A 57,671-nucleotide genomic window follows, 5' to 3' on the forward strand; every position below is an offset into this window, starting at 1 on the left:
AGTAGTCCTTCGGCTTGCGGCCGCGCAGGGTGGCGACGATGTTCTTGGCCAGCAGCTTCGACTGCCGGATCGCGTGCTGCGCGTTGGGCACGCAGGTCGCGGTCGGGTCCTCCTCGGTGCGCGACAGGTCCGGCACCGCCGAGCAGTCGCCCGCCGCCCACACGCCGGGCAGGCCGACGACCTGCATGGCGGCCGTGCACTGCACGCGACCGCGCGCGTCCAGCGGCAGGTCGGTGTTGCGCAGCATCGGGTTGGCCTTCATGCCGGCCGTCCAGATGATGGTGTCCGAGTCGAACTCGGTGCCGTCGTCGAGGACGACGTGGCCGTCCTCCATCGACTTGACCCGCGTGTCGAGGTAGCACTTGATGCCGCGCTTCTCCAGCTGCTGCACCGTGTAGACGCCGAGCTTGGCGCTCACCTCGGGCATGATCCGGTTGGTCGCCTCGACCAGGACCCAGTGCATGTCCTCCTGGCGCAGGCCCTCGTAGTAGCGCAGCGCGTAGCGGGCCATGTCCTCCAGCTCCGCCAGCGTCTCGATGCCCGCGAAGCCGCCGCCGATGACGACGAAGCTCAGCAACCGCTTGCGCAGCTCCGGGTCGTTGGTGCTGGCGGCCTGGTCCAGCCGCGACAGCACGTGGTTGCGCAGGTAGATCGCCTCGCCGATGGTCTTCATGCCGATGCCGACCTCGGGCAGGCCCGGGATGGGCAGGGTGCGCGAGATCGCGCCCAGCGCCGAGACGAGCACGTCGTACTCGTACTCCTCGACGTGGCCGTCGGCCAGCTCGACGGTCACGGCCTTGCGGGCGTGCTCGATCCGGGTGGCGCGGCCGGTGACCACGTGGCAGCGCTTGAGGACCTTGCGCAGCGGCACGACGACGTGGCGCGGCTCGATCGAGCCGGCCGCCGCCTCCGGGAGGAACGGCTGGTAGGTCATGTGGGGCTGTGGGTCGATGACCGTGACCGACGCCTCACCGGAACGCAGCTTCTTCTGCAATCCCAGCGCGGTGTACATGCCGACGTACCCACCGCCGACAATCACGATCCGTGTGGGTTGCGACTTCACAGCAGCCATACGCCTATGGTCGCACCGGAGGGTCGTTTCCGACGGGTCGTCAGGCCCCGTTGTGACCACGGTCGCCGGGTGATGAGCGACACTCAGCGCGCTGACCAGCGGCGGTGTCCCCACCAGGGGTGAACGTGCTGAGAGGAACGATCCAGAAGCTCAGCTTTCGCTGAGTGGTCGAGACGCTTCTCTCAGCTTCGCCGGCGCATCAGGAGGACCGCGCCGAGCACCAGACCGGCCGCGCACGCCAGTCCGATCACCTCAACGGCTGCGTCTGTCCGGCCGCCCGGCAAAAGGAGCACGACCCCCGCCAAACCGAGTACTCCCGCCTGCACCGCGACGAACCGCAGGGCCGCCGGACGCAGGGCGGACGGGTGAATGCGGCTCCGAACGGGTACGAGCGCTGCGTAAGCGCACAGCAGGTGCAGCAAATGCACCAGCGCGACCAGCACCAGCACCGCCGGCCGCACCGGCTCGCCCCCGAGCACCACCAACGCCACCGGCGGATAGGCGACCAGGAGCGCGGCGGCGGCCGACGCGGGAATGGCGGCGGTCACGCCCGTCAGACCGGCGTACAACACCAATGGAGTAAGCGTCACTCCTTCGGCGTAAAGAACGCCGGCGGCGACCAAGCCGACCACTCCGACGGCGGCGCGGAACACCCAGCCGGGCCAGCCGCCGCGCAATTCGACCGTTCCGGGATTCACCGCCGCACCCCCGGTCGGGCGGCCTCGCGCAGGACCGCCGAGATCGCCGCCGCGCGGGCGTCCCAGGTCACGACGGCCACGCCGTGCCGGCGCATGGCCTCCAGCCGCACCTCGTGCTCCAACTCCAACACCCGCAGCGCGGCGGCGCCCCACGGCGTCTCCCGGTCCGGCCGCAGCCCCGACGGCAGCACGTCCACCGCCAGCACCACGTGACCGCGCCGCGCCGCGTGCACGGACAGCTCCACCACGTCGGCGTCCAGGAACGGCGACAACACCACGACCAGCGCGCCGTGCGGCGACTGCTCCGGCCGCAGCACCGGCCGCTGCGCCCACCCCGCCGACCGCGCGCACACCACGAGCTGGTTGCGCAGCCGCAGCAACTGCCGCCGCCCGGCCCCCGGCCGCACGGACAGCTGCGGCCGGCCCAGGTCCACCAGGCCCACCCGGTCGCCCTGCCGCAGGTACCCGGCCGCCAGCGACGCCGCCGCCCGCACCGCCAGGTCCAGGCTGCCGCCGACCCGGGTGGTCGCGTCCTGCGTCGCCACCGACCACGACCCCACGTCGGCGTCCACGTCGAACCGGGTGTCCAACGCCAGCACGACGTCCGCGTCCGCCTCGGCGTGGTGCTCGCGGACGTGCAGCGCGCCCGCCCGCAGCGACACCCGCCAGTCGACCCGCCGCAGCCGGTCACCCGGCTGGAACGCCCGGATGTCGCGCAGCTCCACCGAGTCGCCCGGTCGCCGCGCCCGGTGCGCGCCGACCAGGCCGCGCGCCCGCGCCGGCAGCAGCCCGGCGGGCAGCTGGTGCACCGGCGGCAGGATCACGCGGCCCCGTTCGGCGGCGGTCACCGGCCCGAACACCAGCAGCCCGTCCGGCCCGGCCACCAGGTGGTCCGGTCGCAGGTCCACGCCCTCGCCCCAGGCGTCGCGGCGCAGCACCACCTCGACCGACCGGGTGCCGGCGGGCAGCAGGTGCACCGGGCCGAGCCCCGGTCCGCCCGCCGGGAGCCGGATGGCGACCACTTCGGCCCCGCTGCCCGCGTCCACCTCGACCAGCGACTTCGCCGCGCCGACCTCGCCGGTGCGCGGCAGCCCGCGCACCGCCACGACAGGTTTCCCGCCGACCTTCGCGACCAGCGCGATCAGCGTCGAGACCAGCAGCGGCGCGCCGAAGAGCACCAGCTCGACCCGGTGGATCAGCCCGCCGACGACGACCAGCCCGACGCCGAGGGCCGCGCCGCGCACCAGGGCGTCCGTGGGGTGCCAGTGCGAGCCGCGCCCACCGGCCAGGGCGTCCTTGATGCGCTGCCCGCGGCTCATGACCGGCTGCTGGCCGGTCCGGCGACGCGGCCGAGCAGCTCGGTGACGACCTCCACGCCGGTCACCCCCGAGGTCCAGGTCTCGGGCCGCAGGGTGAGCCGGTGCGCCAACGCCGGGACCGCGCACTCCTTGACGTCCTCGGGCAGCACGAAGTCGCGCCCGTCCAGCACCGCCAGCGCCCGCCCGACCAGCACCAGCGCCTGCGCGCCGCGCGGGGACGCCCCGACCTCGACGGCCGGGTGCGCGCGGGTGGCGGCGGCGAGGTCCACGCAGTAGCGCAGGACGTCCTCGTCCACGGCGATCCGCTCCACGCCGCGCTGGAGTTCGAGCAGGCGGTCGGCGTCCAGCACGGGTTCGACCTCGGCCTCCTCGCGCTGCCGGGCCAGGCGGCGGCGCAGCACCTCCACCTCCTCCTCCGGCGGCGGGTAGCCGATGTCCAGGCGCAGCAGGAACCGGTCGAGCTGGGCCTCGGGCAGCGGGTAGGTGCCCTCGTACTCGACCGGGTTCGCGGTGGCCAGCACGTGGAAGGGGCGGGGCAGCGGGAACGTGCGGCCCTCGACGGTGACCTGGCGTTCCTGCATGGCCTCCAGCAGGGCGGACTGGGTCTTGGGCGGGGTGCGGTTGATCTCGTCGGCCAGCAGCAGGCCGGTGAACACCGGTCCGGCGCGGAAGTGGAAGTCCCGCTCGCCCGGGTCGTAGAGGAAGGAGCCGGTGACGTCGGCGGGCAGCAGGTCGGGCGTGCACTGCAAGCGCTTGAAGTCCAGCCGCAGCGCCTGCGCGAGCGACCGGGCCATCAGGGTCTTGCCCAGTCCGGGGACGTCCTCCAGCAGCACGTGGCCGCCGGCCAGGACCGCCGCCAGCGCCAGCCGCAGCGAGCGCTGCCGGCCGACGACGACGGTGCCGACGGCGTCGAGGACCGCCTTGGCCTCGATGCCGATGCGGGTCGCTGAGGTCACAGGTTCTCCAACAGCTCGGCGAGCCTCGTGGGCTCGGGCAGGGTCGCCGCCGGGTCGGTGACCAGGCGGTGCAACTCGGGGCCGAGGACCGCGGCGGCGCGCGGGTCGGCGAGGTCGTGGACGCCGTGCTCCTGGCGCAGGCGGGCCTCGACGAGGCGGCGCAGCCGGGGCTGGACGCGCAGGGTGAACCGGTCGTGGTCGACGGCGGCCTCCGCGAGCCGGCTCGCCAACGTGCTCGCGTGCCCGGAGGTCGCGGTGGAGAACAGGGCGGGCGGCGCGGCCCACGCGACGTCCGTGGCGCGGGGCAGCCGGGCGGCGAGCACGCCGAGGGCGAGCACGGGCACGGCCACCACGACCGCCCAGTGCAGCGGAGCGCCCACCCGGACGAGCGTGAACGCCGTCACCACACCGACCACGACCCCGATGCCGACGGCCGCGCCCATGCCCACCAGCGGGCGCATCGGCTCGGGGTCGGCGTCCGGACCGGTCCGGTCGGGGGCCGTCACGCCCGGCTCCCGTCGAGGTCGCGCACGATGTGCTCCAGCGCCTCCCGCGCGACCCGGGCGTCGTCCTCGGTCACCTCGGCCGTCCCGAACCGCGCCCGCTGGTAGGCCCGCCGCAACCGGTCGGTGGCCTCTTCGTCCACGGCGAACCGCGCGAGGAGACCACCGGTGAACTCGGTGGCCGTCTGGTGCGGCAACCGCTCGACCCCGCTGTCCGCCGCCGCTTCTTCGAGCCGCAGCCAGGCGAACACGACGGCGTCCCGAGGCGGTCCCCCGGTCCGCCGGGAGAGGTCCTCCAACGCCTCCCGCGCCCCGCGCACCAGCAGCTCGGGCACCCGCACGTACACGTCGTCCGCCGTCTCCCCCACAGCCCCGGTCCCCCGCCGCTTGCGCCTCTTCGGAAGCCGCAACACGCTCAGCAGCCCGATGATCACGACAACGGTCATCAGGATCAACACGAGCACGACGAGCACCAGGGACCCACCGACCACCGACCCGCGCTCGACGTCACCCGCGTCCCCCGCCGGCGGCTGGGTGATCGTGGGCGCGGCCTGCTCACCACCCCCGCGGTCCTCGTACGGCACCGGCGACGCGCCCCGCGCGGACAGGGCGACGACGACCAACGCCAACCCCACGAGGAGCGCGAGGACGAGCCGGGGTCTCATGGCAAGAGAATGCCCGCCGAACCACCCCGACGCCCGCCGTTTACCCCAAGATCCCCGCCGCCCTGCCGTCCGGCGACTCGTCGAACCCCATGCTCTCCAGCAATTCCTCCACCAGCGCGACGGTCGAGGCCTTGATCACGTCCGGATCCTCGAACCCCGCTTCGGCGTCCGCGGCCAGCGACGGGATGGGGCCGTCGGGGCGCGTGCCGTGCTCGCGGAGGGCGTGGACGGCGAGCCGTGTCGCGTCCGCGGAGAGTCCGTTCAGCAGCAGCCCGTCCAGGGTCGCCGCGAGAGCGACCGGGTCGGCGACCCGGAGCAGGCGCAGGACGTCCAAGCCGTCCTTCGGCTTGAGCCGCTTGGGGTTCGCCAGCCGCTCGCTGATCTTGACCACCTTCGAGACGAGCAACGCCGCCGGACCCGCGACCCGCACGTCGAACGACCTCGTGTCCTCCTCGGCCAGTGCGGCGATCCGGCGGCTGTCGTTGTCCACGACCGCCGCCTCAAGTCCTTGCGTCCGGCGGAAGAACCGGCCGTGGCCCGGCACTTCGGTCGATCGACGGCCGTGTCCCGTGCTGAGGGCTTCGGGCACCATCAGGTCGACCGCCACCTGTCCGCGCCCGAGCCAGGTCCCCGGCTGCCCGCCTTGCACGAACCCGGCGCGCTGCATGGCGGAGGCGATGAGCGGTTCGTCGGCCACCAGGCCCGGCGCGACGACCAGGTCGGCGTCCGTGGTCGTCGGCGCGGTCGCGAGGTCGGCACTCCCGCTGTGGATGTAGACGGCTTGTGCGCCCACCAGCACCACGGCTCGGAGGTGCGGTCCGAGCGCCTGCAAAGCGTCCAGCAGGACCGCTCGTGCCGCCACGTACTCGGGTGGCGTCATGACGTCCATCCCTCCTCCACGGCGGCGAGTGCGCCCATCAACTGCTCCGCCTCCTCCGCCGACCGCCCCGAGCCCGTGAGCAGGTCCGCCACCACCTGCGCGGGAGCGGCGCACCGCCGGCCGTTCACCGTCCGGGCGCGTTCTTCCACGACGTCGTCATAGGGCCGGATCACGAACACGTTGGCCCCGCGCTCGACCCGTTTGAGCCGGAGCCGATCCATCAGGCCGATCGGGTCAGCGGTGTAGACGCTCAGCGAGCCCAACGGGGACACCGGCACCACGTCCGCGGGCAGGTACGCGCGTGCGGCGGCCGACCCGGTGAGCACGGCCGGCACATCGACGTCCAGCAGGGCTCCCAAGGCGTGGTCGATCCCGCGCGGGTCGATCGCCGCGATGACCTCGTTGGACTTCATCACCCGGTAGTCGGCGGCCCACCGGGTCACCAGCGCCCGCCTGCGCACCGCGACGACCGCTCCGTCCGCGCCCCGCCGGATCGTGGCTTCCCGGTCGAGCAGGTCGAGCACCCGCGAACTGCTCGACGCGCTCACTCCCGCCAGGGTCGCCACTTCGCGCACCCCCACCGGTGTCCCCGACTCGCAGAGGGCCAGCACGACCCGCGCTGCCGCCGCACCTCGAAGCGTCTTGAGGTTCCGTTCTTCCGGGTCCCTCAGGCCACTTCGGTTCGCACCGACGCGGTCGATGAACACCGCTGGGCGGTCCAAGACGAGCCGGACGTTGCCGGTCGCGTCGAACCAGCCGATGCCATGGGTCTCCAGTTCGGCTCTGACCGTGGGTGACACGAACGGCGCCACCAGCACCGCACCTCGTGTTTGGCCGCCTCGGAATGCGGCGATCCGGGCTGCCACCCGCGCGACGTCCTTCGGCGCGATCTGCCGCTTGAACTCGATCAACACGGTCGCTGTGGAACCATCGGGATCACGGACAGCCAGTTCCGCGTCGGCCTCGCGCGCCCGCCCGCCCACGTCCCGGCTGACCCCGAGCCTGACCTCGACCGCCCAGGTCGCCGGGAGAACGGCCCGCACGACCTCTGCGGCGGCGGTGATCAACTCCGCCTCGGTTGTTCCATGTTCCGTGGTGTTCCGCGACACGTGGAACAGTATCTTTTTCGGAACAGCACGTGTCTACCTGCAAAAACCACTCAAAGAGGTGATCTTGCGATCCCCGCCGCCCGCGCCGCTCGCCGCAGCACGTCCTCCAGCATCGACGGGGTCAGGCGGCCGGTGAAGGTGTTGTGCGGGCTCACGTGGTAGCTGCCGAACAGTTCCAGGTCCGGCCCGTCGTCCTGCGCGGGCAGGGTCACCGAGACACCGTGGCCGAAGGCCGGCCGGGGCCGGGGGACCTGCCAGCACGACGCCAGGACCGGGAGCAGCGCCTGCCAGCCGAAGCCGCCCAGCACGACCACCGCCCGCAGGGTCGGCCGGAGGAGTTCCAGTTCGGAGATCAGCCACGGCCGGCAGTTGTCGCGCTCCTGCGCGGTCGGCTTGTTCTCCGGGGGCGCGCACTTCACCGGGGCCGTGATGCGGGTGCCGTACAGCTCCAGGCCGTCGCCGCGCCGCACGGACGTCGGCTGCGACGCCAACCCCACCGCGTGCAGGGCCGCGTACAGGAAGTCGCCGGACGGGTCGCCGGTGAACATCCGGCCGGTCCGGTTGCCGCCGTGCGCCGCCGGGGCCAGGCCGACCAGCGCCAACCCCGCGTCCGGCGGACCGAACCCGGGCACCGGCCGCGCCCAGTACTCCTCACCGGCGAACGCGGCCCGCTTGACCCGCGCCACCTCCTCCCGCCACGCCACCAGCCGGGGGCACGCGCGGCACGTGCTCACCCGGCGGTCCAGCTCGGAAAGGCTGCGCATCGACCCGTGCCCCAACCGTAGAGTTCGACCATGACCGACAAGGACACCGAGGACGGCAAGACCCCGGTGACGGGGACCGTCGACGCGGGGAAGGACACCCCGACCGACGACCTCGTCACCACCCAGCACAGCACCACCGTCAAGCGGCGCAAGTTGAACTACACCGCGACCACCGGCCGGGTGGTGCTGCGCCAGGAGGTGCTGACCGACGGCAAGTTCGACGGGCACGTCGCGAAGGCCGAGGTCTTCCTCACCGCGTACACGCTCGACGGCGCGGACCCGGCCAAGCGCCCCGTGACGTTCGCGTTCAACGGCGGACCGGGCTCCTCCAGCGTGTGGCTGCACCTGGGCCTGCTGGGCCCGCGCCGGGTGGTGTCCGGGGACGTGGGCGAACTCGTGCCCCCGCCGTACGAGCTGGTCGACAACCCCGAGACCCTGCTCGCGCACAGCGACCTGGTGTTCATCGACCCGGTGTCCACCGGCTACTCGCGCGCGGTCAAGGGCGAGAAGCCGGGCGAGTTCCACGGCTTCCAGGGCGACGTGGAGTCGGTCGGCGAGGTGATCCGCCTGTGGACCTCCCGCCACGGCCGCTGGCTGTCCCCGAAGTTCCTGGCCGGCGAGTCCTACGGCACCACCCGCGCGGCGGCGCTGGCCGAACACCTCCAGACCCGCTACGGCATGTACCTCAACGGCCTCATGCTGATCTCGTCGGTCCTGGACTTCGCCACCCTGGACTTCAGCGAGGGCAACGACCTGCCCCACACGCTGTTCCTGCCGACGTACGCGGCCATCGCCCACTACCACGGCCTGCACGGCGACCGCCCGCTGGACGAGGTGCTGGCGGAAGCGGAGGACTTCGCGTCCCGCGACTACCCGTGGGCCCTGGCGAGGGGCCACCGCCTGACCGACGGGGAACGCGCGGCGGCGGTCACGAAGCTGGCGTCCCTCACGGGCCTGTCCGAGGACTACGTGGACCGCGTGGACCTCCGCCTGGAACACGTCCGCTTCTTCACCGAACTCCTGCGCCACGAGCGCCGCGTCGTGGGCCGCCTGGACTCCCGCTTCTCCGGCCCGGACAACGACTACGGCCGCGAGCAGTTCAGCGAGGACCCGTCCTACTCGGCCATCCTGGGCCCGTACACGGCGGCGCTGAACCACTACCTGCGCGCGGACCTGGGCTACGAGAACGACCTGCCGTACGAGATCATCTCCCGCACGGTGCACCCGTGGTCGTTCAAGGAGTTCGAGGCCCGGCACGTGACGGTGGCGGACAAGCTGGCCTCGGCCATGCGCGCCAACCCGGACCTGAAGGTCCACATCGCGTACGGCCACTACGACGGCGCGACCCCGTACTACGCGGCGGAGCACGTGGTGGCACACCTGAAGGTGCCGAAGGAACTCCTGGACAACATCGAGCACGCCTACTACCCGGCGGGCCACATGATGTACGTCCACGAGCCCAGCCGAATCCAGCAGTCGAAGGACCTGGCCGCCTTCGTGCAGTCAGCCTCCAACCGCTAGCCGAAGCCCACTTCCCGCGCCGCAGGCGCCAACGGGCTATCAGCCACAGGAAGGGCCTCGGTTCGTCCCCCGTACGGCCTGGGCAAAGCCCAACCACGCTTGGGTCTTCTGTGCAACCACGCTTCACCGGTTGCACAGAAGACCCAAGCGTGGTTGCCTCCGGCAGGCCGTACGGGGGACGAACCGACGCCCTTCCACCCCCCGGGGGCCTGCCGCGCGGCGAGCGCCGCTTTTCGCTTTCATTCTTAAACGCGCAAAGCGCATCAAGGCACCACAGAGCGCTCCTCAGCGAAGTGGCAAGCACTCAAGTGCCCACCCCGATCAACCAAAGCAGGCTCCTCCACCGCACACACGTCCTGAGCCTTCCAACACCGAGTCCGGAACCGACACCCGGACGGCGGATCGATCGGCGAAGGGACATCCCCCGTCAACCGGATCACGTCCCGCCGCCCCCGCAACGCCGGATCAGCCACCGGCACCGCCGACAACAACGCCTGCGTGTACGGGTGCGTCGGGTGGTTGTAGATCTCCTCCTCGGTGCCGATCTCCACGATCTTCCCGAGGTACATCACCGCCACCCGGTCCGACAGGTGCCGCACCACCGACAGGTCGTGCGCGATGAACACGTAGGCCAGCCCGAACTCCGACTGCAACTCCCCCAACAGGTTCATCACCTGCGCCTGGATCGAGACGTCCAACGCCGACACCGGCTCGTCGCACACGATCACCCGCGGCCGCAGCGCCAGCGCCCGCGCGATGCCGATCCGCTGCCGCTGCCCACCGGAGAACTGGTGCGGGTACCGGTTGATGTGCTCGGGGTTCAGCCCGACCACGTCCAACAGCTCCCGCACCCGCCCCGCCCACGACCCCTTCGGCGCGACCTCCGGGTGGATCTCGAACGGCTCGCCGACGATGTCCCCCACGGTCATCCGCGGGTTCAACGACGTGTACGGGTCCTGCAGGACGATCTGCACGTCCCGGCGCAGCCGCTTCAGCTCCGCCCCGCGCAGGGAGAACATCGGGCGTCCCTCGAAGAACGCCTCCCCCGACGTCGGCGGCTCCAACAGCATCAGCACCTGGGCCAGCGTCGACTTCCCGCACCCGGACTCGCCGACCACCCCGAGCGTCTCGCCCGCGCTCAGCGTGAACGACACGCCGTCCACCGCCCGAACCCACCCGACGGTCTGCTTGAACAGCACACCGCGCTTCACCGGGAAGTGCTTGACCAGGTCCCGGACCTCCAGCAGCTCAGCCACGGACGACCTCCTCCGCGAACCCGACCTCCAGCGGCTCAGCCACGGACGACCTCCTCCGCGAAGTGGCACGCGCTCGTCCGCCCCAACCCCAGCCCCACCGCACCCGGCACAACCCTCGAACACACGTCCTCCGCCCGCGGACACCGCGGGTGGAACGGACACCCCGACGGGATCCGCAACAGGCTCGGCGGCAAGCCCTTGATGGTCTCCAACGCCGTGCCCTTCAAATCGACCCGCGGCAACGACCGCATCAACGCCGCCGTGTACGGGTGCCCGGGCGACCGGAACAGCGACAGCGCGTCGGCGTGCTCCACGATCCGCCCCGCGTACATGACGACGATCCGGTCCGCGACCTCCGCGACCACGCCCAGGTCGTGCGTGATCAGGATCAACCCCATGCGCCGCTCGCGCTGGATCTCCGCCAGCAGGTCCATGATCTGGGCCTGCACGGTGACGTCCAGCGCGGTCGTGGGCTCGTCCGCGATCAGCACCTCCGGGTCCAGCGCCAACGACATCGCGATCATCGCGCGTTGCCGCATCCCACCCGAGAACTGGTGCGGGTACTCGCGAACCCGTTGCTTCGCGTGGGGGATCCGCACCAGGTCCAGCAACTCGATCGCCCGCGCCCGCGCCTCCGCACGGCTCAGGCCGCGCCGCAGCCGCAACTGCTCCTCGATCTGGAACCCGACCGTGAACACCGGGTTCAGCGCGGACAGCGCGTCCTGGAAGATCATCGCGATCCCCTCGGCCCGCACCTCCCGCCGCCGCTCTTCCGACGCCTTCAGCAGTTCCTCGCCGTGGAACCGCACCGACCCGCGCGTCACGAACGCCGGCGGCGTGTCGAGGATGCCCATCACCGCCTGCGCGGTCACCGACTTGCCCGACCCCGATTCCCCGAGCACCGCAAGCGTTTCCCCGGCGTCCACGTGGTAGCCGACACCGTTGAGGACCCGGGCCACGCCGTCCCGCGTGCGGAACTCGACGTGCAGGTCCTCGACCTCCAGCAAAGCCGTCACGAGCGCCTCCTAGCGCAGCTTCGGGTCGAGGGCTTCGCGCACGGCGTCGCCCAGCATCACGAACGCGAGCACGGTCGCGGTCAGGAACCCCGCCGGGAACAGCAGGGCGTGCGGCGCGACGCGCAGGTAGTCCTTGGCGCTGTTGATCATCACGCCCCACGACACCACCGGCTGCCGCAGCCCGATGCCCAGGTAGGACAGCGTCGCCTCGGCCCCGATGAACGCGCCGAGCGCGATCGTCGAGTACACCAGGACCGGCGCGACGCAGTTGGGCAGCATGTGCTTGCCGATGATCCGCCGGGGCCGCGCGCCCAGCGCCCGCGCCGCCTTCACGTAGTCCTGCTGCTTGGCCGCGATCGCCGTGGACCGCATGATCCGCATCGCCACCGGCCACGACAGCACCGCGATGGACAGCACCACCTGCGCGACGATCCGCGCCGGACCGGCGTCACCGCCCGCGTTGAGCGTGGTCAGGATGACGATCGCGCCGAGCACGAACGGCACGCCCACGAAGATGTCCGCGACCCGCGACACCACCGCGTCCAGCCACCCGCCGTAGAACCCGGCCAGGATGCCGATCGTCGCGCCGGTCAGCACCACGCCGACCGTGGACAGCACGCCCACCACGATCGAGGCCCGCGCGCCGTGGATGACCCGCGTGTAGATGTCGTAGCCCTGGTTGTCGTACCCGAACCAGGCCTCGGCCGAAGGCGCCTGGCGGCTGCGCGAGAGCTGCGCCAGCCCGGGGTCGCCGGAGGTGAACAGCGACGGCGCCGCCGCCATCAGCACCACCAGCAGGATCATCGACACCGACACCCAGAACAGCGGCCTGCGCCGCAACTCGTGCCAGGCGTCGCCGAACAGCCCGCGCGGCCGGTCCGCCGCGAGCACCGCCATCTGGTCAGTCATAACGGATCCTCGGGTCCAGCACCGCGTACAGGAGGTCGACCAGCAGGGTCATCAGCAGGTACACCAGCACCAGGACGGTCACGACGCCGGTGACCATCGCGCCGTCCTTGGTCAGGATCGAGCGGAACACCAGCCCGCCCACGCCGGGCACGTTGAAGATGCCCTCGGTGACGATCGCGCCACCGAGGAACGCGCCCAGGTCGGTGCCCAGGAACGTGATCACGGGGATCAGCGAGTTGCGCAGCATGTGCACGCCCACCACCCGCTTGCGCGGCAACCCCTTGGCCAGCGCGGTCCGCACGTAGTCGGCGCGCTTGTTCTCGGCGATGCCGGCGCGGGCGAGCCGGGCCACGTAGGCCATCGACAGGGAGGCGAGCACGAACCCGGGCACGATCAGGTTGCCGATCGTGGGCGAGGTGACCGTGGGCGAGATCAGCCCGAGCTGGAGCCCGAACACCAGCTGCACCACGTACCCGGTGACGAACACCGGGATGGAGATCAGGAACAGCGTGGACACCAGGACCAGGCTGTCCAGGAACCCCCGGTCGCGCAGGCCGCTGACCACGCCGGCGGTGATGCCGATGACGGCCTCGATGACCAGCGCGACCAGCGCGAGCTTCAACGTGACCGGGAACGTGGCGGCGATCCGGTCGCCGACGCTCAGGCCCGCCGAGGTGAGCCCGAAGTCGCCCTGGAGCAGGTTGCCCAGGTACTTGGCGTACTGCACGACAAGCGGGTCGTCGAGGTTGAACTTGTCGCGCATGGCGGAGACGTAGGACTCCGGGCAGTCCCGCTCACCGCACTTGCCCTCGAACGGGTCGCCGGGGACGGCCCACACCAGCGCGTAGATCAGGAAGGTGGTCCCGATGAACACCGGGATCATCTGGAGGAGTCGACGCAACACATAGCGGCCCATGTCACGAGCCCTTCGAGTTCCGACCCGCCCGGTGGGGGCGGGTCTTCGCGGCGGAAGGGCCGGCCCGCGTCACCACGAGCCGGCCCCGCTCGGGGAGGCGTCAGCCGACGACTTCCACGCTGTCCAGGTCGAGCTTGCGGAACGGGTGCAGGTTGGCCACCTTGAGCCGGTTCGACTTGCCGGCGATGGTGTTCTGCGTCCACAGCGGGACGACCGGCATGTCCGGCGCCATGATCCGCTCGGCCTCCAGGTACAGCTTGATCGCCTGGTCCTCGCTGGGCGCCTTGTCCGCCTCGGCCAGCTTCGCGTCGAACGCCGGGTTGGAGTACAGGCCGTCGTTGGACGAGGAACCCGTGCGGTACAACGGGGTCAGCCAGTTCTCGATCGACGGGTAGTCCGCGATCCAGCCCGCCCGGTACATGCCGGTCATCTCGTGCGCGTTCACCTTCTGCCGGAACTCGCCGAAGCTGGTGGACGGCACGAACCGCGCCTGCACGCCGAGCGTGTTCTTGATGCTGTTGGCGACCGCCTCGGCCCACTCCTGGTGGCCGCCGTCGGTGTTGGACAGCAGCACGATCTCCCCGGTGTAGCCGGACTTCGCGAAGGACTCCTTGGCCTTCTGCGGGTTGAACGCGCAGTACTCGCCGCACTGGCCCTTCTGGTAGCCCTTCATCAGCGGGTGCACCCAGCCGTCGGCGGGCTTGCGCGTGCCCTCGAAGATCCGCTGGGTGATCTCCTCGCGGTTGATCGCCATGGAGATCGCGCGCCGCAGGTCCACGTTGTCGTAGGGCTTGAGGTAGAAGGGGAACGCGATGGTCTGCATGTTCAGCGTCTCGCGCTGCACCACCCGGTCGCCCAGGTCGGTCTCGTACTTCTGGCCCGCCAGCGCGTTGGGCGGCAGCTCCTCCATGAAGTCCAGGTTGTTCGCGACGAGGTCCGCGTAGGCCGCCTCGCGGCTCTGGTAGACCTTCAGCGTCAGGTCCTTGAACTTCGGCTTGTCGTCGCCCTTGTAGTCGTCGTAGCGGGTGAGCTTGATGTCCGTGCCGACGTTGCGGGAGGCGAACTTGAACGGCCCGTTGCCGATCGGCGCGGCCTCGAAGGCCTTCTGGTCCTTGAAGAACGCTTCCGGCAGCGGTGCGAAGACCTCGTACCCGATGGTCACCGGGAAGACGGAGAACGCCTCGGACAGCGTGATGGTGAACGTGTGCTCGTCGACGACCTTGAGGCCGGAGAGCTTGTCGGTGGCGGGCTTGGGCGCTTCCTGCGGTCCGTCCGCGCCGTCGGGGTCCTTCGGGTGGACCTCGGCGTAGCCCTCGATCTGGGAGAAGAAGCTGGCGCCCTGCGTGGCGTTCGGGCCGTACGCGGTCCAGTTCCAGGCGTCCACGAAGCTCTTGGCGGTGACCGGGCTGCCGTCGTGGAACGTCCAGCCCTTCTTGATGGTGACGGTGAACAGCTTGGAGTCTTTGGTCTCGATCTTCTCGGCCATGGCGTTGACCGGCTGCGCGTCCTCGGCGCGGTACTCCACCAGCCCCGTGAACAGGGCGTCGATCACCCGGCTGCCGCCCGCCTCGGTGGTGTTGCCGGGCACCAGCGGGTTCTCGGGGTCGGTGTTGAAGATCGTGATGGCGGCGTCGGTGTTGGTGCCGGCCTGGTTCTGCGCGGCCCCGCACCCCGCCGCGACCATGACCGCCGCAAGGGCTACGGGAACTAAACGTGCACGTGACATGCGTCCTCCCACCTGTTCGGGGGTAACCGAGCAGAGTCGACCGCTTCCGCAGCGTGTGGGAGGACGCTATTAGCCCTGTGTGCCAGGCCACATGGGTGAAGTGATCACAACCTCGTCACGAACAATCCCAATTGACGCAGTGATGAGGTATGAAGATCGGCTCGCCCGTACAGTCCACACCGTCCGGACTGGACCATTCGAGTCGCTGAGCCGATCAGGTGAGCGAGAACGCGATCCCGTCGAGGATGTCGTGCTCGCTGGCCACCAGCTCCGTGATCCCCTGCGACGCGAGGTGTTCCGCGAGGGTCCGCACCACCAGCGCACCACCGTTGATCACGTCCACCCGCCCCGGGTGCATGGGACCCAGCGCCGCGCGCTCGTCGTGCGTCATCGTCAGCAGCCGCGCGGTGACCTCGCGGATCTGGTCGATCGACAGCCGCGCCAGGTGGATCTCCCGCGAGTCGTAGACCGGCAGCTCCTTCGCCAGCGCCACCAACGTGGTCACCGTCCCCGCCACGCCGATCCACGTGTTCGCCTTCGCCGTCGGCACGGCCGCGAACGCCTCGGCGAGCACCTCCGACGCCACCGCCACCGCCTGCTCCACCTGGGCCCCGGTGGGCGGGTCGTCGGGCAGGCAGCGCTCGGTCAGCCGGACGCACCCGATGTCCACCGACCGCGCCGCCTCCACGTCGCCGCGCACGCCGTCCCACGAGCCCAGCACCAGCTCCGTGGACCCGCCGCCCACGTCCGCCACCAGGAACGGCCCGTCCGCCGGCTCCAGGTCCGCCACGGCCCCGGTGAAGGACAGCCGCGCCTCCTCGTCGCCGGAGATCACCTCGGCCTCCACGCCGAGCACCTCGCGGGTCATGCCGAAGAAGTCGTCGCGGTTCGCGGCGTCGCGGGTGGCGGACGTCGCGACCATGCGGACCCGCTCGGTCCCCTTGCGGCGCAGGATGTTCGTGTAGTCGACCAGGGCGGCGCGCGTGCGCGCCAGGGCCTCCGGGTTCAGGACGCCCGTCGCGTCCACGCCCGCGCCCAGCCGCACCACGCGCATCTCGCGGTGCACGTCGCGCAGCCACCGGGACCCGTCGTCCGCCACGGTCACGTCCGCCACCAACAGGCGGATCGAGTTCGTCCCGCAGTCGATCGCGGCCACCCGCGCCATGCCGTCGCCTCCCGAAGTCACCAACACGACTCGGGGGAGGAACCTACGCGCCCGCTCCCGTCCCGGCTCACGTGGGCTGCATGGTCGACGTCACCGAGGGCGGCGTCGAGTCCTCCGAGCGCACCGAGCTGGACGTCTCCGCGGGCGTGGTCTGCTCCACCGACGAGCTGGACTGCGACGACGTCGGCTCCGACGTGGCCTGCTGCGAACTGGTCTGCTGCGAACTGGTCTGGGGCGCCGAGGACGCCGAGGTGGTCGTCGGTGTCGTGGTCGTGGTCGACGGCGTGGTGGTCGTCGTGCAGCCCGGCGCGGACGGGGTGGTCGTGGTCGGCGTCGTGGTGGGCGTGGTCGTCGTCGTGGTCGTGGTCGTGCACGACGGAGTGGTCGGCACGAGCGTGATCGTCGTCGGCGACGTCCCCGGCGTGGTGGTCGTCGTCGGGCTGGTCGACGACGACGGCGGGTTCGTGGTCCCCGGGTCACCGGGCTGCCCCGGCTGCCCACCCGGCTGGCCGGGCTGACCCGGGCTGCCCGGCTGCGGGTTCCCCGGGCTGGTCAGGTAGTCGTCGTCCGACCCGGTCAACCCGGGCAGCGGCGTCACGCCGTCGGCGTAGGCGTCGGCCCAGTACAGGACCGTCCGCACGTACTCCTCGGAGTGGTTGTAGCGGAACACCGCCCGCGCCCGCTGCTGCGGGTCGGCCAGGTTCGCGCCGCCCGCGCACAGGTAGTTGCCCGCGCCGACGGTGGCGTCGAAGACGTTGTTCGGGTTGGTCTCGCCGTCGCCGTTGCCGTCGGCGGCGTACCCGGCCCACGTGGACGGGATGAACTGCATCGGGCCCACCGCGCGGTCCCACGTCGTGTCCTGGTCGTACCGGCCGCCGTCGGTGTCGCGGATGGCCGCCATGCCGGGACCGCCGTTGAGCACGGGCCCCAGGATCGGGTGCACGGTGTTGCCGGCGGCGTCCACGCGCCCGCCGCGGGCGTGGCCGGACTCGATGCGCCCGATGCCCGCGAGCAGCGACCAGTGCAGGTTGCAGCCGGGCGTCGTGGCGGACAGCCTGGTCGCGGCCTTCATGTACGCGTCGAGCATGACGCCGGGGATGCCGAGCTGGCCCGCGACGGTCTCGCCGTCGAGCCCCTCGAACGGGCTCAGGTCGTCGCCGAAGTCCGACGGGTCGGCGGCCTCGGCCAGCAGCGCGGCGCTGAGCTCGTCCGCCTCGGGCAGCCGGCCGTTGACGCCGAGCGCGCCCGACCCGCTCAGGCTGCCCAGCACGTCGCCCGCGCCCGGTGGCACGGCCTCGATGTCCGAGCCGCCGGAGATGTTGACCCAGTCGACGCCCGCGGTGCTGTGCACCAGCACGGGCACGAGCATCGCGCACGTCGCCGTCGCCGCCAGACCCCATTGGCGGGGCGTCAGCGTGGCCTGACGTAGTGCTTTGCGCTTGCGTCCCCGTCGTCGCTTCGGCACAGCCACGAACTCCAACTCCTCGGCGGTTCCCGCTTCGGCCCCGGAACCAGCGTGCCTGATCCAAACGGCCGTGTCACGGTCCCGGGTCCGTTCTCTGTCCGGAGAACTGCCCCTACGGTCAGTTTTTCACCTTTGACGCGCAATTCCCGCCCGGCCACTCGTCGGCGAGCAGCGCGAGGGCCTCGTCGCCGAAGGGGTTCACCCCGGGCCCGGCGGCCAGCGCGTGCGCCACGTGCACGTGGAGGCACTTCACCCGGCCCGGCATGCCGCCCGCGGTGACCGTCGTGCCCAGCGGTTCGATCGCGTCCCGCTCAGCCAAGTACAACTCGTGGGCGCGCTGGTAGCGCTGCGCCAACTGTTCATCCGTCGCCAGCCGGTCGGTCATCTCCTTCATCACGCCGGCGCTCTCCAGCCGGCTGACGAGGGAGTTCAGCCGCGGGCAGGTCAGGTAGTACAGGGTCGGGAACGGGGTGCCGTCGGGCAGCCGCGGGCTGGTCTGCACGACCGCCGGGTGCCCGCTGGGGCACCGCGCCGCCACGGCGCGCATGCCGCGCGGGGTGCGCCCCAGCTGTTCGGCGACGATCGCCTTGTCCTCGTCGCTCACCGTCATCGTGCCGCCACCGAATCCCACAACTGCTCGTACCAGGCCTTGTCCGCCGCCGGCGCCGTCTTCGGGCGCTCCTCTTCCAGTTTCCGCTCCGCGTCGCCGGGCAGCTGCACCACGTAGGGCGTCTCCCCCGGCCGCACGTAGTGCAACCGCCGCCGCGCCTCGGCCTCCAGGTGGGCCGGGTCGGCCAGCTCGTGCTTGCGCTGCTCCAGCCGGTCGACCTCGGCGCGCAGGGTCTCCTGCGACGCGGTGACCTCGCGCAGCTCCTCGCGCTGGGCGAGGTAGGTCCGCAGGGGCACCGCGATGCTCAGCGCGAGCGCGCACACGACCATCGCCAGCAGCGCCGCCCGCCGCGTGCCGGTCATGCCGAACGCGCCGCCGGTGCCCTCGCGGGTGCGCGCCTTCGACTGCGGGCGCGCGGCCCGTGCGGCGGCCCGCGCGGCCTGTGCCGCCGCCCGCGCCTGGGCCGCCTTGCTCGGCCGCCGGCCACCCTCGCCGGCGTCACCGCGCGCACCGCCCGACCGCGCCGCACCGCCACGCGCGCCGGCCCAGCGCGAGCCCGCGTTCCGGCCGCCGGACCCCGCAGCGCCGGACCCCGCAGCGCCGGATCCCACAGCGCCGCCCCGGCCACTGCCCGCCGTGCCGCCCTTGCCGGAGTCGCCCGAGCCCGCGCCGGGAGCGCCCGACGCGCGGCCCGACGCCCTGCTCGTGCGGCCCCGGGTCGTCCGGTCAGGCCGGGACCCCGGCGCGGCGCCTCGGCCGCGTCGGGAGCCCCGGTCCCCGTCCGCCATCAGCTTTCCGGCGTGTACCGCGGGAAGGCCAGGTCGCCGGCGTAGCGCGCGGCGTCGCCCAGGGCCTCCTCGATCCGCAGGAGCTGGTTGTACTTGGCCGTCCGCTCGCCGCGGGCGGGCGCGCCGGTCTTGATCTGGCCGACGCCGGTCGCCACCGCGAGGTCCGCGATGGTGGTGTCCTCGGTCTCGCCGGACCGGTGGGACATCATCGACTTGTAGCCGTAGGAGGTGGCCAGCGACACCGCGTCGAGGGTCTCCGACAGCGTGCCGATCTGGTTGACCTTCACCAGCAGCGCGTTCGCGGCGCGGCGGGAGATGCCCTCCTCCAGGCGCTCCGGGTTGGTGACGAACAGGTCGTCGCCCACCAGCTGCACCTTCTCGCCCAGCTCGGCGGTCATCTGGATCCAGCCGTCCCAGTCGTCCTCGGACAGCGGGTCCTCGATGGACACCAGCGGGTAGGAGTTGACCAGCTCGGTGTAGTAGCCGGTCATCTGCTCGGCGCTGCGCTTGCTCTTCTCGAACGTGTAGGCGCCGTCGGCGAAGAACTCGGTGGCGGCCACGTCCAGGGCCAGCGCGATGTCGCGGCCCGGGGTGTAGCCGGCCTTCTCGATCGCCTGGAGGATCAGGTCCAGCGCGTCGCGGTTGCTGGACAGGTTCGGCGCGAAGCCGCCCTCGTCGCCCAGGCCGGTGCCCAGGCCCTTGCTCTTCAGCACGGACTTGAGCGCGTGGTAGACCTCGGTGCCCCAGCGCAGCGCCTCGCGGAAGGAGTCCGCGCCGATCGGGGCGATCATGAACTCCTGGATGTCCACGTCGGTGTCGGCGTGCGCGCCACCGTTGAGGATGTTCAGCATCGGCACCGGCAGGACGTGCGCGTTCGGGCCGCCCACGTAGCGGAACAGCTCCAGGCCGCTGGACGCCGCCGCCGCCTTCGCCACCGCGAGCGACACGCCGAGGATGGCGTTCGCGCCCAGGCGGGACTTGTCCGGCGTGCCGTCCAGGTCGACCAGCTTCTGGTCCACGACGCGCTGTTCGACGGCCTCGATGCCGACCAGCTCGGGACCGATCTCGTCGAGGACCGCGGTGACCGCCTTCTCGACGCCCTTGCCCAGGTACCGCTTGCTGTCGCCGTCCCGCAGCTCGACCGCCTCGTGCTCGCCGGTCGACGCGCCCGACGGCACCGCGGCGCGCTCCAGCGTGCCGTCGTCCAGCGCCACCTCTACCTCGACGGTGGGGTTGCCTCGCGAGTCCAGGATCTCGCGGGCGCCGACCTGCTCGATGACCGCCACGTGCGCTCCCTAGTCAGACCATGTCTTTACCGATGAGGAGCCTAGTTGGTGACCCACGGGTAGGCGTTTGACCCCGTTCTGGAAGTTCGAGCGCAGCCGCTGGGGCTCACCGGCGGGCGCCAGCACCCCCGGCAGGCGCAGCACGGCACCGAAAAACGCACGTAGCTGCACCCGCGCCAGGTGCGCGCCGAGGCAGAAGTGGGGGCCGTGGCCGAACGACAAGTGGTCGACGTCACGACGCCGCACAGCGAACCGGTGGGGGTCTGTGAAGACCCGCTCGTCCCGGTTGGCGGAGGAGAACCAGACGACGACCCGGTCCCCCGCGCGCACCGGGACGCCGGACAGCTCGGTGTCCCGGGTCGCGGTGCGCCGGAAGTGCATGACCGGGGTCCACCAGCGCAACACCTCCTCGACGGCGTTCGGCAGCAGCGCCGGGTCGCGCCGGAGCAGCTCGTACTGGTCGGGGTGGGACATCAGGGCGATCATGCCGCCGGGGATGCCGTTGCGGAGCGTCTCGTTGCCCGCGACGGAGAACAGCCAGAACAGCGTCTCGAACTCCTCCACGGCCACGTCGTGCCGCATGAGGTTGCTCATCACGTCGTCGCCGGGCTCGCGGCGCTTCAGCTCGCCCAGGGCGTGCGCGTAGGCCAGGAGGTCCGGCATGCCGCCGCGCGAACGCGGGTCGGGCTGCGGGTCGGGGCGCAGTTCGAGGGCCTTGAGCGCCATGTCGGTCATGCCGGTGGTGTCGCTGTTGCTGTGGGCGTAGTCGTCGTCCTGGTAGCCGATGACCCGGTTGCTCCAGTCGAACATCAGCGCGCGGTCCTGGTGCGGGACCCCGAACACCTCGGCCAGGGTGAGCAGCGGCAGGTCCGCCATGGCCTTGGTGAAGTCGTGGACGCCGGCGCCGGCGAGCGGCGCGACCAGGTCCTGGGCCCACCGCTCGATCCTGGCTTCCAGGTTGGCCACCGCGCGGGGCGTGAAGGCCTTGGTGAGCAGGCCGCGCAGGCGCGTGTGGTCGGGCGGGTCGGTGTTCAGCATCATCCGGCGCACGTAGGCGAGGTCCTCGGGCGTCGCGGGGTCGCGGATCTGGGTGCCGCCGCGCCAGGACGAGAACAGGCCGGGGTTCTTGAGCACCGCGCGCACGTCGGCGTGCCGGAAGACGTGCACGGCGTCCTCGGTGCGGACGACGTCCCGCGCCCGCAGCCTGGCGAGGCTCTCGTGCGGCACGCCGCGCGTGTAGGTGTCCGGGTCGACGATCACCTCGACGTCACTGGCCATGCGAGGATTCTGGCGTGATCCACGTGGAGCGCGGCGGTTCCGGACCACTGCTGGTCCTCCTGCACGGGTTGGGCGCCACCGGCGAGGTGTGGCGCGGGGTGGTCGACCGGTGGCCCGGGTCGTGGCTGGCGCCCGACCTGCCCGGCCACGGCCGGTCCGCGCCGCTGGACCGGTACTCGTTCGGCTCGTTCGCGGCGGCCGTCGCGTCCGTGGTGCCCGCGGGGCCGGTCGCGGTGCTCGGGCACTCGCTGGGCGGCGTGGTGGCGCTGACCCTGGCCAGCGGGTGGTTCGGCGTCGAGGTGTCGGCGGTGGCCGGCGTGGGCGTCAAGCTGCGCTGGACCGACGAGGAACTCGACCGCGTCGCCGGTCTCGCCGCACGTCCGCCGAAGGTCTTCGAGACCCGGGCCGAGGCGGTCGAGCGGGCGGCCAAGCTCGCCGGCGTGCCGCTCGAACACGGGGTGGTCCCCGACGGTCCGGGCTGGCGGCCGGTGCTCGACCCGGCGGCCTTCGGCGTGGGCGCGCCGGACGTCGAGGGCCTGCTCGGGGCGGCGAAGGCCCCGGTCACCCTGGCCGCAGGCGAGCACGACCACATGTGCCCGGCCGTGGACCTCCACGCGGCCCTGCCGGGTGGAATGGTGCTGGCGGGGGTGGGTCACAACGCCCACGTGGAGCAGCCGGCGTCGCTCGACCCGGTCCTGGCGCGACTGGGCGGGGCGTAGCAGAGGTCCTGTCATCCGGTCGGCTGTCGAGAACCGGCCGATGCGCGGGTAGCGTTGATCCGACCATGACCGACAGCACCTTCGAGGCGTTCCGCCGAGCCGAGGCGCTGCTCGCGGACCGCCGCCCGCTGGAGGCGCTGCGCGAGCTGGCCGTCGTGCTCGAAGCCGCCCCGGACCAGCCGAGCGTGCAGCTCCTGGCCGGGCGGGCGTACCTGGGGTCGGCCCAGTTGAAGCGGGCCGAGGCAGCCTTCCGCAAGGTCCTGGAACTGGACCCGAGCGACTACTACGCGCGCTTCGCCCTGGGCCGGACCCTGCAACGGCAGAGCCGCCTGCCCGAGGCGCTGGCCCAGCTGCGGATGGCGGCGGCCATGAACCCGACCCCGGAGTACCAGGAAGCGCTCGGCGAGGTCAGCGCGCGCCTGGCCGTCGAACGCGACCGCTGAGGCCCGCGAGGCCGGAGGCGGCGCAATCCAACACGATCAGCCCAGGCTGGCGCGGGCGTAGGCGTCCGCACCGCTGAAGACCTTCTGCCCGTACTCCACGGACTGGTTGTAGGCGAGCACCGCCGACCACCAGCCCTGCCCGGTGGCCAGGTCCCGGCCGCCCGAGCACAGGTACCGCGCCGCCGCCAGGGCCGCGTCGTCGATGTTCTGCGGGTCCGGCGGGTTGCCGTCGCCGTTCGCCCGGACCGCGTACTTCGCCCACGTGGTCGGGATGAACTGCATGGGGCCCACGGCCCGGTCCCACGTGGTGTCGCCGTCCAGGGTGCCGCCGTCGCTGTCGTTGATCGCCTTCACGCCGGGCCGGCCGTCCAGCGGGATGCCGATGATCGGCTTCGACGGCCGCCCGTCCTCGCCCAGGCGGGCGCCGTGGATGGTGCCGTGGATGGACTCCACCCGGCCGATGCCCGCCAGCGTCGCCCACGACACCCGGCACGCCGGCTGCGAGGACTGCATGATCAGGTCCGCCACCGCGTACGCGCGCAGCGCCCGCGCCGGGATGTCGGTCTTCTCCGACACGGCCACGGCCCACGCGGTCAGCGGCTCCGCCGACGCGGTCTGCTGCTGGGACGGCGCGGCCTGGGGCGGCACCCCGCCGGCCACGCCGGGCGCGGCCGACCCCGGCTCCACCTCCTGGAACGGGACCGGGAACGGCGGGTCGGCCAGGTCGTGGACCTCCGGCCGGTTGAAGACGCTCAGGGCCCAGGCCCCGCCCGCCACGAACACCAGGAGCAGGACGACCAGCGCCAGCCGGCCGACCAGGTTGCCTGCGCGACCGCGCGCCGAGGCGCGCGGTGTCGTTTTCTCGGGCGGCGGGACGACCACGCACCCCAGGCTACGTGCTTCCGCCGCCAACCTGACACGGAAGGGTGAAACCGCAGGTCAGGCCGTCGTCGTCGGGGTCGCGGTGGTGATCTGGGGCGTGGTCGCGGTGGTCGAGGACGTCGTCGGTTGCAGCGTGGGCGGAGTGCTGGTCGCCGGGGGCCGGCCCGTCGGCGGGACCGACGTGGGCGGCGGGGTCGTGGCCGACGACGTCGCCTGGGCGCTCGTCGTCGGGACCACCACCACCGACGACGACGACGCGGACGGCGCCGTCGGGAACGGCACGTCCGGCAGCCCCGGCGCGTCCGGGACGCCCGGCGGCTCCGGCACGCCCGGCCCCGGCGGCACCTCCCCGGCCGGCGGCGGCGCCCCCGGTGTGGCCGCCTGGCTGCGCGCCGCCGTCCGGCGCTCCGGCGGCTCCCCGAGCAACGCCGCCGGGTCGGCCGCGCCGGGCGCGGTGGTGCGGAGGCTGACCAGCGTCGGCCGGGCCGGCGCGTCCGTGCGCCGACCCCGCTCCACCGGGTCCTCCGATTCCACCCCGAACGTCAACACCAGCGCCAGGACGCCGCCCAGCGCCGCCAGCGGCACCAGGACGACCGCCGAGACGCACCCGCGACCGCTGCGCGGCAACTCACGATGACTCACGAAACCCCGAACCCCCGACCCCGATCTTGCGTGCTACTCATTGATCGGTTCGGGGGCACCGGTCGCAACCACCGCCGCACCACACGGTCGGGTGGACTCGATCAGGTGAGGGGCGGGAGCTGCGGCGGAACGGCCGCCGGCCGCGTCCGCAGGGCCTCCAGCGCCAACCGGACCGCCGTGTCCAGCTGCGGGTCGCGCCCGGCCACCCGGTCCTGCGGCGTGATCACCACCTCGACGTCCGGGTCCACGCCGTGGTTCTCCACGCCCCACCCCGCGCCCTGGAACCAGCTCGCGTACCGGGGCTGGGTCACCACGGTCCCGTCCACCAGGTCGTAACGCATGTCGATGCCGATCACCCCGCCCCACGTGCGGGTGCCGACCACCGGCCCGATGCCCAGCTGCTTGATCGCCACGTTGACGATGTCGCCGTCGGACCCCGCGAACTCGTCCGCGATGGCCACCACCGGCCCGCGCGGCGCGTCCGCCGGGTAGCTGTCCGCCGAGGTGTAGCCGCGCGCCACCGACCAGCCGATGACCTTGCGGGCGAGCTTCTCCACGACCAGCTGCGAGGTGTGGCCGCCGCCGTTCTCCCGCACGTCGAGCACGACCGCCTCCCGCATCAGCTCCACCCGCAGGTCGCGGTGCAGCTGCGCCCAGCCCGCGCCCATCATGTCCGGCACGTGCAGGTACCCGACCCGCCCGTCGGACAGCTCGTGCGTGCGCGCCCGCCGGTCGGCGACCCACGCGTGGTAGCGCAGCGGCTCGTCGTCCTCCAGCGGCACCACGACCACCCGGCGCGGCTCGCCGCCGCCACCGGGCCGCACGGTCAGCTCCACCGGCTTGCCCGCCGTGCCGACCAGCAGCGGCGCGGGACCGGTCAGCGGATCGACCTGCCGGCCGTCCACGGCCACGATCGCGTCGCCCGGCCGCACCGCCACGCCGGGCGCGGCCAGCGGCGACCGGGCCGCCGGGTCGGAGGTCTCGCCCGGGATCACCCGGACCACCCGCCACGCGCCGGACTCGTCGCGCTCCAGGTCCGCGCCGAGCAGCCCCACCGGCCGCCCGCTCGACCCGCCCGACGAGATGACGTAGGCGTGCGAGGTGCCCAGCTCGCCCTGCACCTCCCACAGCAGGTCCACCAGGTCGGAGTAGCTGCCCAGCCGGTCCACCAGCGGGCGGTAGCGGTCCAGCACGCCCTGCCAGTCCACGCCGCCCATGTCGGTGCGCCAGAAGTGGTCGCGCATGAGCCGGCCCGCCTCGGCGTAGGCCTGGCGCCACTCGGCGGCCCGGTCCAGCACGACCCGGACGCGGGACAGGTCCACGTCCACCGAGTCCTGGTCGTCGGAGTCCACCTTCCGGTCCGACGGCACGACCCGCAGGTCACCGCCGTCGGAGACGACCAGCCGCTGGCCGTCGCCGCTGACCGCGTAGGAGTCCAGGCCGTCCACCAGCACGTCGGCCCGCGCCTTGGTCAGGTCGAACCGCTCCAGCACCAAGCGCTGCGGCCGGCTGGACGGCGTGGGCAGGTTGTCGCCGAGCACGCCGCGCAGCGGCCGGCGCAACCACAGCAGTCCGCCCTTGGCGGCGGTCAGCGACGAGTAGCCGGCCGCCGCGACCGGCAGCGGCACCACCCGGTCGGCCAGGCCGTCCAGGTCCACGACGGTGATCGGGTTCTCGTCCTTGTGGTCCTTGTCCTTGTCGTCCTTGTCGTCGTCGCCGACCGGCCGGCCCAGCCGCAGCGGGTCGAACGGCGAGGGCGTCGTCGCGGCCAGCGGCAGCAGGTAGGGGCGGCAGCCGGTGGGGAAGGACAGGTCGAACACGTGCGCGTCGTACACCGGGTCGAAGCTGCGGATGGACAGGAACGCCAGGTAGCGGCCGTCCTCGGTGAACGCGGGCGAGAAGTCGGCGAACCGCAGCGGCGTCACGTCCACCACGGACAGGTCGGTCGTGTTGGTCATCCGGATGTGGTGCAGCGGGCGCGGGCCGGGGTGCGACCAGGCCAGCCAGTTGGAGTCGGGCGAGAACGCGAGGTCGCTGACGTTCGGGTTGGCGTCCTTGAGGACCTCGCGCACCTCGCCGGACTCCACGTCGACCAGCAGCAGCCGCCCGTCGTGCGTGGCCACGGCGACCTTGCGCCCGTCCGGCGCGACGGCGAGCTCCAACACCCGCCCGAGCCGCCCGACCGCGACCCGGCGCGGCGAGTTGCCCGGCTCGACCCCGCCGACCGGCGCGAACTCCAGCCCTTCCTCACCGTCGGCGTCGGTCACCCACACGACGGTGTCCCCCACGACCCGGGGCAACCGGTTGCGCGTGCCGGGCTGCTCGGCCAGCGCCCGCGCCGGCCCGTCCCGGTGGGTCACCCAGTGCACGGTCCCGCGCACCTCGACCACGCTGGCCCGGCCCGTCTTGTCGGGGTGCACGTCGTCCGGCCGGGGCGTGATGTGCCGGGGCCGGGTGGCGGTGCGCGGCCCGCCCAGCAGGATTTCCACCTTGCGCGGCTCGGCGTCGAGGGAGTCGAGCACCCACAGGTCGCCCGCGTTCTGGTAGACGACCCGCTGCCCGTCGGTCGTCGCCGCCCGCGCGTAGAACTCCTGCTCGGTGTGCCGCCGCAGGTCCGAACCGTCGGGCAGGCAGGAGTACACGCTGCCGACCCCGTCGTGGTCGGACAGGAACGCCAGCCGCCCGCCGACCCACATCGGCGCGCTCAGGGTCGAGGTCAACTCGCCGAGGATGCGCGTGAACTCGCCGTCCCCCTTGAGGTCCACCCACAGCTTCCCGGCCGACCCGCCCCGGTACCGCTTCCACCAGGCGGGGTCGTGGCCGTAGTTGGACGTGATCGCCACCGCGCCGTCGGGCCCGTGCGCGACGTCCCCGACCCAGCCGTACGGCAACCGCTCGGGCGGCCCGCCGTCCACCGGCACCGCGTAGGCCCACTTGCGGACCGAGGTGGCCTCCCCGGTGGAGCTGACCGCCACCACGTCCCCCCGCGGCGTCCACCCGCGCACCCCGGTGGTCCAGGACCCCCAGTGCGTGAGCCGCTTGGCCTTGCCACCGGTGACCAGGGCGAGGTGCACCTCGGGCGCGCCGTCGCGCCGACTGGCCCACGCGAGGTGCGTGCCGGTCGGGTCGAAGCGGGGGTTGCTCACGGGCACCTGGTCGGCGGTGACCCGGAACGCCCGACCACCGTCGAGCGGAGCCAGCCAGACGTCGTCCTCGGCCACGAACGTGACGAGGTCGCCGTGCAGGTGGGGATGGCGGAGGTAGGCCTGTTCGCTCACCCGATCGACGTTAGCGCGCCCCCATGACAACCGCGATCATGTTCGCCTGAACCGGTCCGGTCCCGGCGCGCAGCGCCGCGAAGGGCCCCGCCGGGTCACCACCAAGCCCCCGCCCTTGCCCTTGTGTCCATCCTTGGCGGCCTGCCCGCCGGCGAGGCGCTCTTGATCTTGGCGACTCCCAGCCGCGAGCTGGAAAACCACGCAGCCGTCAAGCCGGCCAGTGGGCGCGCCAGTCCTCGGCGGTCAGCTTCTCGACCCCGGCCGCGCGGGCCGATGACTCCGCCGCCCGCACCTTCGCCTCGAACCGCCGCGCCACCGCCCGCAGCTCGGTCTCCGGGTCCTCGCCCGCGAGCTTCGCCAGCGCCGCCACCGCGAACAGCGTGCTCCCGGTGTCGTCGCCCTCCGGCAACAGGTCCACCGGCAGCCCGGCCCGCGCCGTCCGCTGGGCGAGCTTGCCCGCCAGCGCCACCGCCGGCTGCCCGGACGCCACGCCGTCCACACTGGACTCGCGCTGCTTCTCGACCTGCTTCAGCTCTTCCCACCGGTGTTGCTGGGTGTGCGCGTCGCGCACCGCCGGGTCGTGGCCCTCGAACACGTGCGGGTGCCGGCCGACCAGCTTGGCCACCAGGTCGCCCGCCACCTCGTCGATGCCGAACGGGTCCACGTCCTCCGCCGCGATCCGCGCGTGGAACAGGACCTGGAGCAGCACGTCGCCCAGTTCCTCGCGCAGCGCCGCGCGGTCGCCGTCCTCGATGGCCTCCAGCAGCTCGTAGGTCTCCTCGACCAGGTACTGCCGCAGCGACTTGTGGTCCTGCTCCGCGTCCCACGGGCAGCCGCCCGGCGAGCGCAGCCGGTCCATGACCAGGGCCGCGTCCACCAGGCCCGTGCCCACCGGGCCGCGCACGACGTCGGCGCCCGCGGCGACCAGCTCCCGGGCGCGGGGGTCGTCCAACGACCCGGTCAGGTACACGACCGGGCCCGCCACCGCCTCACCCGCCGGCGCCGCCTCGTCCGGCCACGCCGTCACCCCCAACCCCGCCCACACCTCGGCGTCGAGGTCGGGTGCAGCGAAGACCGCCGCCGCGCCCCGCAGAGCGGGCAGCGCGGCGGCGGGCAGGACGGTCTGGGAACCCAGCAGGACGACGGTGCTCACGACTTCGAACGTACCGCCGCCTGGTAGCCGGACAGCGTCTGGTCGTTCGCCGCGCACGCGATGGCCGACGGGTCCCACACGCCGAAGCGCGGGTTGACCTTGATCTCCGGGTCGCCCGCCAGGCGCTGGGCCAGGCGCACGCCGATGCTCTCCAGCGTCCGCAGCGCCAACTGCTCGGTCGACACCTCGCCGCGCGGGCGGACGTCGTCCTTGAAGTCGGTCACGTAGGCCACGATCCACTGCGCGTTGCCCTGCTCGGGCGCGAAGGCCACGACCGTGCCGGGGTCCACGCCGAACAGCGGGGTCGCCGCGAACTTCGGGGCCTCGGCGGAGTGCAGCTTCTCGCCGCGGCCGGCCAGCTGCTGGCCCTGCGGGCTCTGCGGGGCGGCCTTGACGAACTCGGCCATCCTGGCCGGGTCCTGCTCGACCTGCTTCGCCTTCTCCTTCGCGTCGGTGTCGTCCTTCGCGTAGAAGTAGTCGAACGTGACTTCCATCCTGTCCACGTGCTTGCGCGCCAGCTCGACCGCGAGCAGCTGGTCCTTGACCCGCTCGCGGATGGTCGTGGCGTCGTAGACGGTGCCCTCGGAGGCGGCGTCCGGGCCGCCGGCGTCGGCCAGCGCCTGGGTCACCGCGTCCTCGGTCACGGTGACGCCCTCGCGGTCCGCGGCGCGCGTCAGCAACTCGTGCCGCAGGTAGTTGCTCATCGCGATGCGCGAGACCTCGTCGAACTTGTGCTGCTCTTGGAGCTTCTGGGCGTCCGGCTCCTTCTTCCGGATCACGTCCAGCCGCTGCTGGACCTGTTCGAGCGGGATCACGGAGTCGCCGACGATGGCGGCAGCGCCCACCTGGCTCGGGCCGGTGCCGCAGCCCGCCACCAGGAGTGCGACGGCCGCGCCGACCAGGGTGAAGCGCCTCTGCACTGTCCTCACGCCGGCTACCTTCTCACGAACCCGTGACGCCGCTCACGGGTGTACCCGCCAACGACTCCAAAAAGTGAGCACACCAGTCGATCAGTTCCTGGTCGCGGAGCAGGGGTGCGCCCATTCGGCCGCCGGCGGCTCCCTCGGTCGGCCTAGGCACGCTCACCGTGCCCGTGACCTGCTTGTAGACCGCCTTCGGGAACAGCCGCCGCAGGCGGACCATCTGCGAGTCCTTCAGCTCCAGCGGCGCGAAGCGGATCGTGGACCCCTGCACCGCGACCTCGGTGACGCCGTGCGCGCGGCAGGTCTGCCGGAACCGGGCCACCGCGAGCAGCCGCTCGACCGGCAGCGGCGGGGTGCCGTAGCGGTCCTTCAGCTCGTCCCACACGGCCCGCAGCGCGTCCTCGTCGGCCGCCGCCGCGATCTTGCGGTAGGCCTCCAGGCGCAGCCGCTCGCCCGGCACGTAGTCGTGCGGGATGTGCGCGTCGACCGGCAGGTCCACCCGGACCTCGGCCAGCTCCTCCTCGCCGTCGACCTCCGCGCCCGCGTGCCGGCGGAACGCCTCGACGGCCTCGCCGACCAGCCGCACGTACAGGTCGAAGCCGACGCCCGCGATGTGGCCGGACTGCTCCGCGCCCAGGATGTTGCCCGCGCCGCGGATCTCCAGGTCCTTCATGGCCACCGCCATGCCCGCGCCCAGCTCGGTGTTCTGCGCGATGGTCGCCAGCCGGTCGTGCGCGGTCTCGGTCAGCGGGGCCTCCGGCGGGTACAGGAAGTAGGCGTACCCGCGCTCGCGACCGCGCCCGACGCGCCCGCGCAGCTGGTGCAGCTGGGACAGGCCGAGCATGTCACCGCGCTCGACGATGAGCGTGTTGGCGTTGGAGATGTCCAGGCCGGTCTCCACGATCGTCGTGCACACCAGCACGTCGTACTCGCGCTCCCAGAACCCCTGGATGATCTTCTCCAGCTTGTCCTCGTTCATCTGGCCGTGCGCGGTGACCACGCGGGCCTCGGGGACCAGGTCGCGGATGCGGCGGGCGGCCTTCTCGATCGAGGACACCCGGTTGTGCACGTAGAACACCTGGCCGTCGCGCAGCAGCTCGCGCCGGATGGCCGCGCCGACCTGCTTGTCGTCGTACGGGCCGACGTAGGTCAGGATCGGGTGCCGCTCCTCGGGCGGGGTGAGGATGGTGGACATCTCGCGGATGCCCGCCAGCGACATCTCCAGCGTGCGCGGGATCGGCGTGGCGGACATGGTCAGCACGTCGACGTGCGTGCGCAGCGCCTTGATGTGCTCCTTGTGCTCGACGCCGAAGCGCTGCTCCTCGTCCACGACCACCAGGCCGAGGTCCTTGTAGCGCAACCCCTTCTGCAACAGCCGGTGGGTGCCGATGACGACGTCCACCTCGCCGTCGGCCAAGCCCGCGATGGTCTGCTCGGCCTCGGCAGGGTCGGTGAACCGGGACAGGCCCTTGACCGTGACCGGGAACGCCCGCATGCGCTCGGTGAAGGTGTTGAGGTGCTGTTGGGCGAGCAGGGTGGTGGGCACCAGGACGACGACCTGCTTGCCGTCCTGCACCGCCTTGAACGCCGCCCGCACCGCGATCTCGGTCTTGCCGTAGCCGACGTCGCCGCAGATCACCCGGTCCATCGGGACCGACCGCTCCATGTCGGCCTTGACCTCGTCGATGGCGGCCATCTGGTCGACGGTCTCGGTGAACGGGAACGCGTCCTCCAGCTCCCGCTGCCACGGGGTGTCGGCCGCGAACGCGTGGCCGGGCGCGGCCTGGCGGGCGGCGTAGAGCTGCACCAGCTCGGCGGCGATCTGCTTGACCGCCTTGCGCGCCTTGGCCTTGGTGTTCTTCCAGTCGCTGCCGCCGAGCTTGTTCAGCGTGGGCAGCTCGCCGCCGACGTACCGGGACACCTCGTCGAGCTGGTCGGTCGGCACGAACAGCCGGTCCCCGGGCTGGCCGCGCTTGGAGGACGCGTACTCCAGCACCAGGTACTCGCGGGTCGCGCCGGCGACCGTGCGCTGCACCATCTCCACGTACTTGCCGATGCCGTGCTGCTCGTGCACGACGAAGTCGCCCGGCTTGAGCGCCAACGGGTCCACGGCGTTGCGGCGGCGCGACGGCATCCGCCGCATGTCCTTCGTGGACGTCCCGCCGCGCCCGCCGGTCAGGTCGGTCTCGGTGAGCACGACCAGCGCCAGCTCGGGCAGCGCGAACCCGTCCTCCAGCGCGCCGCGCACGACCGTGACCGAGCCGGCCCTGGGCGGGGTGTCGAGGGTCTCGCGCAGCAGCGCCGGGACCTCGGCGTCCGCGAGCTGCTCGACGGCGCGCTGGGCGGTGCCCGCGCCCGGCACGACCAGGACGGCCGTGCCGCCGGACGCGGTGTGCGCGCGCAGGTCGGTGAACGCCCGGTCCACGTCGCCCTGGTAGGCCTCGACGTGCTTGAACTCCAGGCGGACGACGTCGGAGCCCTCGGTGGTGAGCTGGCTGAGCGTCCACCACGGCCGGCCCTGGGCGCGGGCGGCGTCGGCGACCTCCGCCAGCCCCCGGTAGGCCGACGCGCCGAGGTCGATCGGGGCCTTGCCGCCGCCGGCCGCCGCCATCCAGGAGGCCTCCAGGAACTCCTGGCCGGTGCGGACGAGGTCGTGGGCGCGGGCGCGGATCTTCTCCGGGTCGGCGAGCAGGACGTGCGTGCCGTCCGGGACGACGTCGGTGAGCAGTTGCAGCTCGCCCTCGCACAGGGCGGGGATCAGCGCCTCCATGCCCTCCGACGGGATGCCGCTCGCGATCTTGTCGAGCATCTCGGCGAGCTGGGCGTCGGCCTGGTGCTCGGCGGCCAGTTCCGCCGCCCGCTCCCGCACCCGGTCGGTGAGCAGCAGCTCGCGGCAGGGCGGGGCGGTGAACTTCGTGACGGTCTCGGGCAGCGACCGCTGGTCGGCCACCGAGAAGGGCCGGATCTCGCTGACCTCGTCACCCCAGAACTCGACGCGCAGCGGGTGCTCGGCGGTCGGCGGGAACACGTCGAGGATGCCGCCGCGCACCGCGAACTCGCCGCGCTTCTCGACCATGTCCACGCGGGTGTAGGCGAGCTGGGCGAGGTCGGTGAGCAGCTCCTCGAAGTCGTGCTCGACCCCCACCTCCAGGTCGACGGGCTTGAGGTCGCCCAGGCCGGGCGCCATCGGCTGGATCAGGCTGCGGACGGTCGCGACGACCACCTTCAGCGGCGCGTCCCCGGGGTGCGCGAGCCGGCGCAGGACCTGGAGCCGGGTGCCGACGGTGTCCGCGCGCGGCGAGAGGCGCTCGTGGGGCAGCGTCTCCCAGCTGGGGAAGTTCGCCACGGCGTCGTGCCCGATGAGGTCGCACAGGACGCGGGTCAGCTCGTCGGCCTCGCGCCCGGTGGCGGTGACGGCGAGCACCGGCACCTTGCGGCTCAGGGCGGCCACCACCATCGGCCGCGCGGCGGGCGCGCCCTCCAGCTCCAGGGCGGGCGTGCCGGTGGAGTCGACCAGGGTGGTGAGCGCCTTGTCGGACAGGACAGCGGTCAACAGGCCGGACAGCGGGCCGGACTGGGGCATTGCGTGGCTCCCTTGGGGGCAGAGGAGAACAGACCCCTGCCCGGGACCTTGCCGCCGCCGCGAGGGGTGCTCGTCCACCAGCCTACGGGCACCCACCGACACCCCGCTGGCCGATTACCCGTCGGTGTGGACGCCCCGGACGCCCCCGGCGAGGGAACCGGCGAACCCCGGCAGCACGTCGTCCCGCCGCGCCCGGCCACCGCCGCGGTCCGCGCCGGGCACCGCGGAGGACCCGGCCCCGACCCGCCACCGGATCGGGCTCGCCGGACGGGCCTCGCGGCGGTACGTGGACGAGTGGATCGTCGGCATCACCGACGTCACGCCGCCGGCGCACGGGATCCGCGCGCTGGTCCGGGCGGGCGACCTCGACGCCGCCACCGCACGGCTGCCGCGTGAACGCCCTCACCCGCTGTAGGGCGAGTTCACACGGAAGTGGGCATGCTGGGCGCCATGCGCCGGGTTGTCGGAGTCGTCGCCGCACTGCTGCTCGCCGGGTGTTCGACCGCGGAGTCACCCGGTGGCAGCGCGCCGCCCGCCGACCCGCCCAAGGGGATCAAGGTCGAGGTCGTCGCGCAGGGCCTCACCCACCCGTGGGAGGTCGGGTTCCTGCCCGACGGCCGGATGCTGGTCACCGAACGGCCCGGCCGGCTCGTCCTGGTCGAGAACGGGAAGACCACGCGGATCAAGGCCGACCTCGGGGACGTCGTCGCGCGCGGCGAGGGCGGGCTGATGGGCCTCCTCGTGCACCCCGACTTCGCCACCACCAGGCGCTTCACCGCGTGCTTCAACACGGCCAAGGACATCCGCCTGGTCACCTTCGAGTTGGACGGCATCGAGGCGCGCCGCGTGCAGGACCCGCTGCGCGACGGCTTCCCCGCCAACCCCAGCGGACGCCACTCGGGTTGCCGCCTGTCGCTGGACAAGGACGGCTCCATGCTGGTCGGCACCGGTGACACGGCCCGCGCCTCCATCGCGCAGGACCGCGCCAGCCTGGGCGGCAAGGTGCTCAAGCTCGACCTCCGGACCGGCGAGGGCGGCGTGCTCACCTACGGCCACCGCAACGTCCAGGGCGTCGCCGTCCGCCGGGACGGCCTGGTGCTCACCGCCGAGCACGGCCCCGACGTGGACGACGAGGTGAACGTCCTCAAACCCGGCGCGAACTACGGCTGGGACCCGTCCAAGGGCGGCACCGAGGACGGGTACGACGAGGACGTGCCCATGACCGACCTGAGCCGTTTCCCCGACGCCGTCCCCGCCGTCTGGTCGTCCGGCCGCCCCACGGAGGCGATCTGCGACGCCGTCTTCCTGGACGGCCCGGAGTGGGGCGACCTGGACGGCGCCCTCGCCGTGACCGCGTTGAAGGGCGCGAAGCTCCTGCTGTTCACGATCACCGCCGAGGGCGGCGTGCACGCGGTGTCCGTCCCGGCGGAGCTGGACGGCACCCACGGCCGCCTGCGCGGCGCGGAACTGGGCCCGGACAAGGCCCTCTACGTGACCACGTCGAACGGGACCGACGACAAGGTCCTCAAGGTGACCCGAGGCTGACCGGCGACCCGGGGGCCGGTCAGCCCCGGCCCACCGACCGACGTCACCCCACAACGCACAGCGGGTTCCTCAGCGGCCTCGGCGGCGCAGTTCGGCGACCAGCAGCGGGATCAGTTCGTCGACGAACGCGCAGTCGTAGCCCTGGCCGTTCATCAGCGCCAGCGCGAAGCGGGTCTTCGCGACCTCGGCCGACGACGCGCCGATCATCCCGTCCAGCGCGATCCCGACCTCCTCCAGCACCCGGTCCACCTGGGAGGTCCGGTAGCCGCGCCGGGTCGGGCCCGCGGTCGGGATCTTGATCATCCGCAGCTGCTTCCACGACGTGATGGGCGGCAGCGCGGCGGGTCGGGCCGGGCCGTCGCCCAGCTGCTTCTCCACCCGCGCCAGGAACGCGTCCACCTCGGTCTCGTCGTAGCCGCGGCGGCCGAACATCGGGCGGCTGAACTTCGCCTCGCGGATGTCCTGGGCGGTCAGGTCGTCGTTGCCCAGCAGGGTGGCCTCGATGCGGTCGAGGAACTTGTCCACCTGGGACTCGTGGTAGCCGCGGCGGCCCCGCGGGGGCTTGCCGAATTCGACCGTCCGCACGTCCCGCGCGGTCAGGGGGCGGGCGCCGACCTGGGGGCGGGGCCGGACGGGCGGCGGCGGGGCCTGTTCGAGGGTGACGACCACCAGGTCGAGGAAGGTGTCGACGTCGTCCTCGTCGTAGCCGATCATGCCCGGCGGGGCGTAGGAGAACTCGTGGTCCTGGACCTCGATGGCGGTCAGGGTGTCCCGGCCGGCCAGGGTGGCCTCGATGCGGTCGAGGAAGGCGTCGATCTCGCCCTCGTGGTAGCCGCGGTTGCCCGGCCGGGGCTTGTGGAAGCGGACGCCCCGGACGTCCCGCGGGGTCAGCCGCGGGGCGGGGCGCATGGCGGTGGACGTGGCGTGCGCGCCCTGCGCGGGGGCCACGGCCTGTCTGCGCTGCGGGGTCGATCTCAGGGTCTCGGCGACCAGCTCCAGGAACGCGTCCACCTCGACCGCGTGGTAGCCCGGCTGCGCGGGGCGGAAGCGCATGCGGCGGACGTCCTGCTCGGTCACGTCGTCACGGCCGAGCAGGGTGGCCTCGATGCGGTCGAGGAAGTCGTCGACCTGCCGCTCGTCGTAGCCCGGCCGGCCGGGCGGCGGGCGGTGGAACGCGACCTGGCGCAGGTCCTGCGCGCTCAGCAGGGGCGCCGGGTGCGCCGGTGCGTGCGGACGCGGTGCCGCGGCCGGACGCGTTGCCGTGTGCGGACGCGCTTCGAACCCCACCCTCGTGCCTCCTTCTCCGGTGTACCGGGGAGTATCGCCGGAGGGAGGTGAAGTTGTTTCGCCCTATTGGCTCAATGCGGTGGTGGAGATCGTTCTACTCTGGCGCCCATGAGCCGGTTCGTGGACACGATGGTGGCAACCGCTGCGAGTGCCAACGATCGAGGGATGACGACGGGTGAGCCGACCGCCCCGACCCGTCGGACGTGGGCGCAGGTGCACGAGGAGGCTCGGCGCATGGCCGGGGCCCTGGTCGCGGGCGGTGTCGCGCCGGGCGAGGCGGTGGCCGTCCTCGCGGGCGACCCGGCGGCGATCGCGCCGGCCGTGCAGGCGGTGTGGCTGTCCGGCGGCAGCACCACGATGCTGCACCAGCCGACGCCGCGCACCGACCTGGCCGAGTGGGCCGCCGACACCCTGCGCGTGCTGGCCATGATCGGCGCGAACCTGGTGCTGCTGGGCAGCCCGTTCGACGCGCTCGCGGGCGTCCTCGACGAGAACGGCGTGTCCTACCGCAAGCTCGACGAGCTGGACGGCGACCCGCTGCCCGCGCCGGTCGAGGTGGCCGAGTCCGCGACCGCCCTGCTCCAGCTCACCAGCGGCTCAACGGCCGACCCGAAGGCCGTCCGCATCACGCACGGCAACCTGTGGTCCAACGCGAAGGCCATGGAGGAGGCCGCGCGGCTGGACCCGGAGACCGACCGGATGGTGTCGTGGCTGCCGCTGTTCCACGACATGGGGATGGTCGGCTTCCTGACCGTGCCGATGCTGTTCGGCATCGACCTGGTGAAGGTCACCCCGGTCGACTTCCTCGCCCGCCCGACCCTGTGGCCGGACCTGATCAGCCGCTACCAGGGCACCATCACCGCCGCGCCGAACTTCGCCTACGCCATCGCGGCGCGCCGGATGGCCGGCGTGGACGACGGCACGTGGGACCTGTCGCGGCTGCGGATCGCGCTGAACGGGGCCGAGCCGATCGACCCGGTGGCGGTGAAGGCGTTCACCGACGCGGGGGCGCGGTTCGGGATGCCCGCCGAGTGCGTGCTGTGCGCGTACGGCATGGCGGAGACGACGCTGGGCGTGGCGTTCGCGCCCGTGTTCACCGGCATGGCGGTGGACCACGTGGACCCGGACGAGCTGGAGGCGAACCGGCGCGCGGTGCCGGTGGAGCCGGGTCCGGACGCGCGGTCGTTCCCGCTGCTCGGGCCGCCGCTGCCGGGCCTGGAGGTCCAGGTGGTGGACGAGTCGGGCGCGGTGCGCGGGGAGCGCGAGGTGGGGCAGCTGCGGGTGCGCGGCGAGGCCGTGACCCCGGGCTACCTGACGGTGAACGGGCCGCTGGCGACGCAGGACGCCGAGGGCTGGCTGGACACCGGCGACGAGGGGTACGTGGTGGACGGCCAGGTCGTCGTGTGCGGGCGGCGCAAGGACGTGATCATCATGGGTGGGCGCAACATCTACCCGACCGACATCGAGCGGGCGGCGATGTCCGTGGAGGGCGTGCGGGCGGGCAACGCCGTCGCCGTGCGCCTGGACGCGGGGACGCGGCGCGAGCGCTTCGCCGTGGTGGTGGAGTCCAAGCACGCGGGCGAGGACGACGCGGTGAAGGACCTGACCAAGGAGATCAACGCGCGGGTCGTGGACGCGGTCGGCCTGCGCCCGTTCGCGGTGGTGGTCCTCAAGCCGGGCAGCCTGCCCAAGACCCCGTCCGGCAAGCTGCGCCGATCCGCCGCGGCCGGTCTGGTGCCGGCCAGGTAGACCCGCCGGCCCCCTGCCACCGGCCCCGCCGGCCAGGTAGACCCGCTGGGGCCCCTGCCACCGGCCCCGCGGGCTAGTGGAACTTGTTCTGGGCCGCCTCCAGGCCCAGTTCCAGCAGGGCCTCCACGGCGTCGGCCGCGCGGTCGAGTTCGAAGGCCAGTTCCTTGCGCTCCACGAGCGAGAAGTCGCGCAGGACGTAGTCCGCCGGGTCCATGCGGCCCGGCGGGCGGTCCACGCCGAAGCGCACGCGGTGGTAGTCCTTGGTGCCCAGGGACTTCGTGATCGAGCGCAGGCCGTTGTGGCCGTTCTCGCCGCCGCCGAGCTTCATCCGGACCGTGGCGAAGGGCAGGTCCAGCTCGTCGTGCACGACGACGATGTCCGCCGGCTGCACCTTGTAGAACCGCGCCGTCCCGACGACCGGGCCGCCGGAGGTGTTCATGTAGCCGCGCGGCTTGGCCAGGACGACCTTGCGCGAGCCGAGCCGGCCCTCCAGGACCTCCGCGCCGCCCTTGTGCGCCTTGAACTTGCCGCCGATCCGGTCGGCGAGCACGTCGAGGACCATGAACCCGACGTTGTGCCGGTTGCCCTCGTACTTGGGCCCGGGGTTGCCCAGGCCCACGACCAGGGCGATGTCATCGGCCACGGAACCGCAACTCCTGCTCAAGCTCGTCCAACAGGGCGTCCACCGCGCGGGTCTGGTACCCCCGCCGCAGGCCGGACGTGGTGCTGAACCTGGTGTGGCGGACCTCGGTGGCGGTCATCCGGCCGCGCCCGTCCAGGGAGGCGGCGGCGCGCGCGAGGAACGCGTCGACTTCACCGCGATCGTAGCCGTTGGCGGACCGGGGGATCTTCACCGCCAGCACGTCGGCGCCCGTGCGCAGCCCGGTCGGCGGCACCAGCCCGGCCCGCAGCTGCCACTCCATGCGGGTCAGGAAGTCGTCCACGGACCGCTGGTCGTACCCGCCGGGCACCTCGTGGAAGACGACCCGGCGCACCTCGTCGGGGTGCAGGGCGCTGCGCCCGGACAGGGCGTCGGCGATCCGGATCAGGAACGCGTCCACCTGGGCGGGGTCGTAGCCCTTGCCCCGCCGGCCGCGGGGGAAGGTCGTCGAGCGCACCTGCGCCGGGCTGAGCGACGCGAACGGCACGCCGCCCCCACCCGGAGGCGGGGGTGACGTGCCGTTCGACCAGCCCGACGTGATGGGCTCAGCTCTCTTCGGAGGCCTCGGTGTCCGCGGCCTCGCCCTCGCCGCCGTCGAGCTGGGCGGCGGTCGGGGCGGCGTTCACGGCGAGGACCAGCGCCTCGGGGTCGGTCACCAGACCGGCGCCGGAGGGCAGCTTCAGGTCGGAGGCGTGGATCTGGGTGCCGGCCTCGACGCCCTCGATCGACAGCTCGACCTGCTCGGGGATGTGCAGGGCCTCGGCCTCGATCTGCACCGTGGTCAGGTCCTGGGTGACCAGGGTGGCGGCGGCGGGCTCACCGGTGACGACGATCGGCACGTCGACGGTGACCTTCTCGCCCCGCTGCACCAGCAGCAGGTCCACGTGCTCGATGTAGTTCTTGATCGGGTGCGTGGTGACGGTCTTGGTCAGCGCGAGTTCGCTGGTGGAGTCGATGTCCAGCGTCAGAACTGCGTTGTGACCGTGCTCGCGGACGACACGGGCGAACTCGAGCGCCGGCAGGGCCAGGTGCTTCGGGTCGGAGCCGTGGCCGTAGAGCACCGCGGGGATCTTTCCGGCACGACGGGTGCGGCGGGCGGCGCCCTTGCCGAACTCGGTGCGCTCCTCTGCGGCGAGACGGACCTCGGACACGGTGGGGCTCTCCTATCGGTCTGGCCTTGAAACGTCGGGCGGTACTCGGAGCGGGGTGCTGGCCTACGACGACGGGCGGCGCGGAGGGTGGACACGCGCGGCATCACCACAACCGCCGCGTCGATCACGACAAGCGTGACGCTCGCCCTCGCCGAGGCAACCCGACCAGTGTAGGCCGGTTCCCGGACTGGTCCTAATCGGGGGTCGGGTCCCCGTCCCCGGAAGACGGACACGCCGGGTCGCCCGTGCGGGCGCCCCGGCGTGTCGGGTCCGCGGATCAGGCGTTGCCGTCGAACAGGCTCGTGACCGAGCCGTCCTCGAAGACCTCCTGGATGACCCGGGCCAGCAGCGGCGCGATGGGCAGCACGGTCATCGCGTCGAACCGCTTCTCGGCCGGGATCGGCAGGGTGTCGGTGAACACGACCTCGCGCGCGCCGCACTCGCGCAGGCGGTCCACCGCCGGGCCGGACAGGACCGGGTGGGTGGCGGCGATGACCACGTCGGACGCGCCCTCGGCCAGCAGCTGCTCGACGGCCTTGGTGATGGTGCCACCGGTGTCGATCATGTCGTCGATGACCACGCACAGCCGGTCCTTGACCTGGCCGACCACGCGGTTGGCCACGACCTCGTTCGGGCGCAGCGGGTCGCGGGTCTTGTGGATGAACGCGATCGGCGCGCCGCCCAGGGTGTCGGCCCACTTCTCGGCGAGCTTGGTGCGGCCGGCGTCCGGCGACACCACGGTCAGCTCCTGGCCCGCGTACTTGTCGCGGATGTGCTCGGCCAGCAGCGGCATGGCCCACAGGTGGTCCACCGGGCCGTCGAAGAAGCCCTGGATCTGGGCGGTGTGCAGGTCGACGGCGACCAGGCGGTCCGCGCCGGCGGTCTTGAACAGGTCCGCGACCAGGCGGGCGGAGATCGGCTCCCGGCCGCGGTGCTTCTTGTCCTGCCGCGCGTACGGGTAGAACGGCATGATCACCGTGATGCGCTTGGCGGAGGCCCGCTTGAGCGCGTCCACCATGATCAGCTGCTCCATCAGCCACTGGTTGATGGGCGCGCAGTGGGACTGGATGACGAACGCGTCGCAACCGCGCACGGACTCCTCGAACCGCACGAAGATCTCGCCGTTGGCGAAGTCGTAGGCGGACTGCGGGGTCACCGACACGTTGAGGTGCTTGGCCACCTGCTCGGTCAGCTCGGGGTAGGCGCGACCGCCGAAGAGCATCAGGTTCTTCTTCGGGGTACCGGGCATGGTGGGGTTCACGGTCAACGCCCTTCCTCGGCGGTTGTCTCGGCATTCTGCGACGCCAGGGCGTCCTGTGCCGCTTGAGCGGCGGGGGTGCCGGGCCTGCGGTTCAGCACCCAGTCGGTGAGGTTGCGCTGGGGGCCGGTGGAGACCGCCAGCGCGCCCGGGGGCACATCGCGGCGCACGACGGTCCCGGCGCCGGTGTACGCGCCGTCCCCGACGGTGACGGGGGCGACGAACATGTTGTCCGAGCCCGTGCGGGCGTGGGAGCCGATGACCGTGCGGTGCTTGTTGACGCCGTCGTAGTTGACCGTGACGCTGGCCGCGCCGATGTTGGAGTGCTCGCCGATGGTGGCGTCGCCGATGTAGCTCAGGTGCGGGACCTTGGAGCCGGTGCCGATGTCGGAGTTCTTGACCTCGACGAAGGTGCCGATCTTGCCGTCGGCGCCGAGCTTGGTGCCGGGGCGGAGGTAGGCGAACGGGCCGACCGACGCGCCCGCGCCGATCTGCGCGCCGGAGCCGTGGGTGCGCACGACGGACGCGCCCGCGCCGATGGAGCAGCCGCTGAGGGTGGTGTCGGGGCCGACGACGGCGTTCTCGCCGACCACGGTGCCCGCACGCAGCTGCACGCCGGGCTCGATGGTGGCGTCCCGGCCGATCCGCACGTCGGCGTCGAGCCAGGTGGTGGCGGGGTCGACGACGGTGACGCCGGCCCGCATCCACTGTTCAACGATCCGACGGTTCAACTCGGCACCCAACCGCGCCAGCTGGACCCGGTCGTTGACGCCTTCCACCAGCCACGGGTCGTCCGTGACGACCGCGCCGACCCGCTTGCCGTCGCCGCGCGCGATGGACAGGACGTCCGTGAGGTACAGCTCCCCCTGCGCGTTGTCGGTGGAGAGCCGGGAGAGGCCGTCGCGCAGCACCTCGGCGTCGAAGGCGTAGACGCCGGAGTTGATCTCGTTGATGGATTGTTGAACAGCAGTCGCGTCCTTTTGTTCAACAATCGCGGCGACCTCGCCGGCGTCGTCGCGGACGATGCGGCCGTAGCCGGTGGGGTCCGGGACGATCGCGGTCAGCACGGTGACGGCGTTGCCGGCCTTGCCGTGTTCAACGAGCAGGTTGTTCAACGTTCGAGCGTCCAGCAGGGGGACGTCGCCGTAGGTGACGACGACCGTGCCGGTGAGGTCGGAGGGCAGCTCGGCCAGGCCGCAGCCGACCGCGTGGCCCGTGCCCTTCTGCTGCTCCTGCACCGCGACGGTGACCTTGCGGTCCAGTGCGGTCGACAGGCTGTCGAGGTGTTCGGTGACCGCGGCACGCCCGTGCCCGACGACGACGGCCAGATGGTCAGGATCGGTCCCGGCGGCGGCGCGGACCGCGTGCTCCACGAGGGAGCGGCCGGCGATCCGGTGCAACACCTTGGGGGTGGCTGAGCGCATGCGGGTGCCTTCACCCGCTGCGAGGACGATCGTGCTGACTGGGGTGGGAACACCCTCGAGCATCAGCGCTCTCCCTAGCTGAGTGCGTGCCTGCCAGCGGGAAGGCCTGGCTCCCGCCAGGTGCTGATACTAAGCCTCCGAGGGCCCCTCGCCTCCCACGACGGCAACCTGACAGTTACCTCCCGGACCCCGCCCCGACACCCCCCGGAGACCCCCTCCGACCGCCGGGAACACCGGACCACCCCCGCGCCGGCCCCCGCCCGGGAGCCGTCTCGACCGGCGGATGGCAAGCCGCACAGGGCATCCACGCCCGACCCGCCGCCGAATCCCCACCGATCGTGTGTCACCCGCCCCGGTCTGGACCACGAGCCGGGAACGATCACCACCCACCGACCCGATGTGCCCGCAATCACGCCCCGCGACCGCCGTGACCCGCGCGGACCACCGCCGGGGTCAGGATTCGGCCGGAGCCTCGCCCTCCACCGCGGCCACCTGGCAGCCGCCCCGGCGCTTGGCCAGGTACATCGCCGAGTCCGCCCGCGCCAACGCCTGGTGCGCCGACTCCCGGGGTCGCACCGAGATCACGCCCACCGACAGCGTCACCCCGCGCGACAGGTCGCCCGGCAACGCCGCCACCGCGTCCACCGCCCGACCCAGCGCCGCCTCGGCCGCGTGCAGCGGCGCGCCCGGCAGCAGCACCACGAACTCGTCACCGCCGTACCGCGCCACCAGGTCGTCCCCGCGCAGCGCCTGCCGCAGCGTCGACGCGATCACCCGCAGCACGTCGTCGCCCTCGGCGTGCGAGTGCTTGTCGTTCACCACCTTGAACCCGTCCAGGTCGACCAGCGCGATCGCCATCGGGTGGGTCTGCGCGCTGATCAACGCGCCCAACCGGTCGTCCAGCGCGCGCCGGTTCGGCAACCCCGTCAACGGGTCCTGCAACGCCTGTTGCGCGATCGCGCCGTGCGCGCGGGTCAGGCGCTCGTGGTCACGGCGGGTCACCAGGGTGGCGGTGCGGGCCTCCTGCATCTGCCACAGCTCCACCTCCAGCGCGTTCGCGTACGACTGGAGGGCCGACGTCGTGTGCTCGCCGTGCGGGCCGGACAGCTGCGCGTACTCGCGGACCAGGCACAGCATCAGCGTCGGCTCGGACGTGTCGTGCTCCAGCCGCGCCCGCGCGTCCGCCAGCACTTGGAGCGCCTGTTGCGGCAGCTCCTCCAGCGCGAGGCAGCGGGACAGCGCGATCGACACGATGATCAGCTCGCGCGCGTACATCGACAGCTCGCGCAACCGCCACAGCGGCGCGATGTGCTCGGGCCCCGGCTTGGCCAGGGCGTGCGCCGCGCCGATGATCGGCACCTGCTCGGACGCCGCCCGGTCGCGCCGGCCGGGGTGCAGGGACTCGCGGAACGGGCCCTCGACGGCCTCGGCGATCGCGGACGCGGTGGCGAACTTGGTCGCCGCCTCCTCCAGGTTGTCCACCCGCTCCAGCCGCAGGCCCCAGCCGATGAGCATGCGGGCCCGGTTCATCAGGTGGATGTAGATCAGGTGCGGCCCGGCGCTGTCCCGGATCGCGTTGTGCGCCCGCGCCAGCACCTGGTCGGCCATCTCGTAGACGCCGAGCTGGGTCAGCACCAGGCCGGTGCTCTGCAACGCGCTGGCCAGCAGCCGGTCCCAGGTGCGCTTGTCCAGCATCGGGTCCGGGGCGAGGTCCTCGTCCAGCATCGCCAGGCCGCTGGCGACCTCGGTCAGCGCCTTGTCCTCGAACCCGCCCAGCAGGTAGCGCCGGCCGCGCAGCGCGTGCGCCTCGGCCTCCAGCACGACCAGGCCGTGCCGGCGGGTGTGGGCGAGCAGCTCGTCCAGCATGGAGTCGGACATGTCCACGAGACCGGGCGTGACCAGCCGGACCACCGCCGCCGCGCGCAGCAGCTGGCCGACGATCCGCGGTTCGCCGCGGGCCTGCGCCTCGGCCAGGAGCTTGTCGACCTCGTGCGTCGCCTCCAGCTGGTCCGAGAGGTGGCTGCTCTGGGCCACGGCGACAAGCTCGCTCGCACGGCCGACCAGCCACGCGTCGGACATCTCGTGGAGCGCCGGCACCACGTTGCCCTGCTCGTCGACCGCTTCCTCGTGCAGCGACTCACACCCCCATGCAGACGCAGGGTCACCGGGCCGGACGCCCCGGCTCGGCCGCTATCGCTCCGCCACCAGGATTCGAACCTGGACCATCGGAACCAAAATCCGAGGTGCTGCCTTTACACCATGGCGGAACGGACGAGGAGCCCTCGTCCGCGCGAACACATGTTGTCACGACTGGTCCCGGTAGGTCAGCACGACCACTCAACTGGCCGCAATCTGTCGGTGACGCGATCATGACCGTCCGTGTTTCCGCAGCTCAGGACGGTTCGGTGAGAGAACCCACAAACTCGGTGACGGTCCTCTCGTACGCGGCCGGGTCCACGTTCCACGCCGCCGTGTGCTCCGCGGCGGGCACTTCGACGTACTTCAGCGGCCACCCGAGGGCGTGCGAGGCCGCCGCCAGGTCCCGCGACGCCGACACCGGCACGGTCCCGTCCGCGCCCCCGTGGAACAGCAGCGTCCGCGGCTTGTGCGCGGGCGGGTTGGCCACCAGGTCGAAGCGCTCGAACTCCAGGTCGGCCCGCCAGTCCGAGACCAGCTCGGCGACCGGCACCAGCTGCGTCGGCACGCCCCGGTTGCGCGACTGGAGTTCGAGCGTCTTGGTCCAACTGGTCACGGGCGCGTCCAGCACGACGCCGACCACCTCGTCGGCCTCCCCCGACCGCCCCAGGAACTGGCCGACGATCGCCCCGCCCATGGACCAGCCGTAGAGGACGACGTCCCGCGCGCCGTGGTCGGTCGCGTACCGGACGGCCGCCTCGACGTCCCGCCACTCGGTGTCCCCCAGGTGGAACAGGCCGTCCGGCGAGGCGGGCGCGCCGACGTCGTTGCGGTAGGTCACCGCGAGAACGGGTAACCCGGCTTCGTGCAGCGCGGGGAGCACCCGCAGTGCCTCGGCCCGGGTGCCGCCCCGGCCGTGCACCGCGACGACCCACGTGGGCGACGTGCCGGGCACCAGCCAGGCGGGCGCGTCGCCCAGTTCGGTGCGGATCGCGACCTCCCGGTGATCCAGCCCGTGCGCGGACCGGGGGTCGCCGGTCCAGACGGCCGTCTCCACGCGCACCTTCGTCCCGACCGCCGGCGCCGACCCGGCCACGACCTCCCGCGTCACGGCGCCGTTCGAGCGCCCGGTGACCTTGCCCACCCGCGCCGCGCCGTCCGGCCACACCAGCCCCCACGTGCCCGGCAGCACGCTGGCGCGCGACTCCGCCAGCGAGACGGTCCCGTCACCCACGGCGGTGACGGTGTCGGGGTAGCCGGGCCGCGCCCGGTCCGGCTCCAGCAGCTGGCCGCTGTAGTACCAGCCGACCCCCAACAAACCGCCACTGACCAGCAACAACAGCACGACGAGCAGGACGGCTGCGAGTCGCAGCCGGCGTCTGCGGCGAACGTTCGGCGTCCCCATCACCGAATGATGCGCCCGCTGTGATCGACACGCCCGAGATCCTGAGAACACGCCGTGAGTTTCGTCCCGGGTGTGGCGGGAGCAGCCCGACCTAACTTACGCTTCCGTAAGTTACGGTTCCGTAGGTAACCGTGCACGTGCCCCCGAAAACAACGAGGTAGACGTATGACCAGCACCCTGGAGAGCAGGCAGACGCCGCGCGGTCCGGAAGACAAAGGCCCCAAGCCGATGATCGACGGCCGACGCGGTCACGTGGAGCAGTTGGGTGTCTACGTGTTCGTGGTCGTGCCGTTCCTGGCCCTGATCGCGGCGGTGCCGTTCGCCTGGGGGTGGGGGTTGGGCTGGCTGGACGTCGCGCTGTTCGTGGCGTTCTACTACCTGTCCGGCCTCGGCGTGACCATCGGCTACCACCGGTACTTCACGCACGGCTCGTTCAAGGCCAACCGGGCGCTGAAGATCGGCCTGGCGATCGCGGGCAGCATGGCGTTGCAGGGCCCGGTGATCGTCTGGGTCGCCGACCACCGCCGCCACCACGCCTTCTCCGACCGCGAGGGCGACCCGCACTCGCCGTGGCTGTACGGCTCCGGCCCGGTCGCCCTGGCCAAGGGCTTCTGGCACGCCCACATGGGCTGGCTGTTCGAGCGGGACAAGACCAACGCGCAGCGCTTCGCGCCGGACCTGCTGGCCGACGAGGACCTGGTGAAGGTCGACAAGCTCTTCTGGCTGTGGACCACGATCAGCCTGCTCGCGCCGGGGGTCCTGGGCGGTCTGATCACGATGTCCTGGGCCGGCGCGCTGTCCGCGTTCTTCTGGGCGGGCCTGGTGCGCGTGGCGTTCCTGCACCACGTGACGTGGTCGGTGAACTCGATCTGCCACATGGTCGGCGACCGCCCGTTCGCGGCCCGCGACCGCTCCGCCAACGTGTGGGCGCTGGCGATCCTGTCCTTCGGCGAGTCCTGGCACAACCTGCACCACGCCGACCCGACCTGCGCGCGCCACGGCGTGAAGCGCGGCCAGATCGACACGTCCGCGCGGCTGATCTGGCTGTTCGAGAAGTTCGGCTGGGCGCGCGACGTGCGCTGGCCGACCGAGCAGCGCCTGGCCCGGATCAGCGTCAAGAAGTGACTGGTTCACCCGCCCCTCGCCGAGTTGGTGAGGGGCGGGTGTTTAGGGTGACCGGAGTGGCGGGACGACGGCGAGCAGACGAGACCCCGGTCCCGCGCGTGCGGATGACCGGCAAGGAACGACGCGAACAACTCCTCGACGTGGCCCGCGCGCTGTTCGCCGAGAAGGGCTTCGAGGTCACGTCGATCGAGGAGATCGCCCACCGGGCGGGCGTGTCCAAGCCGGTGGTCTACGAGCACTTCGGCGGCAAAGAAGGCATCTACGCGGTGGTCGTGGACCGCGAGATGCAGTACCTGATGGACCACATCGTCAACGCCCTGTCCGGCGGCCACCCCCGGGAGCTGCTCGAACAGGCGGCGTGCGCCCTGCTGGACTACATCGAGGGCTCGACCGACGGGTTCCGCATCCTGGTCCGCGACTCCCCCGTGGCGTCCTCGACCGGCACGTTCTCCTCGCTGCTCAACGACATCGCCTCGCAGGTGGAGTCGATCCTGGGCCTGCACTTCTCCCGCCAGGGCTACGACCGCAAGCTGGCCGCGCTCTACAGCCAGGCGCTGGTCGGCATGGTCGCGCTGACCGGCCAGTGGTGGCTGGAGGTCCGCAAGCCGAAGAAGGACGAGGTCGCGGCCCACCTGGTCAACCTGGCCTGGAAGGGCCTGTCCCACATGGACCACAAGCCCCGCCTGCGCACCCGCCGCTGACCCCGGCGGGGACGACCCCGGCGGGGACGTGCCCGGCGAGCGGGCACGTCGACCGGCGTCACCCCTCCGCGGCCTCGGCCGCCACCAGCCACTGCGCCTCGACGTCCTCGGCCTCGGCCAGCACCGACTTCAGCTCGGCGTCCAACGCCATCAGCCGCTCCGGGTCGGTGGCCGCCTCCGCCAGCTTGCCGTGCAGCTCGGCCTCCTTCTTCTGCAGCTGCTCCAGCCGCCGCTCCAACCGGGCCAGCTCCTTGCGCGCCGCGCGCTGGTCGGCCGCCGACGACGGGGCCTTCTGCACCGCGGCCGGCGCCGGGGCCGCCGCGACCGCCGCGTCACGGCGGCGCAGGTACTCCTCGATCCCGCCCGGCAGGTCGGTCAGCCGCCCGTCGCCGAACAGCGCCACCACCTGGTCGCACACCCGCTCGACCAGGTACCGGTCGTGCGAGATCACCACCAGCGTCCCGGGCCACGAGTCGAGCAGGTCCTCCAGCTGTTGCAGCGTGTCGATGTCCAGGTCGTTCGTCGGCTCGTCGAGCAGCAGCACGTTCGGCTCGGCCATCAGCAACCGGCACAGCTGCAACCGCCGCCGCTCACCGCCGGAGAGGTCCCCGACCGGCGTCCACTGCCGCTGCGACGAGAACCCGAACCGCTCGGCCAGCTGGGACGCCGACATCTCCTGCTTGCCCAGCACGACCCGCCGCGCGACCTCTTCGACCGCCTCCAGCACCCGCATCGACCCGTCCAGGTCGTGCAGCTCCTGCGACAGGTGGGCGAGCTTCACCGTCTGGCCCTGGATGCGACGACCGCCGTCCAGCTCCCGCTCACCGGCCAGCGCCCGCAGCAACGTCGTCTTGCCGGACCCGTTCACGCCCACGATGCCGATCCGGTCACCCGGACCCACCCGCCACGTCAGGTCCCGCACCAGCGTCCGGTCGCCGACGGTGAGCGTGGTGTCCTCCAGCTCCAGCACCGTCCGGCCCAGCCGGCGCTTGGCGAAGGCCAGCAGCTCGACGTTGTCCCGGGGCGGCGGCACGTCGGAGATCAGCGCCTCGGCGGCCTCGATCCGGTACCGGGGCTTGGACGTCCGGGCGGGCGCGCCGCGGCGCAGCCACGCCAGCTCCTTGCGCGCGAGGTTGCGGCGCTTCTCCTCCACGGCGTCGGCCAGCCGGGCGCGCTCGGCGCGGGCGAAGATCCAGTCCGCGTAGCCGCCCTCGTACTGCTCGACCCGGCCGCCCACGACCTCCCAGGTCCGGGTGCACACGGTGTCCAGGAACCACCGGTCGTGGGTCACGACCACCAGCGCCGTGCGGCGGGCCAGCAGGTGGTCGGCCAGCCAGCGGACGCCCTCGACGTCGAGGTGGTTGGTCGGCTCGTCCAGCACCACCAGGTCCAGCTCGCGCACCAGCGCCGCGGCCAGCGCCACCCGCCGCCGCTCGCCGCCGGACATGGTCCCCACGACCGAGTCCAGCCCCAGCGCGGTGATGCCCAGGCCGTCCAGGATGTTGCGCACGCGGGTGTCGGCCGCCCACTCGTGCTCGGCGTCGAACCCCAGCGGGTCGATCACGGCGTTGCGGACGGTGGAGTCCGGCGGCAGCTCGGTGCGCTGCGTGACGACCGCCATCCGGACGTCGCGCTGCCGGCTGACCCGCCCGTCATCGGGTTCGGCGACGCCGGCGAGCACCTCCAGCAGCGTGGTCTTGCCACCACCGTTGAGCCCGACGACGCCGATCCGGTCGCCCGCACCCACGCCCAGCGACACCGAGTCCAGCAGCGGACGCACACCGAACGACTTGGAGACGGTCTCCAAGTTGACCAAGTTGGCCATCAACACAACCTTCAGCTAGTTACGCGTGGACTTCGGGCGGCGTCGGCCGCGGGGTCTCCTCCGCCCCGACGACCCGCGCCCCGGGCACCGGCCCCTGCGCGACCCGCACCGTCCGGCACACGCCCGCCCCGGCCAGCTCGGCCGCCACGCGGACCGCCGAGTCGCCGTCCGTGCACAGGAACGCGCACGTCGGACCCGAGCCGGACACCATGCCCGCCAACGCGCCCGCGTTGACCCCGGCGCGCAGCGTGCGGCGCAGGTTGGGGCGCAGGGACACGGCGGCGGCCTGGAGGTCGTTGCCCAGCAGCAGCGCGAGCTGCCGCGGGTCGCCGGACGCCAGGCCCTCCAGCACGGCCTCCGCCGGACCCACCCGCGGCGGGTCGCCGTCGGCGCGCAACCGGTCCAGCTCGCCGAACACCTCGGGCGTGGACAGGCCGCGCCGGTCGAAGGCCAGCACCCAGTGGAACGTGTGCCGCGCGAGCACGGGGACGATCTGGTCGCCCCGGTCGGTGCCCAGCGCGGTGCCGCCGTAGAGGGCGAACGGGACGTCCGCGCCGATCTTCGCGGCCAGGCCCGCCAGCTCGTCGCGCCCGATCTCCAGCCGCCACAGGGCGGCCAGGCCGACCAGGGTGGCGGCGGCGTCGGCGCTGCCGCCCGCCATGCCGCCCGCGACCGGGATGGACTTGCGGATCACCACCCGGACCTTGGGGTCGTCCACGTCGCGCCCGACGTGGGCGGCGAGCGCGCGCACGGCCCGCCAGGCCAGGTTGGACGGACCGGTGGGCACGGCGTCCGCGCCCTCCCCGCGCACCTCGACCCCGGGGTCGTCGGCGACCGCGACCGTCACCTCGTCGGTCAGGGACAGCGCCTGGAAGATCGTGACCAGGTCGTGGTAGCCGTCCGCGCGCGTCTCCCCGACGGCCAGGTGCAGGTTGACCTTGGCCGGGACGCGGACGGTGACCGGTGGCGGAACGACGGCGAGCACATAAAGAGCCTACGGGTTGTGCCCAAGAATCGGCCGCGTGCCGTTCACCGCCTCGCCCGGCACCGCTCGTCCCCCCGGTGCCGCACGAACCGTGACGCCCCCCGGGCCTCCGGTGCCCCACGCACTGCGCGCCCCCGGCCGGAGCCGAGGGCGCGCAGGCACCAGGAACGGGTCAGACCGCGAGGACCGACCCGGAGAAGGTCTGCTTGATGTAGTCCTTGACCTGCGGGGACTGCAACAGCGCCAGCAGGTCCTTGATCCGCTTGTCGTCCTTCAGCTCGGCGCGGGCGACCAGGCCGTTGGCGTTGGGGTTGCCTTCGGCCTTCTCCAGCGCGAGGGCGTCGTTGGACGGCTTGAGGCCGGCGTCGATCGCGTAGTTGCCGTTCACGACGGAGGCGTCGGTGTCCTCCAGCGACCGAGGCAGCTGGGCCGCCTCCAGCTCCACGAACTCCAGGTTCTTGGGGTTCTCGGCGATGTCGCGGACGGTCGCGGTCTTCTCCGCGCCCGGCTTGATCTTGATCAGGCCGTTGTCCTGGAGGAGCCGCAGGCCGCGGGCCTCGTTGGTGGCGTCGTTGGCGACGGCCACCTTGGCGCCGTCGGGAAGGTCGGAGAGCTTCTTGTGCTTCTTGGAGTAGACGCCGAGCGGCTCGATGTGGACGGGGCCGATCCACTCCAGCTGCGCGCCGCTCTCGGACTTGAAGGTGTCCAGGTAGGGCACGGTCTGGAAGTAGTTGGCGTCCAGCGAGCCGTCGACCAGCGCGGTGTTCGGCTGGACGTAGTCGGTGAACTCGACGACCTCGATCTTGAGGCCCTTGTCCTTGGCCAGGTTGTCCGCGACGTACCGCAGCACCTGGGCGTGCGGGACGGGACTGACGCCCACCTTGAGCGCCGCATCCGGATCCGAAGCGGCACCGCCGGTCTGACCGCTCCCGCAGCCGACCGCGGTCAGCAGCACGGCGACGAGGGCGGCACTGATACGCCTACGCATGGGAAATTTTTCCTTCAGTCAACTAAAAATTTCAGTCGGGTGGTGGGTTGGACGATGACGGGCAGGCACGGCGTACGCAGCGCGCACGACGGGCGGGGACGGGCGGGCCGGACGCGACGGGCGCGACCGGCGGGACGGGCGGGACGGGCACGACGGGCACGGCGCACACGACGGCGTGACGGGCACGACGGCGGCCGGTTCCGACGCGGGTCGGAGCTGGGGCTTGCGGTTGACGCGGGCTGGGACTTGCGGCTCGGGCTGGGACTTGCGTGCCGACTCTCGGCCGGGGCGGGCGCTCCGACTCGGTTGGCTCAAGGGTTCGGGCTCGCGAGCCGGGGCCTGGTCGCCCAAGCTCTCGAACCGGTTCCGGCGCGCGCCGAAGCCGAGGAGGCTCAGCGCGTACCGGGGTCAGACGGTCGAAGCCTGGAGTCAGACAGTCGAGGCCCGGGGTCAGACAGTCGAAGCCTGGAGTCAGACGGTCGGGGCTCGGGGTCAGACGGTCGAGGCGTGGCGGCGGCGGTCCACTGCTCGGGACACCCGGTTCGAGATCAGCTGGATCAGCGTCGCGATGACCGCCAGCACCGCCACGGTCGTCCACAGGTACCGGTCGTCGAAGCGCTGGTAGCCCATCCGCACGGCCACGTCGCCGAGACCTCCACCGCCGACCACGCCCGCCAGTGCGGAGTAGCCGAGGATGGCGATCGCGGTGACGCCGACGGCGTTGATCATCGCCGGCAGCGACTCGCGCATCAGGACCGAGCGGACGATCTTGACCGTGGACGCCCCCGTGGTGACCGCGGCCTCCACCACCGAGAAGTGCACTTCCGCCAGGACGTTCTGCACCAGCCGGCCGACGAACGGGATCGCGCCCACCGCGAGCGGCACGATCGCCGCCGTCGGTCCGATGGTGTTGCCCAACAGCAAGCGGGTGAACGACATCAGCAGGATCAGCAGGACCAGGAACGGCATCGACCGCCCCAGGTCCACCACGAAGCCGAGCAGGTTGTGCACCACCGGCCTCGGCCGCAACCCGCCGGGAGCGGTGAGTTGCAGCCAGATGCCGACGGGAATGCCGAGCAGCACAGCGATCAGGGTGGAGACGGCCACCATGTAGAGGGTCTGGCCGGTGGCGACCAGGACGCCGTCGAACACAGTGGGCCAGGGTGTTGCAGACCTCACGCAGCTACTCCCTGCGGACCGGTCAGGGTCCGCCGCACTGCCCCACCCGCGTCCGCGATGAATTCGAGCGCCGAGTCGGCGCGTTCTCCGTTCAGGCCGACGCGGAACCGCGCGACCGGGGTTTCGCCGAGCCGGGTCAGGCCGCCGCCCAGCAGGTTCAGGTCGACCCCGAACCGCGAGGTGGCCTCCGGCAGCAGCGCGCCGACCGCGGCGAAGCCGACCAGCACCACGTCCGCGACGCGGTCGTAGGCCTTCTCGGCGGCCGGGTTCTGGTCGACGGCGGGCAGCAGCGACGAGGCCGTGCGGGAACCGGCGTCGGCGACCAGGTCGAGCACCTTGCCGTGCTCCACCACGCGGCCGTCCTCCAGCACCGCGACGTCGTCGCAGATCTTGCGGACCACGCCCATGTCGTGGGTGACCACGAGGACCGTCACGCCCAGCTCGGCGCGCGCCCGGTCCAGCACGGTCAGCACGGAACCGGTGGTCTCGGGGTCCAGGGCGGAGGTCGGTTCGTCGGCCAGCAGCACCGACGGGCTGGCGGCGAGGGCGCGCGCCACGGCGATGCGCTGGCGCTGCCCGCCGGACAGCTGGTCGGGGTACGAGCCGGCCTTGTCGGTGAGGCCGACCAGGTCGAGCAGCTCGGCGACGCGGGTGCGGCGCTGGGGGCCGGGGACGCCGGCGGACTCCAGCGGCAGCGCCACGTTGCCCGCGGCGGTGCGCTGGCGCAGCAGCGAATCCCCTTGCGGCACGACGCCGATCTGGCGACGGGCGTTGCGCAGGGCGGTGCCGCCCAAGGACACCAGGTCGGTGCCGTCGACGCGGATCGCGCCGCTGTCGGGGCGCTCCAGGAGCGCGACGCACCGGGCCAGCGTGGACTTGCCCGCGCCGCTGGGGCCGACGACGCCGAGGACGGTGCCCGCGGCGACGTCCAGGTTCACGCCGTCCAGTGCGCGAACCTGTCCGGTACTCCCGGGGAAGGTCTTGGTGAGGTTCTCGACAGTGATCACGTTTTCGCTCCACGACTGCACGCGGCAGCGCACGCTCGTGGCGTGCGCGTCCGGGGACTCAGCTCAGGTAGATGCCCCGCGCGGTGAGGCGCGTAGGGCGGCGAGGACTTGAGAAGGCGCCTAGGCTTCTAGTAGCTGCGACAGCCCGATACCGTGCGGCGGCCGTGGTCGACGACTCGCCGTCGAGTGAGCATTCGCATCCTGGGCACGTGATCCTCCATCGATCCTGGCTGAAGCACCTGCCCCATGGGGGGTGGTTGCTGCGGCGTCGTGGAGCCAGGTCTCTCGGCCGCTCGGGATGGCAGCACGAGTACACCCGACGGACCTGCCCGAACGCAAGCCTGGACGCGGATCGTTCGTCAAATCACACTTTCGGCCGAAAGATCACCGGCTAGATCGATGAGGCGGCTTCGGCTATCCGGACGAATTCTCCGACGTCCAGTTGTTCGCCCCGCGCGCCCGGGTCCACGCCCGCGCTGAGCAGCAGCTGCTCGGCTTTGGCGGCGGACCCGGCCCAGCCGGCGAGCGCTCCGCGCAACACCTTGCGCCGCTGCGCGAAAGCCGCGTCCACCAAGGAGAACAGCGTCTTCTGGTCCACTGTGGACAGCGGCGCGTGGCGCTCGAACGCGACCAGCGCGGAGTCCACGTTCGGCACCGGCCAGAACACCTGGCGCGACACCGGCCCGGCGCGGCGGGCGTCGGCGTACCAGGCGAGCTTGACGCTCGGGACGCCGTAGACCTTGCTGCCGGGACCCGCCGCCATGCGGTCGGCGACCTCCGCCTGGACCATCACCAGTCCGGTGCGCAGCGTCGGCAGTTCGGCCAACAGGTGCAGCACCACGGGCACGGCCACGTTGTACGGGAGGTTCGCCACCAGGGCGGTGGGCTCTTCGGGGAACCGATCGGCTGTGACCCGCATCGCGTCGGCCTCGATCACCGTGAGCCGCGAGGCCAACTCGGGAGCGCGCTCGGCTGCCGTCTGCGGGAGCCGCCGGGCCAGGACCGGGTCGATCTCGACGGCCACCGTGGCGCGACACGAGGGCAGCAGCGCCAGTGTCAGGGAGCCCAGGCCGGGACCGACTTCCAACACGACGTCGTCGGGTCGGAGATCCGCCGAAGCGACGATCTTGCGGACGGTGTTGGGGTCGTGGACGAAGTTCTGCCCCAGCTTCTTGGTGGGGCGGATGTCCAGCTCGGCGGCCAGCCGTCGAACGTCAGCCGGGCCGAGGAGCGCACTCCCCGGCCCGGCTGACGATGAAGCGTCACTCACAGGTGAAACCTACGGCAGGCCCAGCTTCTGCTGGCAGTGGGGCCAGGCGGAGTAGCCGCCGCGGGCGTCGCGGAGCTTGGTCGCGATGGCGATCTGCTGCTCGCGGGTGGCCTGGTGGGGGTACTCGGCGTACTGCTGGCCGCCGTACGCGTCCCACGTGCCCTTGTTGAACTGGAGGCCGCCGTAGTAGCCGTTGCCGGTGTTGATGGCCCAGTTGCCGGTCGCCTCGCAGTAGGCCAGCCGGTCCCAGATCTCGCCGTCGGGCGGGAGCTTGGTGCCGACCTTGACCTTCTTCGGCTTGGCTTCCTTGACGACCTTCGCGCCCAGCTTCTCGCGGTTGGTCTCCTGGCCGTTCTTGATCGTCACGCGGTAGGTGACGATCTGCTCGCCGGCCTCACCCGGGTCGAGGACCTCTTTCTGGCCCTTCATCATCGAGTCGTCCGGGACCTCCTCGACGGGCGGCGCGATGGCCTCCGTCGCGTTGATCACCGACACGCCCGTGCGGGAGATGTGGACCTCCGCGCCGTTGGTGATGCGCAGGTCGGCCGCGGTCTCCAGCTTGTCGTCCGGGCCCAGCGTGAGGTTGTGGGCCTTGAGCAGCTCGTCCACCGTCACGGCGGTGGTCTGGAGCTGCTGCGGCTGGTTGCCGCCGTCGTACAGCGTGATCGTCTTGAGGCTCTTGACCTCCAGCGACAGGCCGGACAGCGGGACGTCCATGCCGCGGTCGTGGGAGAGCCACGCGCCCTCGTCGTTGACCTTGAGCTGGTCCAGGGCCTCGTCGACGGTGACCGAGCGGACCCAACCCTCGCGCTGCTCGCCGTCGACGGTGAGCTTGACCAGGCGACCGCGGTCCAGCGAGATCTTGCCGCCGTCGGAGACCTTCGCCTGGGGGGACGGGCTGAGCGCGTCGTGCTCGCCGATCGTGATGCCCTCGTCGGCGAGGATCTCGCCGACCGTGGACTCGTAGGTGTGGACGGTCTTCGTCTCACCGTCGACGTCGACGGTGACGGCCTTGTCCATCGCGATGGCGGTGGCGCCGCCGCCGGAGATGCCCACCAGGACGGTGGCGACGGCGGCCTTGAGGAAGCGGCGCTTCCACTTCCCGGCGGCTTCGACCAGGGCGGCGGGCGGTGCGTCCGGCTTCTCGACAGCCAGGCCGCCGGCGACACGGTCCTGGGAGACCTCGTCCGGGATGATGATCGGGGGGAGGAGCGTCGTCTCGGCGTTGATGAGCTTGATCAGCTCGTCGACGTCGACGTTCGCGTTGGCCAGCAGTTCGTCCGCGTCGGGTCCGAGGACCTCCAGGACGTCGTCCGGCGTGATGCTGAAGACCGTGGTCTCCCAGTCGGACCAGTCCGGCTCGGGTCTGTCCAGGACATCGACGCTGGTCGATTTCACGGGCGTAAACCAGTCGGTGTCCTCGTTGAACGAGTTCACGGGGTTCCATACCTCCTGAAGGCGCGAAGCCGTGCTCCGCGCACGTTCGGTGTCGGCGGTCAGCTAGTGATCTCCGGCAACTCCCGTGCGTGTCGACTTCTCGCTTCTGGCTACGTAGACCCGCCCCGACTGCGGGTGCGCCCCACGGGACTTTCGAACATGGGGCACGGTCACGGGACCGTAACGGGTGCACGGGGGTTGTGCAAACACCCCGATCGGCGTTGTGAGTTCGCTCACCCCGTCAGGGGAGCAAGGTGGTCCGCCGATCGTCGTAAGCACTACTGCGACTGCACCAAGTCACTGAGCCCGAAGACCCGCTCGGCGTTTCGGGTGACAGTTGACGCTAGTTCCGCTGGTTCGAGATCACGCAGTGTCGCGATGTCGCGGAGCGTGTAGTTGGCGCAGAAGGGCTCGTTCGGGCGACCTCGGAACGGGTGCGGGGTCAGGAACGGCGCGTCGGTCTCCACCAGCAGGTGGTCCGCCGGCACCCACCGCGCCGCTTCCCGCAGGGCGTGGGCGTTCTTGAAGGTCACCGTGCCGGCGAACGACAGCACGAACCCCCGGTCCACACAGGACCGCGCGAACGCGAGGTCGCCGGAGAAGCAGTGGAAGACCACAGTGGACGGCGCGCCCTCCTCGTCCAGGACCTTGAGGATGTCGTCGTGCGCTTCGCGGTCGTGGATCATCAGCGGCTTGCCGACGCGCTTGGAAAGCTCGATGTGCCAGCGGAAAGCCTCGTGCTGGGCGGCCGGCGGGGCGTAGTCCCAGTAGTAGTCCAGGCCGGTCTCGCCGACCGCGACCACGCGCGGCCGGGCGGCCAGGCGCTCCAGTTCGGACCGGTCGGCGTCGGTGAACTCCGACGTGCGGGTCGGGTGCAGGGCGACGGCGGCGAAGACCCGGTCGTCCCACGTGGCGGCCTCGGCGGCCCACCGGGCGGACTCGACCGTGTCCGCGACGGTGATCACCCGGTCGACACCGGCGGCGTTCGCCCGGTCGAGGATCTCCCGCACCTG

At 72.2% G+C, this 57,671-nt stretch carries 50 protein-coding genes, 1 tRNA gene and 1 riboswitch (2 of these 52 only partly in view); of the genes, 8 read left to right on the plus strand and 43 right to left on the minus strand.

Going from position 1 to position 57,671, the window contains the following annotated elements:
• From ABD126_RS05910 to ABD126_RS05950, 9 genes are all read right to left on the minus strand, one after another.
• Positions 1–1,072, minus strand: the 5' portion of a protein-coding gene (locus tag ABD126_RS05910) for an NAD(P)/FAD-dependent oxidoreductase (protein WP_343932601.1). 254 nt of this gene lie to the left of the window's left edge; only the first 1,072 of its 1,326 coding nucleotides appear in the window; it begins with the start codon at positions 1,070–1,072; the stop codon falls past the left edge of the window.
• Positions 1,073–1,254: 182 nt separating this feature from the next.
• Complete coding sequence (locus ABD126_RS05915) at positions 1,255–1,770, minus strand: hypothetical protein (protein WP_343932602.1); 516 nt, start codon at positions 1,768–1,770, stop codon at positions 1,255–1,257.
• A complete protein-coding gene (locus ABD126_RS05920) occupies positions 1,767–3,089 on the minus strand; it encodes a DUF58 domain-containing protein (RefSeq protein ID WP_343932603.1) in 1,323 nt (440 codons plus the stop codon). The genes ABD126_RS05915 and ABD126_RS05920 overlap by 4 nt, the downstream gene beginning before the upstream one ends.
• A complete protein-coding gene (locus ABD126_RS05925) occupies positions 3,086–4,045 on the minus strand; it encodes an AAA family ATPase (protein ID WP_343932604.1) in 960 nt (319 codons plus the stop codon). Before ABD126_RS05925 ends, ABD126_RS05920 begins: the two co-directional genes overlap by 4 nt.
• Positions 4,042–4,551, minus strand: coding sequence for a hypothetical protein (locus tag ABD126_RS05930; protein WP_343932605.1), 510 nt, complete (start codon positions 4,549–4,551; stop codon positions 4,042–4,044). The genes ABD126_RS05925 and ABD126_RS05930 overlap by 4 nt, the downstream gene beginning before the upstream one ends.
• Positions 4,548–5,213, minus strand: coding sequence for a DUF4129 domain-containing protein (locus ABD126_RS05935; RefSeq protein ID WP_343932606.1), 666 nt, complete (start codon positions 5,211–5,213; stop codon positions 4,548–4,550). Before ABD126_RS05935 ends, ABD126_RS05930 begins: the two co-directional genes overlap by 4 nt.
• A 40-nt stretch (positions 5,214–5,253) precedes the next feature.
• The gene (locus tag ABD126_RS05940; protein WP_343932607.1) at positions 5,254–6,093 is read right to left on the minus strand and encodes a hypothetical protein; all 840 of its coding nucleotides are present in this window, start codon (positions 6,091–6,093) and stop codon (positions 5,254–5,256) included.
• Entirely contained in the window at positions 6,090–7,202 is a 1,113-nt protein-coding gene (locus ABD126_RS05945) for a type IV toxin-antitoxin system AbiEi family antitoxin (RefSeq protein WP_343932608.1), read from the minus strand. The genes ABD126_RS05940 and ABD126_RS05945 overlap by 4 nt, the downstream gene beginning before the upstream one ends.
• A gap of 50 nt (positions 7,203–7,252) precedes the next feature.
• Positions 7,253–7,966, minus strand: coding sequence for a uracil-DNA glycosylase (locus ABD126_RS05950; RefSeq protein ID WP_343932609.1), 714 nt, complete (start codon positions 7,964–7,966; stop codon positions 7,253–7,255).
• 30 nt (positions 7,967–7,996) lie between these two features.
• On the opposite strand from ABD126_RS05950, the gene ABD126_RS05955 reads away from it, so the two are divergent.
• The gene (locus ABD126_RS05955; protein ID WP_343932610.1) at positions 7,997–9,487 is read left to right on the plus strand and encodes a S10 family peptidase; all 1,491 of its coding nucleotides are present in this window, start codon (positions 7,997–7,999) and stop codon (positions 9,485–9,487) included.
• Between the two features lie 263 nt (positions 9,488–9,750).
• Here the strand turns inward: ABD126_RS05955 and ABD126_RS05960 are convergent, their stop codons facing one another.
• The 11 genes from ABD126_RS05960 to ABD126_RS06010 form a co-directional block, all read right to left on the minus strand.
• Positions 9,751–10,743 carry an ABC transporter ATP-binding protein gene (locus ABD126_RS05960; RefSeq protein ID WP_343932611.1) on the minus strand — a complete coding sequence of 331 codons (993 nt, stop codon included), beginning with the start codon at positions 10,741–10,743 and terminating at the stop codon, positions 9,751–9,753.
• A gap of 35 nt (positions 10,744–10,778) precedes the next feature.
• Positions 10,779–11,759, minus strand: a complete 981-nt coding sequence (locus ABD126_RS05965) for an ABC transporter ATP-binding protein (protein WP_343932612.1) — start codon at positions 11,757–11,759, stop codon at positions 10,779–10,781.
• A gap of 9 nt (positions 11,760–11,768) precedes the next feature.
• Positions 11,769–12,668: an ABC transporter permease gene (locus ABD126_RS05970; protein WP_343932613.1), complete on the minus strand. Its 900-nt coding sequence runs from the start codon at positions 12,666–12,668 to the stop codon at positions 11,769–11,771.
• Positions 12,661–13,584: an ABC transporter permease gene (locus tag ABD126_RS05975; RefSeq protein ID WP_343932614.1), complete on the minus strand. Its 924-nt coding sequence runs from the start codon at positions 13,582–13,584 to the stop codon at positions 12,661–12,663. The genes ABD126_RS05970 and ABD126_RS05975 overlap by 8 nt, the downstream gene beginning before the upstream one ends.
• Before the next feature lie 100 nt (positions 13,585–13,684).
• Positions 13,685–15,310: a peptide ABC transporter substrate-binding protein gene (locus ABD126_RS05980; protein ID WP_425542759.1), complete on the minus strand. Its 1,626-nt coding sequence runs from the start codon at positions 15,308–15,310 to the stop codon at positions 13,685–13,687.
• A 214-nt stretch (positions 15,311–15,524) separates the two neighbouring features.
• The gene (locus tag ABD126_RS05985) at positions 15,525–16,475 is read right to left on the minus strand and encodes a Ppx/GppA phosphatase family protein (RefSeq protein WP_343932958.1); all 951 of its coding nucleotides are present in this window, start codon (positions 16,473–16,475) and stop codon (positions 15,525–15,527) included.
• Positions 16,476–16,542: 67 nt separating this feature from the next.
• Entirely contained in the window at positions 16,543–17,946 is a 1,404-nt protein-coding gene (locus ABD126_RS05990; RefSeq protein WP_343932616.1) for a lytic transglycosylase domain-containing protein, read from the minus strand.
• 112 nt (positions 17,947–18,058) lie between these two features.
• Positions 18,059–18,550: a DUF501 domain-containing protein gene (locus tag ABD126_RS05995; protein ID WP_343932617.1), complete on the minus strand. Its 492-nt coding sequence runs from the start codon at positions 18,548–18,550 to the stop codon at positions 18,059–18,061.
• Complete coding sequence (locus ABD126_RS06000) at positions 18,547–19,161, minus strand: FtsB family cell division protein (protein ID WP_343932618.1); 615 nt, start codon at positions 19,159–19,161, stop codon at positions 18,547–18,549. The genes ABD126_RS05995 and ABD126_RS06000 overlap by 4 nt, the downstream gene beginning before the upstream one ends.
• 176 nt (positions 19,162–19,337) lie before the next feature.
• Positions 19,338–20,624: a phosphopyruvate hydratase gene (eno, locus tag ABD126_RS06005; protein ID WP_343932619.1), complete on the minus strand. Its 1,287-nt coding sequence runs from the start codon at positions 20,622–20,624 to the stop codon at positions 19,338–19,340.
• Between the two features lie 9 nt (positions 20,625–20,633).
• Positions 20,634–21,902, minus strand: coding sequence for a cytochrome P450 (locus tag ABD126_RS06010; RefSeq protein WP_343932620.1), 1,269 nt, complete (start codon positions 21,900–21,902; stop codon positions 20,634–20,636).
• Between the two features lie 14 nt (positions 21,903–21,916).
• On the opposite strand from ABD126_RS06010, the gene ABD126_RS06015 reads away from it, so the two are divergent.
• Positions 21,917–22,621, plus strand: a complete 705-nt coding sequence (locus tag ABD126_RS06015) for an alpha/beta fold hydrolase (protein ID WP_343932621.1) — start codon at positions 21,917–21,919, stop codon at positions 22,619–22,621.
• A 65-nt stretch (positions 22,622–22,686) separates the two neighbouring features.
• Positions 22,687–23,064: a tetratricopeptide repeat protein gene (locus tag ABD126_RS06020; RefSeq protein WP_309114867.1), complete on the plus strand. Its 378-nt coding sequence runs from the start codon at positions 22,687–22,689 to the stop codon at positions 23,062–23,064.
• Positions 23,065–23,100: 36 nt separating this feature from the next.
• On the opposite strand, the gene ABD126_RS06025 is transcribed toward ABD126_RS06020, so the two are convergent.
• The 6 genes from ABD126_RS06025 to mfd all read right to left on the minus strand — a co-directional run bounded on the left by ABD126_RS06025 (position 23,101) and on the right by mfd (position 33,525).
• Entirely contained in the window at positions 23,101–23,946 is an 846-nt protein-coding gene (locus ABD126_RS06025) for a lytic transglycosylase domain-containing protein (protein ID WP_343932622.1), read from the minus strand.
• A gap of 57 nt (positions 23,947–24,003) precedes the next feature.
• On the minus strand, positions 24,004–24,588 hold the full coding sequence (locus tag ABD126_RS06030; RefSeq protein WP_343932623.1) for a hypothetical protein: 585 nt from the start codon (positions 24,586–24,588) through the stop codon (positions 24,004–24,006).
• Between the two features lie 101 nt (positions 24,589–24,689).
• Positions 24,690–27,866: a S41 family peptidase gene (locus tag ABD126_RS06035; protein WP_343932625.1), complete on the minus strand. Its 3,177-nt coding sequence runs from the start codon at positions 27,864–27,866 to the stop codon at positions 24,690–24,692.
• Positions 27,867–28,074: 208 nt separating this feature from the next.
• Positions 28,075–29,019: a nucleoside triphosphate pyrophosphohydrolase gene (locus ABD126_RS06040; RefSeq protein ID WP_343932626.1), complete on the minus strand. Its 945-nt coding sequence runs from the start codon at positions 29,017–29,019 to the stop codon at positions 28,075–28,077.
• Positions 29,016–29,948 carry a SurA N-terminal domain-containing protein gene (locus ABD126_RS06045; RefSeq protein ID WP_343932627.1) on the minus strand — a complete coding sequence of 311 codons (933 nt, stop codon included), beginning with the start codon at positions 29,946–29,948 and terminating at the stop codon, positions 29,016–29,018. Before ABD126_RS06045 ends, ABD126_RS06040 begins: the two co-directional genes overlap by 4 nt.
• A 13-nt stretch (positions 29,949–29,961) precedes the next feature.
• A complete protein-coding gene (gene mfd / locus ABD126_RS06050; RefSeq protein WP_343932628.1) occupies positions 29,962–33,525 on the minus strand; it encodes a transcription-repair coupling factor in 3,564 nt (1,187 codons plus the stop codon).
• A gap of 124 nt (positions 33,526–33,649) precedes the next feature.
• On the opposite strand from mfd, the gene ABD126_RS06055 reads away from it, so the two are divergent.
• The gene (locus ABD126_RS06055) at positions 33,650–33,940 is read left to right on the plus strand and encodes a DUF4291 family protein (protein ID WP_343932629.1); all 291 of its coding nucleotides are present in this window, start codon (positions 33,650–33,652) and stop codon (positions 33,938–33,940) included.
• Between the two features lie 35 nt (positions 33,941–33,975).
• Positions 33,976–35,070: a PQQ-dependent sugar dehydrogenase gene (locus ABD126_RS06060; protein WP_343932630.1), complete on the plus strand. Its 1,095-nt coding sequence runs from the start codon at positions 33,976–33,978 to the stop codon at positions 35,068–35,070.
• Positions 35,071–35,139: 69 nt separating this feature from the next.
• Here ABD126_RS06060 and ABD126_RS06065 read toward each other — a convergent pair whose 3' ends face one another.
• The gene (locus ABD126_RS06065; protein WP_343932631.1) at positions 35,140–36,357 is read right to left on the minus strand and encodes a DivIVA domain-containing protein; all 1,218 of its coding nucleotides are present in this window, start codon (positions 36,355–36,357) and stop codon (positions 35,140–35,142) included.
• Between the two features lie 108 nt (positions 36,358–36,465).
• On the opposite strand from ABD126_RS06065, the gene ABD126_RS06070 reads away from it, so the two are divergent.
• On the plus strand, positions 36,466–38,106 hold the full coding sequence (locus tag ABD126_RS06070) for a fatty acyl-AMP ligase (RefSeq protein WP_343932632.1): 1,641 nt from the start codon (positions 36,466–36,468) through the stop codon (positions 38,104–38,106).
• Between the two features lie 73 nt (positions 38,107–38,179).
• Here the strand turns inward: ABD126_RS06070 and pth are convergent, their stop codons facing one another.
• The 8 genes from pth to ABD126_RS06110 form a co-directional block, all read right to left on the minus strand.
• Positions 38,180–38,749, minus strand: a complete 570-nt coding sequence (pth, locus tag ABD126_RS06075; RefSeq protein WP_343932633.1) for an aminoacyl-tRNA hydrolase — start codon at positions 38,747–38,749, stop codon at positions 38,180–38,182.
• Complete coding sequence (locus tag ABD126_RS06080) at positions 38,739–39,254, minus strand: DivIVA domain-containing protein (RefSeq protein WP_343932634.1); 516 nt, start codon at positions 39,252–39,254, stop codon at positions 38,739–38,741. The genes pth and ABD126_RS06080 overlap by 11 nt, the downstream gene beginning before the upstream one ends.
• Before the next feature lie 58 nt (positions 39,255–39,312).
• Positions 39,313–39,918 (minus strand): 50S ribosomal protein L25/general stress protein Ctc, encoded by a 606-nt coding sequence (locus ABD126_RS06085; protein ID WP_343932635.1) that lies wholly within the window; start codon positions 39,916–39,918, stop codon positions 39,313–39,315.
• Positions 39,919–40,195: 277 nt separating this feature from the next.
• The gene (locus ABD126_RS06090; RefSeq protein ID WP_343932959.1) at positions 40,196–41,167 is read right to left on the minus strand and encodes a ribose-phosphate diphosphokinase; all 972 of its coding nucleotides are present in this window, start codon (positions 41,165–41,167) and stop codon (positions 40,196–40,198) included.
• 14 nt (positions 41,168–41,181) lie between these two features.
• Positions 41,182–42,663 (minus strand): bifunctional UDP-N-acetylglucosamine diphosphorylase/glucosamine-1-phosphate N-acetyltransferase GlmU, encoded by a 1,482-nt coding sequence (gene glmU, locus ABD126_RS06095; protein WP_343932636.1) that lies wholly within the window; start codon positions 42,661–42,663, stop codon positions 41,182–41,184.
• A 390-nt stretch (positions 42,664–43,053) separates the two neighbouring features.
• Positions 43,054–44,700: a GGDEF domain-containing protein gene (locus ABD126_RS06100; protein WP_343932637.1), complete on the minus strand. Its 1,647-nt coding sequence runs from the start codon at positions 44,698–44,700 to the stop codon at positions 43,054–43,056.
• 96 nt (positions 44,701–44,796) lie between these two features.
• A tRNA-Gln gene (locus tag ABD126_RS06105) sits at positions 44,797–44,867 on the minus strand.
• 125 nt (positions 44,868–44,992) lie between these two features.
• Positions 44,993–46,141: an alpha/beta hydrolase family protein gene (locus ABD126_RS06110; protein WP_343932638.1), complete on the minus strand. Its 1,149-nt coding sequence runs from the start codon at positions 46,139–46,141 to the stop codon at positions 44,993–44,995.
• Between the two features lie 165 nt (positions 46,142–46,306).
• Here ABD126_RS06110 and ABD126_RS06115 point away from each other — a divergent pair, with 165 nt between their 5' ends.
• Positions 46,307–47,266, plus strand: a complete 960-nt coding sequence (locus ABD126_RS06115) for an acyl-CoA desaturase (protein ID WP_343932639.1) — start codon at positions 46,307–46,309, stop codon at positions 47,264–47,266.
• Positions 47,267–47,370: 104 nt separating this feature from the next.
• Positions 47,371–47,967 carry a TetR/AcrR family transcriptional regulator gene (locus ABD126_RS06120; protein WP_121223234.1) on the plus strand — a complete coding sequence of 199 codons (597 nt, stop codon included), beginning with the start codon at positions 47,371–47,373 and terminating at the stop codon, positions 47,965–47,967.
• 58 nt (positions 47,968–48,025) lie between these two features.
• Here ABD126_RS06120 and ABD126_RS06125 read toward each other — a convergent pair whose 3' ends face one another.
• The 8 genes from ABD126_RS06125 to ABD126_RS06160 form a co-directional block, all read right to left on the minus strand.
• Positions 48,026–49,792, minus strand: a complete 1,767-nt coding sequence (locus ABD126_RS06125) for an ABC-F family ATP-binding cassette domain-containing protein (RefSeq protein WP_343932640.1) — start codon at positions 49,790–49,792, stop codon at positions 48,026–48,028.
• A 19-nt stretch (positions 49,793–49,811) separates the two neighbouring features.
• Positions 49,812–50,777 carry a 4-(cytidine 5'-diphospho)-2-C-methyl-D-erythritol kinase gene (locus ABD126_RS06130; protein ID WP_343932641.1) on the minus strand — a complete coding sequence of 322 codons (966 nt, stop codon included), beginning with the start codon at positions 50,775–50,777 and terminating at the stop codon, positions 49,812–49,814.
• A gap of 172 nt (positions 50,778–50,949) precedes the next feature.
• Positions 50,950–51,765 (minus strand): MetQ/NlpA family ABC transporter substrate-binding protein, encoded by an 816-nt coding sequence (locus ABD126_RS06135; protein WP_343932642.1) that lies wholly within the window; start codon positions 51,763–51,765, stop codon positions 50,950–50,952.
• Positions 51,766–52,257: 492 nt separating this feature from the next.
• Positions 52,258–52,944 (minus strand): methionine ABC transporter permease, encoded by a 687-nt coding sequence (locus ABD126_RS06140; RefSeq protein WP_343932643.1) that lies wholly within the window; start codon positions 52,942–52,944, stop codon positions 52,258–52,260.
• Entirely contained in the window at positions 52,941–53,951 is a 1,011-nt protein-coding gene (locus ABD126_RS06145; protein ID WP_343932644.1) for a methionine ABC transporter ATP-binding protein, read from the minus strand. The genes ABD126_RS06140 and ABD126_RS06145 overlap by 4 nt, the downstream gene beginning before the upstream one ends.
• Positions 53,952–54,165: 214 nt before the next feature.
• A riboswitch (SAM riboswitch) is annotated at positions 54,166–54,256 on the minus strand.
• A gap of 86 nt (positions 54,257–54,342) precedes the next feature.
• A complete protein-coding gene (rsmA, locus tag ABD126_RS06150; RefSeq protein WP_343932645.1) occupies positions 54,343–55,221 on the minus strand; it encodes a 16S rRNA (adenine(1518)-N(6)/adenine(1519)-N(6))-dimethyltransferase RsmA in 879 nt (292 codons plus the stop codon).
• Between the two features lie 9 nt (positions 55,222–55,230).
• Positions 55,231–56,619, minus strand: coding sequence for a resuscitation-promoting factor (locus ABD126_RS06155; RefSeq protein ID WP_425542745.1), 1,389 nt, complete (start codon positions 56,617–56,619; stop codon positions 55,231–55,233).
• A gap of 317 nt (positions 56,620–56,936) precedes the next feature.
• A protein-coding gene (locus ABD126_RS06160; protein ID WP_343932647.1) for a TatD family hydrolase crosses the window boundary here: on the minus strand, positions 56,937–57,671 show its 3' portion. The gene runs 105 nt beyond the window's last position; 735 of the gene's 840 nt are visible here — the last part of the coding sequence; the start codon falls outside the window, past its right edge; the stop codon is at positions 56,937–56,939.

The sequence above is a fragment of the Saccharothrix mutabilis subsp. mutabilis genome, assembly GCF_039521145.1.
GTDB lineage: Bacteria > Actinomycetota > Actinomycetes > Mycobacteriales > Pseudonocardiaceae > Actinosynnema > Actinosynnema mutabilis.

What these genes read in the sequence shown, in the direction of transcription:
- ABD126_RS05920 (WP_343932603.1), bottom strand. Translation starts at nt 3,089, where the DNA reads ATGAGCCGCGGGCAGCGCATCAAGGACGCCCTGGCCGGTGGGCGCGGC.
- ABD126_RS05935 (WP_343932606.1), bottom strand. Translation starts at nt 5,213, where the DNA reads ATGAGACCCCGGCTCGTCCTCGCGCTCCTCGTGGGGTTGGCGTTGGTC.
- ABD126_RS05940 (WP_343932607.1), bottom strand. Translation starts at nt 6,093, where the DNA reads ATGACGCCACCCGAGTACGTGGCGGCACGAGCGGTCCTGCTGGACGCT.
- ABD126_RS05950 (WP_343932609.1), bottom strand. Translation starts at nt 7,966, where the DNA reads ATGCGCAGCCTTTCCGAGCTGGACCGCCGGGTGAGCACGTGCCGCGCG.
- ABD126_RS05955 (WP_343932610.1), top strand. Translation starts at nt 7,997, where the DNA reads ATGACCGACAAGGACACCGAGGACGGCAAGACCCCGGTGACGGGGACC.
- ABD126_RS05970 (WP_343932613.1), bottom strand. Translation starts at nt 12,668, where the DNA reads ATGACTGACCAGATGGCGGTGCTCGCGGCGGACCGGCCGCGCGGGCTG.
- ABD126_RS05975 (WP_343932614.1), bottom strand. Translation starts at nt 13,584, where the DNA reads ATGGGCCGCTATGTGTTGCGTCGACTCCTCCAGATGATCCCGGTGTTC.
- ABD126_RS05980 (WP_425542759.1), bottom strand. Translation starts at nt 15,310, where the DNA reads ATGTCACGTGCACGTTTAGTTCCCGTAGCCCTTGCGGCGGTCATGGTC.
- ABD126_RS05985 (WP_343932958.1), bottom strand. Translation starts at nt 16,475, where the DNA reads ATGGCGCGGGTGGCCGCGATCGACTGCGGGACGAACTCGATCCGCCTG.
- ABD126_RS05995 (WP_343932617.1), bottom strand. Translation starts at nt 18,550, where the DNA reads ATGACGGTGAGCGACGAGGACAAGGCGATCGTCGCCGAACAGCTGGGG.
- ABD126_RS06010 (WP_343932620.1), bottom strand. Translation starts at nt 21,902, where the DNA reads ATGGCCAGTGACGTCGAGGTGATCGTCGACCCGGACACCTACACGCGC.
- ABD126_RS06020 (WP_309114867.1), top strand. Translation starts at nt 22,687, where the DNA reads ATGACCGACAGCACCTTCGAGGCGTTCCGCCGAGCCGAGGCGCTGCTC.
- mfd (WP_343932628.1), bottom strand. Translation starts at nt 33,525, where the DNA reads ATGCCCCAGTCCGGCCCGCTGTCCGGCCTGTTGACCGCTGTCCTGTCC.
- ABD126_RS06060 (WP_343932630.1), top strand. Translation starts at nt 33,976, where the DNA reads ATGCGCCGGGTTGTCGGAGTCGTCGCCGCACTGCTGCTCGCCGGGTGT.
- ABD126_RS06070 (WP_343932632.1), top strand. Translation starts at nt 36,466, where the DNA reads ATGAGCCGGTTCGTGGACACGATGGTGGCAACCGCTGCGAGTGCCAAC.
- ABD126_RS06090 (WP_343932959.1), bottom strand. Translation starts at nt 41,167, where the DNA reads ATGCCCGGTACCCCGAAGAAGAACCTGATGCTCTTCGGCGGTCGCGCC.
- glmU (WP_343932636.1), bottom strand. Translation starts at nt 42,663, where the DNA reads ATGCTCGAGGGTGTTCCCACCCCAGTCAGCACGATCGTCCTCGCAGCG.
- ABD126_RS06110 (WP_343932638.1), bottom strand. Translation starts at nt 46,141, where the DNA reads ATGGGGACGCCGAACGTTCGCCGCAGACGCCGGCTGCGACTCGCAGCC.
- ABD126_RS06115 (WP_343932639.1), top strand. Translation starts at nt 46,307, where the DNA reads ATGACCAGCACCCTGGAGAGCAGGCAGACGCCGCGCGGTCCGGAAGAC.
- ABD126_RS06120 (WP_121223234.1), top strand. Translation starts at nt 47,371, where the DNA reads ATGACCGGCAAGGAACGACGCGAACAACTCCTCGACGTGGCCCGCGCG.
- ABD126_RS06125 (WP_343932640.1), bottom strand. Translation starts at nt 49,792, where the DNA reads ATGGCCAACTTGGTCAACTTGGAGACCGTCTCCAAGTCGTTCGGTGTG.
- ABD126_RS06135 (WP_343932642.1), bottom strand. Translation starts at nt 51,765, where the DNA reads ATGCGTAGGCGTATCAGTGCCGCCCTCGTCGCCGTGCTGCTGACCGCG.